The sequence below is a fragment of the Photobacterium sp. DNB22_13_2 genome (genome assembly GCF_052873915.1).
The window spans coordinates 57,672-115,342 of sequence record NZ_JBNNXU010000013.1 but is presented as its reverse complement, the minus strand read 5'-3'; the positions used below and the strand labels follow the sequence as shown (position 1 = coordinate 115,342).

Here is a 57,671-nt window from a genome sequence, read left to right as displayed (position 1 = left end):
TAAACGCAAAAAAGCGCCCTAAGGCGCTTTTTTCATAGTCGTTAGCAAAGTAGCAATTACTTACGCTTAACCGCTTTGGCATTTGGAAGGTCAGTGATTGAACCTTCGAATACTTCTGCAGCCAGACCAACAGATTCGTGTAGCGTTGGGTGAGCGTGGATAGTCAATGCGATATCTTCCGCATCACAGCCCATCTCGATCGCTAGACCGATTTCGCCCAGTAGCTCACCACCGTTAGTACCAACGATTGCACCACCGATCACACGGTGCGTGTCTTTGTCGAAGATCATCTTCGTCATACCATCAGCACAGTCAGAGGCGATTGCACGACCAGAAGCAGCCCAAGGGAAAGTCGCAACTTCGTAGTTGATACCTTCAGCTTTTGCTTCTTTCTCCGTCTTACCAACCCATGCAACTTCTGGCTCAGTGTAGGCAATTGAAGGAATAACTTTAGGATCGAAGTAGTGCTTCTTACCAGAGATAACTTCAGCGGCCACATGACCTTCATGCACACCTTTGTGAGCAAGCATTGGTTGGCCAACGATGTCACCGATAGCATGGATGTGAGCAACGTTAGTACGCATCTGCTTGTCAACGTTGATGAAACCGCGCTCGTCAACTTCGATACCCGCTTTCTCTGCGTCAATCAGCTTACCGTTAGGTACACGGCCGATAGCAACAAGAACTGCGTCATAACGTACCGCTTCAGAAGGTGCTTTCTTACCTTCCATTGACACGTAGATACCATCTTCACGCGCTTCAACAGCCGTTACTTTCGTCTCTAGCATCAGGTTGAATTTCTTCTTGATGCGTTTTGTGAAGACTTTGATGATGTCTTTATCTGCGGCAGGGATAACCTGGTCAAACATCTCAACAACGTCAACCTGAGAACCCAGTGCGTGGTAAACCGTACCCATTTCCAGGCCGATGATACCGCCACCCATAACAAGTAGCTTCTCTGGTACTTCTTTCAGCTCAAGTGCGTCAGTTGAGTCCCAGATACGTGGGTCTTCGTGCGGGATAAACGGTAGCTCGATTGGACGAGAACCTGCCGCAACGATAGCGTTGTCGAAATTAATAGTAGTAGCACCACCTTCGCCTTCAACAACGATAGTGTTAGGGCCAGTAAATTTACCGTAGCCGTTAACTACGTTAACTTTACGCATCTTAGCCATACCGCCAAGACCGCCAGTTAGCTGGGTAATTACTTTTTCTTTCCATAGACGGATCTTAGAGATATCTGTCTGCGGCTCACCAAAAACGATACCGTGGTCGGCCATCGCTTTAGCTTCTTCGATCACTTTCGCAACATGAAGCAGCGCTTTAGATGGGATACAACCCACGTTCAGACATACACCACCTAGAGTGCTGTATTTTTCAATTAGTACCGTTTCTAGGCCTAGGTCGGCGCAACGGAATGCCGCAGAGTAACCTGCAGGGCCTGAACCCAACACCACTACCTGGGCTTTAATTTCTTTACTCATCATGACCTCGTTGTAAGTCTTTTATCCCTAACAGGCTAAGTATTCGTGTTCTACTTTTTGTTTCAGCTGGCTAACGATTTTACAGAGGTGTTAACAAACTGAAAAGAAAATTGCCATAGCCTGTGAGCTACACAACACTTCCATGCCCGCTTTTGCGGGCATGGAGGTTGGGTTAGGAAACCTTAAAGTACCAGACGGCGAATGTCAGACAGACACGCGTTCAGGTATGTAATGAAGCGAGCACCTTCCGCGCCATCGATCACACGGTGGTCGTATGATAGAGACAATGGAAGTTGTAGGCGTGGTTCGAACTCTTTGCCGTTCCACACTGGCTTCATTTCAGACTTAGATACACCTAGGATACCAACTTCTGGTGCGTTCACGATTGGCGTGAACGCAGTACCGCCGATACCGCCTAGGCTTGAGATAGTGAAACAACCACCTTGCATGTCTGAAGCAGTCAGTTTACCAGCACGTGCTTTCTTAGAAATCGCTTTCAGCTCATCAGATAGCTCGTAGATACCTTTCTTGTTCACGTCTTTGAAGACAGGAACAACAAGGCCGTTTGGCGTATCAACTGCGATACCAACGTTCACATACTTCTTCAGAATCAGGCTTTCACCGTCATCAGATAGAGAAGAGTTGAATGCAGGGAAGGCTTCAAGCGCTTTCGCTACCGCTTTCATGATGAACACAAGTGGCGTGATCTTCATGCCAGTGTCTTTCTTCGCTTCAATCGCGTTCTGCTCTTTACGGAATGCTTCCAGAGCTGTGATATCTGCGTTGTCCCACTGTGTAACGTGAGGGATCATTACCCAGTTACGGTGTAGGTTAGCGCCAGAGATCTTCTTAATGCGAGAAAGTTTCTGAACTTCTGTCTCACCAAACTTGCTGAAGTCAACTTTCGGCCATGGTAGTAGACCAAGCGCAGAGCCGTCGCCGCTGCCAGATGCCGCAGCACCAGACTCAAGACGCTTAAGTGCATCTTTAACGAAGCTCTGAACGTCTTCTTTCAGGATACGGTTCTTACGACCAGTACCTTTAACCTTAGATAGGTTAACGCCGAATTCACGAGCTAGACGGCGAACAACAGGAGACGCGTGTGCGTACTCGTTGTTTTCCTGGAAATCACCCGTTGAAGCTGGAGCTGCCGCCGCTGGTGCAGCTGCTGGAGCAGGAGCCGCTGAAGGTGCTGGAGCTGCTGCCGCAGGAGCAGGAGCCGCTACCGGAGTGCCGGCCACTTCAAATACCATGATTAGTGAGCCAGTTGACACTTTGTCGCCAGCTGCAATCTTGATTTCTTTAACCGTACCGGCGAACGGTGCAGGAACTTCCATCGAAGCCTTGTCACCTTCAACAGTGATCAGAGATTGCTCTTCTTCCACTGTATCGCCAACTGCAACCATGATTTCAGTAACTTCTACTTCATCACCGCCGATGTCTGGAACGTTTACTTCTTTTGCTGCAGAGGCTGCAGGAGCTGCCGCTACTGGCGCTTCAACTGCTGCTGGTGCCGCTGCTGAAGCTGTGCCGGCCACTTCAAAGATCATTACTAGAGAACCAGTAGAGACTTTGTCGCCTGCTGCAATTTTAATTTCTTTTAGAACACCAGCAAATGGTGCTGGTACTTCCATTGATGCTTTGTCGCCTTCAACAGTAAGAAGAGACTGCTCTTCTTCGATGCTGTCGCCAACTGCAACCATGATTTCAGTTACTTCAACTTCGTCGCCACCGATATCCGGTACGTGAACTTCTTTAAGTTCTGAAGTCGCAGGAGCCGCTGCTGGAGCTGGAGTAGCAGGCGCTGCTTCAGCCGCAGGAGCAGGTGCTGCAGCACCCTCGGCTTCGAAAATCATGATTAGAGAACCGGTAGAAACTGTGTCGCCTTCAGCCACTTTGATTTCTTTAACGATACCCGCCTGAGAAGCTGGAACTTCCATAGAAGCCTTGTCGCCTTCTACAGTGATCAGTGACTGCTCTTCTTCAACCTTGTCGCCAACGCTGACAAGAATCTCAGTTACTTCAACCTCATCTGCACCGATGTCAGGTACATTAATTTCGATTGCCATGTTTAATTTGCCTCTTACGCGTATAGCGGGTTGATCTTGTCTGCGTCGATGTCGAACTTAGCAATTGCTTGTGCAACTACTGATTTCTCAACATCACCACGCTTAGCCAGTTCAGTCAGTGCCGCAACAACTACGTAGCCAGCATTAACTTCGAAGTGGCGGCGTAGGTTTGCACGGCTGTCAGAGCGGCCGAAACCGTCAGTACCAAGTACTTTGAAAGACTCAGAAGGCATGAACGCACGAACTTGTTCTGCGTAGTTCTTCATGTAGTCAGTCGCAGCGATAGCTGGCTCAGTACCCATCACTTCAGTGATGTAAGGTACTTTCGCTTCTGCTTCTGGGTGAAGCATGTTGAAGCGCTCTGCATCCTGACCGTCACGTGTTAGTTCATTGAATGAAGTAACAGAGTAAACGTCAGAAGCAACGCCGTAGTCATCGCTCAAGATCTGTGCAGCTTTGCGTACTTCGTTCATGATAGTACCAGAGCTCATCAGCTGAACTTTCTTCTCGCCCGCGTAAGATTCTAGCTTGTAGATACCCTTACGGATGCCTTCTTCAGCGCCTTCTGGCATTGCTGGCATGGCGTAGTTTTCGTTCATTACCGTTAGGTAGTAGAACACGTTCTCTTGGTTCTCACCGTACATGCGACGGATACCGTCTTGCATGATAACCGCTAGCTCGTAAGCAAACGTTGGGTCGTAAGAAACACAGTTCGGGATAGTGTTCGCCTGGATGTGCGAGTGACCATCTTCGTGCTGTAGACCTTCACCGTTCAGCGTTGTACGACCAGCTGTAGCACCTAGTAGGAAACCACGAGCTTGTTGGTCACCTGCTAGCCATGCCATGTCACCAATACGTTGGAAACCGAACATTGAGTAGTAGATGTAGAACGGGATCATTGGCAGGTCGTTGGTGCTGTATGACGTTGCAGCAGCAACCCAAGATGCCATTGAACCTAGTTCGTTGATACCTTCCTGAAGAACCTGACCAGATGTCGCTTCTTTGTAGTAAGAAACAATGCCTTTATCTTCAGGTGTGTACTCTTGACCGTGTGGGTTGTAAATACCAACCTGACGGAACAAGCCTTCCATACCGAAGGTACGCGCTTCATCACAGATAATAGGTACGATGTTCTTACCGATGCTCTTATCTTTCAGAAGAATGTTCAGCGTACGTACGTAAGCCATTGTGGTCGAGATATCACGCTTCTGCTCTACAAGTAGAGAAGAGAACGCGTCTAGCTCAGGCACTTTGAATTCTTGTGTGAACTTAGGCAGACGCTTAGGTGTGTAACCGTGCAAAGCGTTACGACGAGCGTGCATGTATTCGTACTCAGCCGTACCTTCTTCCAGTTTCAGGTATGGAAGCTCTGTGATCTTCTCATCTGAAAGGATGTCTTGTAGGCCTAGACGGTCACGTAGGTGCTGAACATGTGTCATGTCCATTTTCTTCACACCGTGTGCGATGTTTTTGCCTTCTGCCGCTTCACCCATGCCGTAACCTTTAACAGTCTTAGCTAGGATCACGGTTGGCTTGCCGCCTGTTTCTTTTGCATTGTTGAATGCAGCGAACAGTTTAGATGAGTCATGACCACCACGCTTAAGTGCGAAGATTTCGTCATCAGTCATATCAGCAACAAGTGCCGCTGTTTCTGGGTACTTACCAAAGAAGTGCTCACGTACGTAGGCGCCATCTTTAGATTTGAATGTCTGGTAGTCACCATCGATAGTTTCGTTCATTAGCTGAAGAAGCTTACCGGAAGTGTCTTTCGCTAGCAGTGAATCCCAGTTGCTACCCCAGATAACTTTAACAACATTCCAACCTGCGCCTTTAAATAGGCCTTCAAGTTCTTGGATGATGCTGCCGTTACCCATTACAGGACCATCTAGGCGCTGTAGGTTACAGTTGATTAGGAAACATAGGTTGTCTAGCTTCTCACGCGCTGCGAAAGAAATAGCACCGCGAGATTCTGGCTCATCCATCTCACCATCGCCTAGGAACGCGTAAACGCGTTGCGCTGAAGTCTCTTTCAGGCCACGGCCTTCAAGGTACTTAAGGAAGCGCGCTTGGTAGATAGCAGAGATAGGACCCAGACCCATAGATACAGTCGGGAACTGCCAGAATTCAGGCATTAGTTTAGGGTGCGGGTATGATGGGATACCTTTACCGTCTACTTCTTGGCGGAAGTTGTCTAGCTGCTCTTCAGTCAAGCGGCCTTCGACAAATGCGCGAGAATAGATACCTGGAGAGATGTGACCCTGGTAGTAAACCAAATCGCCGCCATCAACATCGTTTGGTGCACGGAAGAAGTGGTTAAAACATACTTCGTAGAATGCAGATGCAGACTGGTAAGAAGCCATGTGGCCACCTAGGTCCAAATCTTTCTTAGAAGCACGCAGCACGATCATGATTGCGTTCCAACGGATAATGGAACGAATACGACGCTCAAGCGTTGTATCACCTGGGTATGCAGGCTCTTGTGCTGCTGGGATCGTATTGATGTAGTTGGTCGTCATGCCAGTTGGCATATCTACGCCATCAAGACGAGCCTTGTCCAGTACTTGCTCAAGTAGGAACTGGGCGCGTTCTACACCTTCTTCACGAACCACCGACTCTAGGGCTGCGAGCCACTCTTGAGTTTCCAGTGCATCCACGTCATTTTTCATGACTTCAGACATGCGATCTATCCTTTCGTTGATAATCTACAAAACTAACAATGTCGCGACTGTTTACTAGCGCCCTCGGCTTATATGAGAGGTGCTAATCCAGCCCGTCCTTGCGTTGTTGAATGCGTCGAAGAGAGCGTTCTCGTCTACTTTCTTCTCGCGATAAATCCAACAAGGTTTCCTCTATATAAGCCAAATGTGCATGCGATGCTTCGCGGGCCTGTTCGGGCTCACCCGAAACAATCGCCTGGACAATGTTGGCTCGATGATTGCGCACCTTTTCCACCACTTCTGGGCGACGGTTCAGGAGCTCAAAGTTTTGTAATACGTTTTGCTCCAGCAGAGGGGCAAGGCTACGAATGATATGGAGCAATACCACATTGTGAGCGGACTCGGTCACCGCTATCAGGTATTGCATCACAGCGGCGGCTTCGGCCGGCATATCACCTTGCTGCTGGGCTTCCTGTATCCGCGTATGGCAGTCACGGATACGGGTGAAATCTTCAGAGTTTCCGCGCAGGGCGGCATAGTAAGCAGCCAGGCCTTCGAGGGCGTGGCGCGACTCCAGCAAGTCTAGCTGGGTCTCTGGGTGGGCGGAGAGTAGTTCCAACAGTGGCTCGGAAAAGCTCTGCCATAGCTTTTCGGTCACAAAGGTTCCGCCACCCTGGCGGCGCGTGAGCAGTTTTTTTGCTTCTAGGCGCTGGATAGCTTCACGGACAGATGGGCGAGAAACATCGAATTGTTTGGCCAACTCACGTTCAGGCGGCAGCTGCTGACCCGGGGATAGGATTCCCTCTAGGATCAGATGCTCCAGTTCCTGCTCGATAGCATCGGAGAGCTTAGGTTGGCGAATTCGTTTATAAGTCATTAATTATAGATTCTTGGTTGCACTTATTGCGTTTCAAGGTAGTCCGGAATGCGGATAATTGGTATTACCAATTTAACTATGGATGGAAAGTTTACAGAAATAATTGAGGATGTCTACCGACAACTTGACTGAAATCATAGAATGAGGGGTGATTTAACAAAAATTTCAAATTATGAAAACTTGTTAAAACATGATGAACATTAGTCGTCAACAGGGGTTAGAGCAATATACGGAGAAAAAACACACAATGGTCAGACCAATTATTTGTTACATTTCTCCGCTCTATTAATCACCATCAAAACGAAAAGTTGGCGATTACTTGTGCAATATTGAAGACTTATAGGCAAGCCAATCAAATGCTAATCCTGGATCGGTTTTACGCCCGGGAGCGATAAACTCGTGGCCGGTGATCCGGCTGGCATCCATGCGGGGGTAGTGTTCAAGCAACACCTGGGTCAGTGCAGCTAGGGTGTCATACTGGGCCTGGGTATATGGCAGGGTGTCCGTTCCTTCCAGTTCAATTCCAATTGAGTAGTCATTGCACTTGTCACGGCCTGCAAATGTCGACACACCAGCATGCCAAGCCCGACTATCAAACGGAACGAACTGGATAATATCGCCATTTCGCATAATTAGACAGTGGGCGGATACCCGAAAGCCGGAAATTAACTCGAAATAGGGATGTGCGTCAGGTTTTAGAGTACCGGTAAACAACTGTTCGATATACGGGCCGCCAAATTGGCCCGGCGGCAAGCTGATATTATGTACAACAAGCAGCGAAATATCGTCACTACTAGGTCTGGCATCGTGAAACGGTGAAGGGACATGCTTGACCCCTTCCAGCCAGTGGTCTTGGTTTATAACTAACATTGTCTTGTCCTAAGGGGGTATTAGACCCTTGTTGCTAGATCCTAGCTCCTGGAGAGGTACAGGGTACTGCAGAAGCATTTACTGATAGCGATAACACGTCAAGCTCTTCGTTCTTTTTATTGCCCTTCCTGCTCCTTCTAGGACCTTGAACCTGCTCTTCCTCATACAGTGCTCGCCGCTCTTTTCTAGGTACTAAAATCTAGGAACTAGCTCTCTAGCACCTGCTTTTCCCTCTTTTCCTTGGAACAAAGCACTCGCACCTAGGATCTCACCCCGCATCGCGGTATGATCAGCATCAGTAACCCGGGAGCGCCTCCCGCCCCAACTCAGCAGCCAACCTTGCTACGGATTTGTCATGACTCAAATGAAAAAGAAGCACGACAGCGAATCGCGCTTGAATTACCTCAAACAGCAGCTTCCCCTCGAAATAACCCGTGCCGTTGCCGACACCCTGCGTGAAGATCTCGGCGGCGAGATTGATGTCAGTCGCGATATTACCGCCGGTCTGATCCCGGCTGACGCCCAAGGCGTCGCCACTATCATTACCCGCGAACACGGTATTTTCTGCGGCCAATTGTGGGCCGAGGAAGTATTCCGCCAGCTAGGTGGCGAAGTCAGCATTGAATGGCATGTTGCAGACGGCGACTCGGTCGAACCCAACCAAACCCTGTGTACCCTGCGCGGCCCGTCTCGTATTTTGTTAACGGGTGAGCGCAATGCGATGAACTTCATCCAGACCCTATCCGGTTGTGCCACTACGGTTGCCGAGTATGCCAATCAGCTAGAAGGCACCGATTGTCGTCTGCTCGATACCCGCAAAACCATTCCGGGCCTGCGCAGTGCACTGAAATATGCCGTCACTTGCGGCGGCGGCTACAACCACCGTATCGGCGTATTCGATGCTTACCTGATCAAAGAAAACCACATTATCGCCTGTGGCGGTATCGAACAAGCCATCAGTACAGCCAAGCAACTTAACCCGGGCAAGCCGGTAGAAGTTGAAACCGAGTCACTGGCAGAGCTACAGCAAGCCATTGATGCTGGCGCCGATATCATCATGCTGGATAACTTCACCACCGACATGATGCGCGAAGCGGTAAAAATCAACGCTGGCCGCGCCGCGCTGGAAAACTCCGGCAACGTCACGCTGGAGACTATTCGTGAATTCGCCCAAACGGGTGTGGATTACATCTCCGTCGGCGCGCTGACCAAGCACATCAAGGCGATGGACTTGTCGATGCGGTTTAAATAGGCGCTTCAAATAAGCCCAGCAATAATCTGTACTGACTAACAACAGGCTCCGAACGGGCCTGTTTTTGTTTGGGATATCAACTGTAGAAACATAATAGTTGATAATAAAATCAACAACTTTCATTCATTACATCCTCTTTACCCTCTCCGTATTAGCGCAAAGTCACTCGCATTGTTTACTGCAAAGATTGCAATAGCCCATTCATTTATTAGAACCATTTCCAGCAACCTCCCGCAGCCAATAAAACACCATGAATATCAAGCGTATGCTGGCTACACATAGACAAGTGATGGTTACAATACAAGGACAAAACAATGAAAGGACAAAAAGGCTTTACGCTGATTGAGTTAATGATAGTGGTGGCAGTGATTGGAGTGCTATCAGCAATTGCTATTCCACAATATCAAAATTATGTAAAACGTTCTGAAGCAGTTTCCGGGTTGAGCACACTTAAAGCTCTTCTTACTAATTATGACTTACATGAGCAAGAAACAGGTTCTGCACCAACAGGCTTAAATGAGGTAGGAACAAGAAGTGATGTAAATCCTTTAGGTACTTTGTCCTTCACTACAACCCAATCAGATAGTGGTGTAAATTTCAAATTTGATGGAACGGCTAGTCTAGGTAATACGGAATATATTGAATTTACAAAAAACGCGGCCACATCTTCTGCTGCCGCAACATGGACTTGCCATAAAAGTACAAATATACCGGCAATCAAGGGTTGCTGATAAGTGCACACCAACCTCGCCTCTATTCTGCATCAGGCTGAGCTGATCAGCCCGGTGCAGTTGCAACAGGTGATCGATCAGGTACAGGCAGACAACCTGTCTGTACCTGCTGCCTTGATTGGGCTGGGGATCATGACCAGCCAGGACTTGGCACGCCAACTGGAAGTGATTTTTGCCGTTGCACTGGTCGATGCCCACCAGTACGACTATGCCGAATGCTGTAAAACCCTCAACCTGCGCGACTTGATTCTGCGCCATCGGGTGCTGCCACTCAGCGCTACTGACAATACCCTATTTATCGGCCTTTGCGACCCCACCTACCTCGATGCGCTCGATGAGTTTCGTTTTGCCACCGGCAAGCATGTTGAGCCGATGTTGCTCGAATACAAGCAGCTCGAAGCAGCCATACGCCGTATATACGGCAGCGAGCTCAAGGGCACCGAGCAGCATGCGCCGCAGCGCGGGATCAGCGACAGTGACCTAACCGAGTTGGTCGATCTCAGTGATGGCGAACTGATCGATGACACCACAGATCTCAGCAGCGACAGCGCCCCAGTGACCCGTTATATCAACCAAACCCTGCTCGATGCGCTGCGCAAGCACGCCTCGGATATCCATTTCGAGCCCTACGAAAAGACCTCCCGGATCCGCTTTCGTTGCGATGGCATCTTGCACCAGTATGCGACTCCGCCGGCCAACCTATCACGTCGCTTATCGACCCGACTCAAGGTGATGTCGCGGCTCGATATTGCCGAGCGGCGGATCCCGCAAGATGGCCGGATCAAGCTCAAGCTGTCCGAGACTGTTTCGGTTGATCTGCGGGTCTCAACCCTGCCAACTATGTGGGGCGAGAAAGTGGTGTTGCGGATCCTCGATGCCAGTAGCAGCAAGCTCGACATTGATCTGCTTGGTTACAACGACGATCAGAAAAAAGCGTATCTTGATGCATTGAATCAGCCGCAAGGCATGATCCTGATGACCGGCCCGACCGGTAGCGGCAAAACCGTATCACTGTATGCCGGTCTGCGGATCCTCAATACCGAAACGCGCAATATTTCCACCGCCGAAGATCCGGTTGAGATCAATCTGCCGGGGATCAACCAGGTGCAGATCAACCCCGCCACTGGCTTGGGGTTTGCCGAGGCGCTGCGGGCCTTCCTGCGCCAAGACCCGGATGTAGTCATGGTCGGTGAAATTCGCGATATCGAAACCGGTGGTATTGCGGTCAAAGCAGCCCAAACCGGCCACCTCGTGCTTTCCACTTTACATACCAACTCGGCCGCCGAAACCATCACCCGATTGACCAACATGGGGATCGAGGATTTCAATTTGGCCTCATCACTCAGTTTGATCATTGCCCAGAGACTTGCCCGTAGGCTTTGCTCGCATTGCAAGCAGCCAGACAACATCGACCCTTTACTGCGTGCCAAGCTCGATATACCAGCGGATGCTGATCCGTTCAAGGCGAGTTCAAACGGCTGTGATGACTGCAACAAAGGCTATTTGGGCCGAGTCGGCATTTACGAAGTCATGCCGTTTTCCCGTCCACTGTCTCAAGCCTTGATGCAAGGTGCCAGTACGTTAGAACTCGAAGACATTGCCTGCCAGCAAGGCATGATCACCCTCAAACAAGCCGGTATCGAAAAACTATGCCAAGGCACCACCAGTTTGGCTGAGCTGCAACGCGTGCTCCATTTTGATTAAAGGCACTGTATTTAAAGCACTTTATTTCAGTACACATTTATTGAAACAACTTCGCCTCTCGAGAGCCAACGCCTCAAATTAAAATTTTTAAGAGCAGCACTTTGAAATCATGCTCATTGAAGAAACAGGAAGAAGACCATGGCCCAGGACAGAAAAATACGCTATTACCGCTGGCGCGGGATCAACCCTATCGGCAAGCGACTGTCCGGCATCATGGTTGGTTACCAAGAGCAAGAGATCCGCGCCAAGCTCGGTGAGCAACAAATTCAGGTCAAAAAAATCAAACGCTACAAACCCTCGACGTTTAGCAAGCGTCGCAACCAGTTCACCGCCAAGGATGTCACCGCCATTACCCGCCAACTGGCGACCATCGTCAACTCGGGGGTTCCAGTAGTACAGGCGCTCAAGCTAATTGCCCATAGCCACAATAAAGCCGAAGCCAGAGCCACGCTAACTATGGTCAGCAATCAGGTCGAAGCGGGCTTGAGTCTGGCCAGAGCCTTGAATACCAGCTCGCCGCTGTTTGATAACTTCTATTGCGATCTGGTTGCCACCGGCGAGCAAACCGGTCACTTAGCGCAAGCCTTTGAGCGTCTTGCTACCTACCGGGAAAAAAGCGAAGCCATGCGCAAAAAAGTCATCAAGGCAATGATTTACCCTACCATGGTTACCTTTACTGCTATTCTCGTTACCTTGTTGATGCTGATCTTCGTGATCCCGCAATTTGCAAATATTTTCAAAGGATTTGGCGCTGAACTGCCGTGGTTTACCCAGAAAATTATCGATGTGTCTAACTTATTGCTTAGTGACGGTCCCCTACTCGCATTGGGCTTATTGTTAGTGTCCATGCTTGCCGTCATGGCTTATCGCAAGTCAGATAACAACAAACTGCGGGTTCACCGTGCCCTGCTCGCCTTTCCTATTGTCGGGCCTATCATGCTCAAGGCGGCAATTGCCCGTTTCGCCCGCACCCTTGCCACCACCTTCTCGTCTGGGATCCCGTTGCTGTCCGGTATCGAGGCTGCCGGCAAGACCGCGGGCAACCGCTTTATCGAGCAAGCAATTGAAGGTGCGCATGGCAATACTGCCGCCGGTATGCCGCTTCATCTCGCCCTGCGTCACAGCGAGGTTTTTCCCGAGCTGATGCTACAGATGGTGATGATCGGCGAAGAATCCGGCTCTATTGATGACATGCTCAACAAAATCGCCTTCACCTACGAAAGCGATGTCGACAATACGGTTGATAATCTTGGTAAAATTCTCGAGCCGCTGATTATCCTCTTCCTCGGAGGAGTCATCGGCGGGCTGCTGATTGCCATGTATATGCCGGTGTTCAAGCTGATGAGTGTGGTTGGCTAGTTGTAAGGGGAGAGATCCTGGATCCTAGTCCCTAGGTGAGCTATGCAGGATTTATCAAATGAGTGCCAGTTTATAGCTCTGCTTTTCCTCGGTTCTGCCTTTATCCTCCGGCATGATTCCCCTACAATATCCCCATTGAGTAATATGAGAGCTTTTTCATGACGCTGCTGTCTGTATATCCTTGGTTATTTCCTGTTTTTGCAGCAATTTTCGGATTGCTGGTAGGCAGCTTCCTCAACGTGGTGATCTACCGCCTGCCAATCATGATGGAGCGCCAGTGGAGAGCCGACTGCACCGAGTATTTTCCTGAGCTCGGCCCGCAACAAGACACCGGTACCTTTAACCTCAGTGTCCCGCGTTCGCGTTGCCCTCATTGCCAACAACAGATAAGTATGTGGGATAACATCCCGGTGATCAGCTGGCTACTACTGAAAGGGCAATGCCGTCACTGCCAAGCCAGTATCAGTGGCCGTTATCCGGCCATCGAAGTGTTAACCGCCGTTGTGAGTACAACCGTCGCTCTCTACCTTCCAGCCACAACATGGGCGCTGGCGGTAATTTTATTCAGTTTTGCCCTTATCGCCCTGACCTTTATCGACATCGACAAGATGTTACTGCCGGATCAAATCACCCTGCCACTGATGTGGGCAGGCTTGATGCTGTCGTTACTGGGGATCTCCCCGGTCAGCCTGCAAGATGCCATTATTGGTGCCATGGCCGGCTATCTGTCGCTATGGAGCCTGTACTGGACCTTCAAGTTACTGACCGGTAAAGAAGGCATGGGATACGGTGACTTCAAACTACTGGCAGCTCTCGGTGCTTGGCTGGGTTGGCAGTTATTGCCATTTGTCGTGCTGTTTTCATCTCTGGTCGGTGCTATCTGCGGCATTATTATGATGCGCCGCCAGCAGACCGACGGACAGCAACCCTTCTCATTCGGCCCTTATCTGGCAGTTGCTGGCTGGGTAGCGATGCTATGGGGCGAGCCGTTGCTCAACTGGTATTTAACCTCGTATCTAGGGCTCTAATCTATGTCTCTTGTAATCGGATTAACTGGCGGGATCGGTAGCGGAAAAACAACTGTCGCTAATTTATTTGCCGCACAGCACATTGATATCATCGATGCCGATATCGTTGCCCGCGAAGTGGTTGAGCCCGGCAGTGCTGGCTTGCAGGCCATTGTTGAGAAGCTGGGTTCTGACATCTTACTGACAGATGGGTCGCTCAATCGCAGTAAGCTGCGTGAAGCCATCTTCAGTGATAATCAATTAAAAGAGTGGCTTAACCAATTATTGCATCCGATGATCAGGGAACAAATGCGGCATGATATCGCTTCAGCCCAATCACCGTATTGCTTGCTGGTTGTCCCACTCATGGTAGAGAATAACCTACAGGCAATGACCGATCGCCTATTGGTGGTCGATGTCGATGAAGCGATCCAGGTAGCCCGGACCCAGCAGCGGGACAATGTCCCTGCCGAACAGGTTCGAAGCATCCTTGCTTCTCAGGCCAGCCGTGAACAACGCCTTGCTGCTGCCGATGATGTGATCTGCAATAATGGCAATGGCGACAACCTCGAGCAGCAAGTGGCCAAACTGCACCAAGAATATCTGGCGCTAAGCCGCCAGCAAAACAATACACCGCAGTGCTAACTAATTTGGGTAGGTTGATATGCAAGTAAACCGCTTTGAACACCCGTTAAACGAAAAGGTACGGATTTACCTTCGTTTGGAGTACCTGATCCGTCAGATGCACCATGCTAGCGATCTCAACGATCCATGGCAGCATCAGCTATTCTTCCGCGCTCTGTTTGATTTGCTGGAAATTCTCGACCAGATCCAGCTCAAGGCAGAGCTCGCTAAAGATCTGGAAAAGCAACGCGGGCGACTCAAGCACTGGCTCAATATTGACGGGGTGGATCAAACCGCTCTGTTGGCCCTGCTCGACCAGTTGGAGCAGGCCCAACACCAATTGTTGACCGCCAACCGTCTGGGCCAGTCCCTACGCGAAGACCGCTTCCTAGGCGGGATCAAACAACGCCTGTCGATCCCTGGGGGCAGCTGCTGCTTTGATTTGCCGGCTCTACACCACTGGCTGCATTTACCGCTAGCCCACAAACAAAGTGACCTGGGCAACTGGCTCTTACAAATCAAAGAGCTAAGTGTTGCCCTGAACCTTTGGCTCAAGCTGGTGCGTGAAAGCGGCCAGTTCCAAAACCAAGTCGCACGTGGTGGTTTCTTCCAGCATGATACGGATGAAGCTAGCCTGATCCGACTTGATATTTGCCCTAGCCATGGTGTCTACCCTATGATATCGGGACATCGCAGCCGGTTTGCCATCCGCTTCATGCCATTTGAAGAAGGTGCCGGTATTGCCGAGACGATTGAATTTAAACTAGCGATTTGCTGAGGTAACTAGTGACGCAATCCAACACACCAGCCACACCGATCACCGTGGTGAAATGCCCGACCTGCCAAACTGATGTTGTGTGGGGGGAGCATAGCCCGTACCGCCCATTCTGCTGCAAACGCTGCCAGCTGATCGACTTGGGTGAATGGGCTGAAGAAGAGAAAGCGATCCCGGGTGCACCGGATATGTCTGATTCCGACGGCTGGTCGGAAGATATGGGATACTAGAAAGACTCGGGAACCTAGATCCTAGCCCCTAGGATCTAGGATCTAGGATCTAGGATCTATTTTACAGCGCCATCAACTTCTCTAGCACGACATCATTAGCTTCAGGAAAGGCGTAATTGGCCAACTCATCTAGCCTAACCCATTCGCTTGGCTGACCTTCCTTGCCGAACGCTTTGCCATTAAATGCCCGTACCAAAAAGAAATCAAACTTTAGTGACTTCTCCGGGTAGTCATGCTCCAGTGCTATGAAATGCTCAAGCGCTGTTGCCTGAATACCGACTTCCTCATACAGCTCCCTGACAACCGCCTGCTCAGCCGTTTCACCCGCTTCGACCTTGCCGCCGGCAAACTCCCAAAAACCGCCCTTATGGGTCTTAGCAGCACGCTGGGTTATGAATACTTTATCTTGTTCGGCATTAAGAATGATCCCTGCCGATATCCACACCTGTTTCTTTTCCAAAGCCGTTTACTCTCTCATTGCCTGATCATCAGGTCTCTTTATTAAGTGAAGCATAAGAAAAAGGCCGCGAATGCGGCCTTTTATATGGGTTAAGCTGCCTGATTAGTTAATCTTACCGTGGCATTGCTTGTATTTCTTGCCTGAGCCACATGGACAAGGCTCGTTACGGCCTACCTTGCGTTCTTCGCGCTGATATGGTTCCGCTTCGTCGCTTTCCTGGCTTTCGTCAGCAATTTGGTTTTCCGCATTCTGGTGCTGGAATTGTTGACGGCGAGCAAGCTCTTCGGCCTGACGGCGGCGCTCTTCTTCAACACGCTCAACTTCTTCCTGCTGCTGAACACGGACCTTGCTCAAAATTGCAATAACATCAGACTTCAGGCTCTCCAGCATACCTTCAAACAGTTCAAACGACTCACGCTTGTACTCCTGTTTAGGGTTCTTCTGGGCGTAACCACGCAGGTGGATACCCTGTCGTAGGTGATCCATTGCCGCCAAGTGCTCTTTCCACAGCGTATCAAGGTTTTGCAGCATTACCGTTTTCTCGAAGTTACGCAGTACTTCCGCACCCACAACCTCTTCTTTATGACGGTAAATTTCAACAGCTTGCTCTACGATGCGCTCACGCAGCGCTTCTTCGTACAGCTTCTCTTCGCTGTCCAGCCATTCCTGAATAGGCAGTTCCATATCGTAATCGGCTTTCAGGCGCTCTTCCAAGCCTTGGGTATCCCACATCTCTTCCAGAGACTGTGCAGGGATATAGCCATCAATAACGCTTTGGATAACATCTTCACGGTTCTGCTCGATCATCTCGCTGATGTCTTCTGCATTCATCAGCTCGTCACGCAGCTCGTAAACCACCTTACGCTGGTCGTTTGCTACGTCATCGAATTCAAGCAGCTGCTTACGAATATCGAAGTTACGTCCTTCAACCTTACGCTGAGCGTTTTCAATCGCCTTGGTCACCCATGGGTGCTCAATCGCCTCACCTTCTTCCATACCCAGCTTCTTCATCATGTTCGAAACACGATCAGAAGCGAAGATACGCATCAGGCCATCTTCCATCGATAGATAGAAGCGCGATGAACCGGCATCACCCTGACGGCCAGAACGACCACGCAGCTGGTTATCGATACGACGAGATTCATGACGTTCGGTACCGATAATGTGCAAACCACCAGACGCTAGCACGGCATCATGCAGCTGCTGCCAATCGGCTTTGATCTTGGCAATTTGATCGTCAGTTGGGTTTTCCAGCTTCGCGACTTCGCTCTGCCATGAACCACCCAGTACGATATCCGTACCACGACCAGCCATGTTGGTTGCGATAGTCACCGCACGTGGCGCACCAGCCTGGGCAACGATATCGGCTTCACGCTCGTGGAACTTGGCATTCAAGACTTCGTGCTTGATACCTTGCTTCTTCAGCGCTTTAGAAAGTAATTCAGATTTTTCAATCGAAACAGTACCAACCAGTACTGGCTGGCCATTCTCGACACGCTCTTTGATGTCTTCACTGATAGCTGCAAATTTCTCTAGCTCAGTCATGTACACCAAGTCACCCATGTCATCACGGATCATCGGCTTGTTGGTTGGTAGAACAACCGTTTCAAGACCATAGATAGACTGGAATTCGAATGCTTCGGTATCAGCTGTACCGGTCATGCCTGACAGCTTGGAGTAAAGACGGAAGTAGTTCTGGAACGTGATAGACGCCAGCGTCTGGTTCTCGTTCTGGATCTTCACCCCTTCTTTGGCTTCAACAGCCTGGTGCAGACCTTCAGACCAACGGCGCCCCGGCATAGTACGGCCGGTATGCTCATCAACGATGATCACTTCGTCATCTTTTACAATGTAGTCAACGTCACGCTCGAACAGCACGTGGGCACGCAGTGCGGCATTGACGTGGTGCAGCAGGCTGATGTTAGTTGGCGAGTAAAGTGTATCATCCTCTTCCATCATGCCGTGTTGCTTAAGCAAATCTTCGACAAACTCCTGACCGTTTTCGGTAAGGTGGGACTGCTTCGACTTTTCGTCAACCGTGTAGTGGCCTTCGCCGCGGAATTCTTCGCTGTCTTCTTGATCCTGCCTCACAAGCAGTGGGATCAGAGTGTTGATCTTGGTGTATAGCTCCGAGCTATCTTCCGCTGGACCAGAAATGATAAGCGGAGTACGGGCTTCATCGATAAGGATGGAATCGACTTCATCGACTACCGCAAAGAAACGCTCGCGCTGTACGCGGTCTTCCGGGCGGAAAGCCATGTTGTCACGCAGGTAGTCAAAACCAAATTCGTTGTTTGTGCCGTATAGAATGTCGGCTGCGTAGGCTTCTTTCTTCGCCTGAGGCGGCATGTTTGGCACGTTAACGCCAACGGTCATACCTAGGAATTCAAATAAAGCGCGGTTGGTTTCGGCATCACGTGCAGCTAGGTAGTCATTCACCGTAACAATGTGCACGCCTTTACCGGTCAGGGCATTGAGGTAAGCAGGCAGAGTCGCTGTCAGGGTCTTACCTTCACCAGTACGCATTTCCGCGATCTGGCAAGCATTCAGTACCATACCACCGATCAACTGAACGTCGAAGTGGCGCATACCAAACACACGATTGGACGCTTCACGTACGGTAGCAAAGGCTTCAGGTAGTAGCTCGTCAAGGTTTTCACCTTGCTCAATACGCTCACGGAATTCAACCGTTTTGGCCTTTAGTTCTTCGTCCTGCAAGCTTTCGAATTGAGGTTCAAGCTTGTTGATCTGGTCAACAATTTTGCGCATACGACGCAGTGTGCGGTCGTTACGGCTACCGATAACTTTGGTCAGTAGTTTTGATAACATGGCGTTGCCGTTTTCTCTTAGTTAGTTCAGCCCATCAGGCTGAATTCTTAATTTGAATTTTTCAACCGGGATTATATCAGCAAGACGCTAGGCTTAGACTTGCGATTAATCATCCCTGTCCCGTCTAAATTCGCCACTGGTGTGACTACGGAAGCCGATACGAAAAACAATGGTTAATGATGATATTGTGGTCCGAGTTGACCATTTCAAGGGATAAATGAAAACAATACCAGAAATTGAACACCATCGGCTATCCATGGAGGGGAAACCCAAGCAGGCCTCAGTCAGCCAAATACGCTTGGCCCAAGCTCTCCCAAGCTAGATATAATAAGCCATATTGGCGGTGCCGCCTATGGCAAATGCCCCGACGATGTTTTTCATATTCGAAAAATTAGAACTTAACCGCCACTTTTAACCCAGAAAGCCGAGTGATACGCGTTCAACGCCCCGAATCCAAGCAGCCTAATAAAACCGAGGCATAAAAAAACGCCGGACTAGGTCCGGCGTTTTTAAAATCTTTGAGCGGGTGCAAGGCAATATTACGCCAGTACCATGCCTGGCTGGGCAAAGGTAACAGGCACTTGCTGCTCGTCAGTGAAGGTCGACCATTCATATGCTTCTTGATCGGCCAATACCGCACGCAATAGCATGTTGTTTAGCGCATGACCTGACTTGTAAGCCACCATTTCACCAATAATATTGTGACCACACATGTAAAGATCACCAATCGCGTCCAGTACTTTGTGAGTCACAAGCTCGTTGTCGAAACGCAGCCCTTCATCATTAAGGATACGGTAATCATCAAGCACGATAGCATTGTCAAAGCTACCACCCAGACACAGGTTCTGTGACTGAAGGTATTCGATATCACGCATGAAACCGAAAGTACGGGCACGGCTGATATCTTTGACAAATGACTGGCTGGAAAAATCCAGAACCAAACGCTGCTGCTCAGAATCAATCGCCGGGTGATTAAAATCGATAGCAAAATCCAGACGGAACCCGTTAAAAGGACGAAGCTCTGCCCATTTATCCCCATCTTCGACGCGAACAGTTTTCTTGATACGCAAGAAACGCTTAGGCGTATTCAAAGTATCAATGCCAGCAGACTGCAGCAGGTAGATGAACGGGCTCGCACTGCCATCCATAATAGGGATTTCAGGTGCATCTACTTCGATAATCACATTATCGATACCCATTCCTGCCAACGCAGCGTTAAGGTGCTCAACCGTTGAGATACGTACGCCTTGTTCATTAACTAAGGCAGTACACAACATGGTGTCGCGAACCGAGTCTGCATCTGCTGGAAAATCAACAGGCGGATTCAAATCGGTACGGCGATAAATCACACCAGTGTTTGCAGCAGCAGGACGAAGAATAAGCGTCACTTTACGGCCAGAGTGAAGTCCCACCCCAGTCGTTTGCACAATGCTTTTCAGTGTACGTTGTCTTATCATCTGCTTGTCTCAACTATTAAATTGCCATGATATCGGCCCCAACCCTTCATCAAAAAAAGGGCAAGGACAGATATTCTATCACTTTTTAACCAGTTTCCCAAAATATTTGCGCGCTTAGTCTGCTTGCTTGCGCAAAAATGCTGGGATATCAAGGTAGTCGTGATCCGCCTGAGGCTTTGGATTTGCCGCTGTTGCCGCCTGCTGGTTGGCTGAATCAGCAGCCGGAGCTGGCTGGTTCAATGGCGCCGCTTTGGCTTCTTCCGACGGAGCAGATACTGCCGCAGATTTCTCTGTTGCAACTGCCTGTACAGGCTTAGCCGTACCCGTCACCAAGGTGATGTCAGGCTTGCATTCTTTGCCAATACCTGTCGCGACAACCGTTACTCGTAGCTCGTCAGACATTTCAGGGTCAAGCGATGTACCGATAACAACGGTTGCGTTGTCAGAAGCAAACGCCTTCACAGTATTACCGACCGTTTCGAACTCATCCAAACGCATGTCCAGGCCAGCTGTAATGTTAACAAGAACACCACGTGCGCCAGCCAAATCGATATCTTCAAGAAGTGGGCTTGAAATAGCCATTTCAGCCGCTTCTTCGGCACGGTCATCACCGGTAGCAACACCGCTACCCATCATGGCGTGGCCCATTTCAGACATAACGGTGCGTACGTCAGCAAAGTCGACGTTGATCATGCCCGGGCGGGTGATCAGCTCGGCAATACCCTGTACCGCATTTTTCAATACATCATTTGCTTTGGCAAAGGCATCCAATAACGTGATACCACGGCCAAGCACTTTCAGTAGTTTTTCGTTAGGGATAGTGATCAACGAGTCAACGTGCTTAGACAGTTCCTCGATACCCTGCTCGGCAAAAGCCATGCGCTTTTTGCCTTCGAAGCTAAATGGCTTAGTCACCACCGCTACAGTCAGGATCCCTAGCTCTTTCGCCACTTCGGCAATGATTGGGGCGGCACCAGTACCGGTACCGCCACCCATGCCAGCTGCGATGAAAATCATATCAGAGCCATCAAGCTCTGCCTTGATCGCTTCGCGATCTTCCAATGCCGAGTCACGGCCAACCTGTGGGTTAGCGCCCGCACCCAGACCTTTGGTGATTGCCCCACCGATCTGGATCACTGTACTTACATTGGTTTTACGAAGTGCCTGAGCATCAGTGTTTACACTGATAAACTCAACACCCTCGATTGATTCACGTACCATGTGATCGACTGCGTTACCACCGCCGCCGCCAACGCCTATGACTTTAATTACTGCTTCGTCAGACATTTCCATCATCGGTTCAAACATGTGTTCTCTCCGTCCATCCTGTTCGCATCAGGTTTAAAATTCTTTTCTTAACCAGCCACTAAGCTTAGAGAAAAAGCCAGAAACAGAACGCTTCTGCTCAATTTCACTATCGTCAAATGTCTGACTATCCTTTCCGTAATGCAGTAAGCCTACTGCAGTCGCATAATGTGGGAATTGCACATGTTCGGTCAGTCCTACCACGTTAAGCGGTAAGCCAACACGTACCTGGTTGCTGAATACGCGCTCAGCGCACTCTACCAAGCCTTCCATCTGAGCGGCACCGCCGGTCAGGACAATGCCTGCTGCCAGCTGGTGCTTAACTCCTGCATTACGCAGTTGATCTTGTACTTCTATCAGCTTCTGATTAACCAGACCCAGCAATTCGCTGTAGCGGGGCTCTATCACTTCGGCCAATGTTTGACTCTGCAGGCTGCGCGACGGACGACCACCGACACTCGGTACATCGACCTTGGCATCTTTGCTGACCAGCTCGCTCAATGCACAGCCATATTTTACTTTAATTTCCTCGGCATCACCCAATGGGGTACCGAACGCATAGGCAATGTCACTGGTCACAACATTACCCGCATAAGGAATCACGGCCGCATGACGCAAAGCGCCACCGGTCCAGACGGCAATATCCATAGTACCGCCACCAATATCAACCACGCATACGCCCAGCTCACGCTCATCAGGCGTCAATACTGCATGGCTAGCGGCCAAGCCGGAGAAAATAAGCTGATCGACTTTGAGTTCACAGCGCTCTACCGCCTTGACGATATTTCGCGCCATGTCGTTATGGCAGGTGATCAAATGAACACTCGCTTCCATGCGTACCCCAGATAAACCAACAGGATTTTTAATTCCCTCTTGATAATCAATAGCAAATTCTTGAGGAATTACATGTAAAACTTTATGTTCGTCACTAATTTTTACCGATTTAGCGGTGTGAATGACATTATCAACATCATCCTGAGTGACTTCTTTGTCAGAAATCGGCACCATGCCTTCTTCCGTCTGGCAGCGGATATGCTTGCCTGACAGAGACAGAAATACCGAAGAGATCTGGCAATCCGCCATCAGCTCTGCTTTGTAGATCGCGCCCTGTACCGATTTGACTACAGACTCGAGATCATTCACTCCGCCCTTATCCATCCCGCTGGACGGACTGCTACCTTCCCCGATGACATTAACTTCGCCATCCGGTAGCACTTCACCGACTAGAGCACTGACTTTGGACGTACCAATATCCAGGCCTACTATCAGTTTTTTATCTGCCGCCTTCGTCATAGCGCCTACTCTTATAGTTCTCTTAAACCAAACAGGCTGCGGCCGAGCCGATCTATTTGGTTTTGCTTTTATCTGGATCTGTGATCCAGCCTACAGCAGCCCCGGTATCATAGCGCAAGTCTATGTACTCGATAGCCTGTCCTTGCTGTTCTAATTGCGGGGATAAGGCAATGAAGCGTTCGATTCGCTCCATTCGCTCCTTACGCCCTAATTCAAGCCTGACGCCGTTAGTTAACCAAACCCGCCAAGCTCGACGTTCATTTAATGCCAGCGTAGCAATTTCAAAGCCCGCGTGCTGTAACCTCGGTTGCATTTCGCGCAACGCAGACAATACTTCTAAACTGGTCCCTTCAGGTCCAGCTAAACCCACCAGCAATTGCCCAGCCTGATCAGGCGATGCCTCGAATACCTCACCGTCATGGTTGACCAAGTCATGGCCATTCCAAGACGCTGCGGGATCTTGCTCGACAAGAAATACCTTGAGGGTATCCGGCCACTGCTTGCGCACAGCAGCCCGTGCCACCCAGGGCATGGCCTCCAGTGCATGCTGAATGTCATCAACATCTTGGGTCATGAAACTGCCAAGCTGTTCAAGGTGCACAATACCTTCCCGGACATCGCCGGGAGTGAGGTAGTGTAACTCACCTTGAATCACCAGCTGTGACAACGGCAGCCGGTTGGCATCTGTCATCCAGTTGATTGCCGCGCTGAACAGCCAGACAACAAACCCGATCACAAAGAGAAAAAAAGCCAATCCCCCGCGGTTGTTTAATGATGCCGCAGGAGAAAACGATATTCTTTTTAGGACACTATCAGCCATAAATAGTTTAATCCCGATGTCATAGCCGATACCTAACCAGCAAAAGCGGCAAAGTCATTCCCTCAACCCTTTCCGCTCTTCACGTAAAGTTGACAGATTATAGCGAGCAAGATGCAGCTCTCCAACATCTGATAGCCGATTCCTCGCATATCCTTGGCTATAAGCTTAAATCAAAGCAAAAAACAAGCCAAATATATATTTTTTATACAGCCAAAAATTATTGTTGGCTCATCTGTTCAATATTCAGTTGCATATCTGCTAACTGACGAGCGATTTTGCCAACATCGCCAGCTCCCTGTGTCAGAACCAAATCATCATTTTGTAGAATATTGGCCAAAGCAGACGGCAATGCATCGATATTCGGGACAAAAATCGGATCCAATTTACCACGCCCACGAATAGTGCGACACAAAGCACGGCCATCCGCGCCAGCAATCGGCACTTCACCGGCAGAATACACGTCCAGCATGACAAGTACATCAACTTGCTCGAGAACATGGGCAAAGTCATCATAAAGATCACGGGTACGGCTATAGCGGTGTGGTTGGAACACCATGACCAGACGTTTATCTTCCCAACCTGCGCGGGCAGCCTGAATCGTCACATCCACTTCGCTCGGGTGGTGGCCGTAGTCGTCAACCAGCATCACTTTGCCGTTACCTGTCTCAAAGTCACCGAGGTGATCAAAACGTCGGCCTGTTCCTTCAAACTCAGCCAAAGCCTGAATAATCGCTTCATCGGCAACGCCTTCTTCCGATGCAACAGCTACGGCAGCCGTCGCATTCAGGGCGTTGTGCTTGCCTGGAATATTCAGTTTGATTTCCAAGGCCGGTTTACCCTTACGTAGTATCGAGAAATGTCCCTGCTGACCGCGCTGATCATAATCAACCAAACGCACATCTGCATCTTCAGAGAAGCCATAAGTGATAACCTGACGGCCAATTCTTGGAAGTAGCTCACGCACGACAGGATCATCAATGCACATCACCGCCAAACCGTAGAACGGCAGGTTGTGAAGAAAATCGACAAATGTCTGTTTCAGGACTTCAAAATCACCGCCATAGGTATCCATGTGGTCAGCTTCGATATTCGTCACCACGCACACCATCGGCTGCAGGTGCAAGAATGATGCATCACTCTCGTCAGCTTCGGCGATCAGGTAGCGGCTCGATCCAAGGCGGGCATTAGTCCCTGCGCTCTTGACCAAACCACCGTTGACGAACGTTGGATCCAAACCCGCTTCAGAATAGATCTGAGTAAGAAGCGCAGTGGTTGTCGTCTTACCGTGGGTACCCGCAATCGCAATACCGTGGCGGTAGCGCATCAGCTCTGCCAGCATCTCCGCACGGCGAACCACAGGGATACGCAGTTCGCGGGCAGCGGCCAGTTCAGGGTTGCTCTGGTCAATAGCGGTCGAAGCCACCACAACACTAGAGCCTTCGACATTGGTGGCGGCATGGCCGAAGAAGATCTCCGCTCCTTTATTTGCTAACCGGTTGGTCACCGCGTTTGGTGCCAAGTCTGAACCACTGACATGGTAGCCTTCGTTAACCAGCACTTCCGCGATACCGCTCATGCCAGCACCGCCAATTCCAACAAAGTGGATACGCTCTACGCGGCGCATCTCTGGCACCATGGTTCTAATTTTTGCTAATTGTTGGTTATCCAGTTTACTCATCACTTTGTCTCATCTTATTGCTTTGCCAGCGACTTGATCACATCCGCCACCCGGCGGTCGGCATCGACAATCGCTGCGTCACGTGCAGCCTGTGCCATCTTGGCTAGCTGTGCACGATCTAATTGTTGTAAGGTGTCGGCCAGACCCTCTACGGTCAATTCTGGCTGTTCAATCATTTTCGCTGCACCGCACTGGACCAGATGGTCTGCATTCAATGCCTGCTGGCGATCCTTGTGCATGAAAGGCACAAACACGGCGCCAAGGCCAGCTGCCGATAGCTCAGAGACCGTCAGGGCACCCGAGCGGCAAACAACAATGTCGGCCCAGGCATAGGCTGCCGCCACATCATCGATAAATTCTGTGATTTGGTAGTTGTTGGCTTGCTGGTTGGCGTATTGGGCATAATCTTGCTCAGTCTGCGCCTGAGCGCCTTTACCCGCCTGGTGCAACACGGTGACGTTATCGCCCAGTAAACCCGCAACTTGAGGCAAGGTTTGATTGAGGATCCGCGCCCCTTGGCTGCCGCCCATAACCAATATCCGAATAGGGCCATCACGATCAGCAAAACGCTGTGCAGGCGATGCCAGTGATACCACGTCCTGACGTACTGGGTTACCGACAACCTCACGGTTCGGGAAAGCGCCGGGAAACGCCTGCAGCACACGGGCTGCAATGCGGGACAACCATTGGTTGGTCAAGCCAGCCACCGCGTTTTGCTCATGCAGGATCACTGGGACACCGGACAACCAAGCGGCAACACCGCCAGGGCCACTGACATAACCGCCCATACCCAGCACGGCATCTGGTTGCCACGCCTTAATATATTTTCTTGCCTGCATAATCGCGCCGACAATTTTGAAAGGCGCTGCCAACAAGCGGGAAATACCTTGGCCTCGCAACCCTTTGACCTTGATAAAATCAATATCAATACCGTGTTTAGGCACCAATTCGGCTTCCATACGATCGGCAGTGCCTAGCCAGCGGATGTCCCAACCTTCTTGTTGTAACCGCTTGGCGACAGCTAGCCCCGGGAAGACATGCCCTCCGGTCCCGCCCGCCATCACTAGCAAGCGCTTATTCTTGTTCATTGTCATTTTCTTCTACTTCCGGATCCGGCATCGCTTTGGCAGCGATTCGCTGCTCGAAGTCAATCCGAATCAAAATAGCGACCGCAGTAGCCATAATAAATAAACTTGAGCCACCGTAACTGATCAACGGCAGGGTCAGGCCTTTTGTCGGCACCATTCCTGCAGCGGCCCCCACATTAACCAAGGTCTGAAAGGCAAACCAGAAGCCAAAGCCAAAAGCGAGGAACCCCCCAAATAGCTGCTCTGTCTGCAGGCAACGGCGGCCAATCATCAAAGCTTTAAAGACCAGTGCGAAGATCAGCAACAAAACGACCGTAACACCGATCAGGCCAACTTCCTCAGCCAAGACTGCAAATACAAAGTCGGTATGCGCCTCAGGCAGGTATTCCAGTTTCTGGATTGAGTTGCCAAGACCTTGCCCAAGCCATTCCCCGCGTCCAAATGCCATCAACGATTGAGTCAACTGGTAGCCGCTACCGAACGGATCTTCCCACGGATCCATAAACGAGGTCACCCGGCGCAAGCGGTAGGGCTCGAAGACGATAAGCAGGCCAATACCAAAGCAAGCCGAACCGATCATCACAATAAACTGCCACAGTTTGGCGCCAGCAATAAACAACATGCCGACCGTCGTCACGAACATCACCACGAATGAGCCGAGATCAGGCTGTTCAAGCAACAGCACGCCAAGTAAAGCCAAAACCAGCAAGGGTTTAGCAAAACCGACAAACGTCTGTCGAACCTGTTCGTACTGACGAACCAGGTAGCCAGACATGAAGAGGAACAAGGAAAGTTTGGCCACTTCGGCTGGCTGGAGGTTGAAAATCCCCAGCGGGATCCAGCGAGATGCACCATTGACCGAACGGCCGACCCCTAGCACCACCACCAGCAGAACCATAGAGAGGATCAACATCGGCACGCTGTACTGACGCCACTTCTCAAGCGGGATCATCAAAACAAAGCTGGCCAATACCAGTGAGCAAAAGAGGAAGAAACCATGGCGCAGGGCAAAATAGAACGGCATATCCGTCAAACGGGTCGCAATCGGCACCGAGGCAGACGTTACCATCACCAAGCCTGTCACCATCAGGGCCAACGCAATCCAGACCAATTGTCTGTCATACGGACTCTGTGCCGCTGGCCTTGTCATCCAATCAAAAAACTGCCCCATCCCTTCCTTTACCGCTCCCGCCATCAGCTTTCCATGCCTACTTGGTGCTGTAATGATAGTGCCAATTCGACAAACGTATCACCACGTACCATAAAGTTAGCAAATTGATCGAAGCTCGCACAGGCCGGCGATAGCAAGATCATATCTCCGGTACAGGCTGTTTGCGCAGCCTGTGACATGGCTTGCTCCATCGTCTCGACCACTACAGGCTGAGAGACTAGCGGGGCAAACTGATTACCATCACGGCCAAAGCAATATAACTGGGTATCTAAGCTGGCCAAGACAGGCGCTAGCTCGGAAAAATCCGCCCCCTTACCATCACCGCCAACCAACAAGTGAAGCTTGCCGTTAAGCTGTAAACCGTTAAGCGCAGCCAGGGTACTGGCCAAGTTTGTTGCCTTGGAGTCATTAACCCACTTCACACCGTGTTGCTCGGCAACGAGCTGACAGCGGTGGGCTAGGCCATTATAGCGGCGCAGCGCCCGACAGGCGGCTTCGCGTTCGATACCGACGGCATCGGCCAACGCCAGTGCGGCAAGGCTGTTGGCCACATTGTGGCGCCCTACCAAGGCGATATCGTTACTTGGCATAATAGGCTCACCGGCCACGGCCAGCCATTCTTCACCTTGGCACATCACCAACCCATAGCGGTCGGTGTGGTTTATCAGGCCGTCATTCAGGCCAAAGCTTACCAGCTCACCGTTGAAGGCTTTCGATTCAGAGTCTTGAGACTCAGAAGCTTCCTGTTCAGAGACTAGATTGTCACCGCCCGGCTGAGTCGCCCGATCGTCGCGGTTGAACACCGCCAATTCAGCGTGATCAAAGATTCGCATCTTGGCAGCGCTGTACTGCGCCAAGCCGCCCGGGTAGCGGTCCATATGATCTTCGGACAAGTTCAGGTATGCCGCGGCTTTGAGAGATAGATTAGATGTCGTTTCGAGCTGGAAACTAGAAAGCTCAAGAACATATAGATCATGATCTTGTGCCAGCATATCTAAGGCGGCAAAGCCAATATTGCCGCCGACACCGACGTTGATGCCGGCCTCTTTGGCCATCTCGCCAACCAAGCTGGTGACGGTACTCTTGCCATTGGAGCCGGTGATCGCCACCACAGGCTTGTCTACCGCACGGGCAAACAATTCGATATCACCGACGATCTCAATACCAGCAGCAGCCGCTTGCTGCAGCTGCGGGGTGGCCAAGGCGATCCCCGGGCTTGAGATAATCAAATCGGCCGCCATCAGCCAGTCCATCTGCCACTGGCCACTGGCCACTGCAACAGACGCGGGCAATTGTTCTCGGCCTGGAGGGTGCTCGCGGGTATCAATGACCTTGATGTCCAATAGCTGAGGCGCCCTCAACAAATGGTTCACCACCGACAGGCCGGTCATACCCAACCCAATCACCACAACCTGCTTTACGCCTTCCAAGCCTTTCATCTTATCGTACCTTCAGGGTCGCCAGCGCGATCAGTACCAGCATCAGGGTAATGATCCAGAAACGCACGATCACACGAGGCTCCGGCCAACCTTTCAATTCATAGTGGTGATGTATCGGTGCCATGCGGAAGATCCGCTGACCTCGCAGCTTGTATGAACCAACCTGTAGGATCACCGAAACAGTTTCCATCACGAACACACCGCCCATGATCACCAACAACAGCTCTTGGCGAACCAATACCGCGATAGTGCCCAGTGCTCCGCCCAAAGCAAGCGAACCAACATCGCCCATAAAGACTTGTGCTGGGTAGGTGTTGAACCACAAGAAGCCCAAACCGGCACCTACAATCGCGGTGCAAACGATAACCAGTTCGCTGGCATCTTTCAGGTAAGGGATATGCAGGTAGTTAGCAAAATTAACGTTACCGGTCGCCCAAGCAATGAAGGCCATACCACCCGCAACCATGACGGTCGGCATGATTGCCAAGCCATCAAGGCCATCAGTCAGGTTTACCGCATTACTGGTACCAACAATCACGAAATAGGTAAAGACGATGTAGAACAAACCAAGCTGCGGCATAACATCCTTGAAGAATGGCACCACCAGTTGGGTAGCAACAGTATCTTGACCATGAATATACAGCGCAAAGGCCACGCCCAGCGCAATCACCGACTGCCAGAAATACTTCCAGCGCGCGATCAGACCATCGGTGTTCTTGCGAACTACCTTGCGGTAATCATCGACAAAACCAACCGCGCCGTAGCCCAACATGACAGTAAGCACTGCCCAGACATAAGGGTTGCTCAGATCAGCCCACAGTAAAACGGTAATCGCAATCGCTGCCAGGATCATGATCCCGCCCATTGTCGGGGTACCACGTTTGCTAAAGTGCGACTCAGGGCCGTCGTGACGAACCACCTGGCCGATCTGCAGCATCTGCAGGCGGGCGATCAGGCGTGGTCCCATCCACAACGAAATCATCAGTGCAGTCAAGATACTGATGATGGCGCGGAAAGTCAGGTATTCAAAAAGTCGAAAAAATGGAAATGTCGATTCCAGTAAATCAGCTAACCAGTAAATCATTATTTATGTTCCTGCAGTGCAACAATCACATCTTCCATGCGGGAGCTACGCGCTCCTTTTGCTAGCACTGTCACTTGGATGTTATCTTCATTGAGCAAAGGATCAAGCTGCTGCTGGAGCGTCTCAATCAATGCTGTTTTATCGTTAAAATGTTGGCCGTTGTTCAGTGTACTGACAATTTGGCTGGCGTTGCCAAAGGTCATAACCTTATCCAGGCTACGTTCAAGGGCATACTCTGCCACTTCTCGGTGCAGTAATGCACTGTCATCGCCCAGCTCGGCCATATCCCCCAACACGAACCAGCGCTGCCCCTCAAAGCCAGCCAATAGGTCGATAGCGGCCTTAACCGACGCGACACTGGCATTGTAGGTATCATCCACCAGCCTCAAGTTAGGGCACGGTTCAGTAACATCAACACGGCCCTTCACATTGGCCACACCGCCCAAACCGGCTTGTACCTGCTCCGGGGTTGCCCCCATAGCCATTGCCAACGCTGCGGCGGCAAGGGCATTAGCGACATTATGGCCACCGGCCAGTGTCAAACTAACCGGAAATGTTGCTGTGGGGGTGCGCATTGTAAAGCAAGCACGGCCCATACTGTTAATACTTATGTCAACCGCATGGTAATCAGCTTCAGGCTGAGTGGCAGAAAACGTCTGCAACTGATGGTTTTCCAGCATTTGGTGCCACTTATCCTGGGCATTAGAGTCAAGGTTGATAATGGCAACGGCGTCTTTACCTCGCGCTTGCAAACCTTCGAAGATTTCGCCTTTGGCTTTTGCCACACCGTCCAGCGAGCCAAACCCTTCAAGGTGAGCGGCGGCCAGATTGTTGATCAACGCCACCTGCGGCTTAACCAAGCTAGTGGTGTAGGAGATTTCCTTTTGATGGTTGGCACCCAGCTCAACCACCGCATATTCATGCTCTGGCTCTAAGCGAAGCAAGGTCAGCGGTACACCAATGTCATTATTAAAGTTACCCGCAGTCGCCAACACCTTACCTTTGAGCGACAAAATAGCAGCGACCATTTCCTTCACTGTGGTTTTACCGCAGCTGCCGGTCAGAGCGACGGTTTTCAAGCCGTGATGCAGCTCCATTTCAGCCTTGAGCCATGCGCCGAGCATGCCAAGTGCCTTGTGGGTATCGTCAACCACCAGCTGAGGTAGGTCAACCGGTAAGTGCTTGCTCACCAACAGGGCTGAAGCACCTTGTTCTTTGGCGTTTTGGCAGAAGTCATGGGCATCAAAGCGCTCGCCAATCAGGGCAATAAACAAGGTATCATCTGCGATTTTCCGGGTATCGGTAGATACCGCTGAAATAGTGATGTCATTACCGACCAGTTTGCCGCCCAATACATCAGCCAATTGGGATAGTTGTACCGGGATCATGCCTTTGTCTCCAGCAGTTCGGCGACCGTCTCACGGTCAGAGTAATGAATGGTACAGTCAGCCAAGATTTGATAGTCCTCATGGCCTTTACCCGCCACCAACACAATATCATCGGCCGCCGCTTGGGTAAGCGCCCACTCACATGCCTCACGGCGATCATGAATGGTTTTAGCTTGTTCCGGCTTTACCAGCCCAGCCAGCATATCCGCCATGATTGCCGTTGGCGACTCGCTGCGCGGGTTGTCATCGGTCAGGATCACCTGATCGGCCAAGCTTTCTGCCGCCACCGCCATCAGCGGACGCTTGCCACGGTCACGGTCGCCACCACAGCCAAAAATGCACCAGAGTTGGCCGTGGCAGTGCACACGCAGCGCCTGCAGGGCTTTTTCCAATGCATCGGGGGTGTGAGCATAATCAACAACCATCATAGGTTTGTCAGGCTTTTGAAAAACTTCCATCCGCCCGGTTACGGCCTGCAATTGCGGTGCAACAGCCAGCAACGCTGACATCTGATGACCTGTCGCTAACAGCGTGGCCAGTGACAGTAGTAAGTTAGTGACATTAAACGCCCCAACCAACGGTGCGGTAAACTGCCCGGCTCCCCAGCTTGAATCAAAGGCTACGGTCACACCTTGGGCACTGTACTCAACCGACTCGAGCCAAAGCTGCTTGCCGGTATGGCCTGCAAGGTGCTTCTGCTCCATGGCAACAGCAACCGCATGCGGTAGATCGGCTAGCCATTCACGGCCAACCGTATCATCAGCGTTAATCACCGCCACACCGCACTGATGCTCGGTGAACAGGGTTTTCTTGGCCTCAGCATAGCTGGCCATATCACCGTGATAATCAAGATGATCACGGCTTAGGTTGGTAAAGATACTGGCTTTGAATGCCAGCGCTTTAACCCGCCCCTGTACCAAGCCATGAGAAGACACTTCCATCGCCGCAAAGCGAGCGCCCTGAGTCACCATCTGCTCCAATACACAAGGAATTTCAAGCGCACTTCCGGTGGTGTTGGTCGCAGGTTGGATCTGATCTAACAAGCCGTTGCCCGTCGTTCCCATCACACCAGCTGGCTGACCCAGCAGCATCACCCATTGCGCCAGCAACTGGCTGATGGTGGTTTTTCCGTTGGTGCCCGTTACAGCAACAACCTCAATTTTCTCATCCGGTGCCCCATAAAAGCGCTTGGCAATAGCCGATAGCAAATCACCAAGAAGAGGGAGATAAATCACTGCACCTTCACTGCTTTGTTCGATATACGGCTGGTCGGTATCGGCTTGTGCCAGCACCAATGCCGCACCGGCCTGCTGCGCCTTGGTAATAAACTGTCGGCCATCGACACTGTGGCCCTTAACGGCGACAAACATCTCACCAGGCTTGATCTGCCGGCTATCGAGGGTCATCCCCGAAACGGAGACAGTAGCCAGTGATTCAGGTAGGCAAAGGCCCTCTAGCCATGGCGATAATAATTCGCCAACGGCGTATGATACTTTAGGTTCCGGCATGGGTATTGCCTCTGTGGTTCACAACATTTAAATCTTCAAGCGTTCCCGCATCCGGCGGGATATTCAAAATCTGTAAAGCGCTCTCCATCACCTCGGAGAAAATCGGTGCGGCAATGGCCCCCCCATAGTAGGCATCGCCCTGAGGTTCGTTAACCACCACGACCATCGCCAGCCTTGGGTTACTGATCGGTGCCAGTCCAGCGGTCATCGCCACATATTCATCACTGTAGCCACCAGCAACGGCTTTTTTCGCCGTACCTGTCTTGGCACCGACCCGGTATCCCGGTATCGCAGCTCGGTGGGCACTGCCCCCTTTGTGGGTAACTAGCTCAAGCATATTGAGTAACGCGCGGGTGTTCTCGGCCGAAACCACCTGGCGTCCAGGTACGACCGCTTCGGTTTTTAGAATAGAAAGCGGTCGGTTGACGCCCATAGCACCCAGAGTGGCGTAAGCACGCACTAACTGGATTGGGGTCACCGAGATACCGTAGCCAAAGGAGAGTGTCGCCCGTTCAAAATCAGACCAACGCCTGCGGTCGGGGAAGAAACCTTGCGCCTCACCGATCAGGTTGATCCCTGAGGCATCCCCCATTCCCACGCTGCTATACATACCCAGCACCGCATCGACCGGCATCGCCAGCGAGAGCTTACTCACGCCGATATTACTGGATTTTTGTAGGATTCTGGCGAGGTTAGCCTTGCCAACCCGCGAGACATCTCGTACCCGGCTACCACCGATTTGCATCAGCCCGTTACCGGTATCGATAACGGTATTCTCATCCGCAACGCCATTTTCCATCGCTGCCAGTACCACAAATGGCTTGATGGTCGACCCCGGCTCCATGGCATCGGTGATCACCCGGTTACGCATCCTAAAGCTTTGCAACTGATCGCGATTGTTCGGGTTGTAGGAAGGGGCGTTAACCATCGCCATTATTTCACCAGTTCGTACATCAACCATCACCACCGATGCTGATGTTGCCTGATAATCGGCAACCGCTTGTTTCACTGCACGGTAAGCAACAGCCTGAAGTCGCTGGTCGATACTCAGGCTGAGCGACTTGCCCGGCTCACGTTTTTTAAGGGAGATATTTTCAACGACTCGGCCATAGCGATCTTTACGCACAGTACGGCGACCTGGCTCTCCAGTCAGCCAGCCATCATAAGTTCGCTCGACACCTTCCAAGCCGTGGCTATCAATACCGGTAACACCAATCAGATGTGCACTGACTTCACCAGCAGGATAGAAACGACGCGATTCGTCTTTAAGGCCAATGCCGGGTAGCTTGAGCTTACCGACATAGGCGGCCATGGCCGGGCTCACCTGACGTTGCAGATAAATAAAGCGTCGCTTGCTGTTTTTCTCGATGCGTGTCAGCAAGCCCTGGCGATCAATACCTAGCACATCGGCAAGGGCATACCAGCGCTCGGGCTGGGCCAAACCGTTATTTTTGAAGATCTGGACCGGATCGGCCCACACGGCCTGAACCGGTACACTGACAGCCAGCTGCTCACCATTGCGGTCGGAGATAATACCACGGGCAGAAGGCAGAGCCTTGACCCTCAGCGAGCGCAGATCCCCTTCCTGGATCAGCTTGCCAGGCTCAAGGACCTGGATATAGGCCGATCGCCCGATAAGGGCCACCAGAGCCAAAAATATACATGCGCAAATAACACCAAAGCGCCACGGGATAAATGCCGGTGGCGCTTTCTGTCGACGTTGATTCTGCTTATCAGAACGCTTGATAGGTTTTGTTTTTTTCATTATTTAACAATAATTTCGCTATCACGTGATGGACGTTGCATGTCCATATCCTGTTCGGCTAAACGTTCAATCCGGCTATGTTCGGCCAGTGAGCTCTCTTCAAGGATCTGATTGCGCCACTCGATATCGAGCTGATCCCGCTCGATCAACAGCTGCTCCTGCTTGGCAATCATTTGCCGAGAATGGTGGGTGATCAAGACCACCCCCAGTGCAGAAACCAACACCAGAACCAATAATATCATCGGAATACGACCGACAGATATCAGATCCCGGCCGATCATCTGGGCCAGGTTATCTGTTGGTTCCGGTTGTTGCTTCATAGGCGTTCGGCCAAGCGCAGCACAGAACTACGAGAGCGAGTATTTCCGCTCACTTCATTTTGCGACGGTTTGATTGCCTTGCTGACTTGCTTAAGATCGGCACTACCCAGCGCCTTGATCTGCTCTTCGGTCAACGGCAAGCCTGCAGGTACATCTGGCCCTTTGCTCTGCTTGCGGATAAAACGCTTAACCATACGGTCTTCCAACGAGTGGAAGCTGATCACTGACAAACGGCCACCAGTCGCCAGAATACTGACCGCCCCTTTCAGCGCTGTCTCGATTTCTTCTAGCTCACTGTTGATGTAAATTCGGATCGCCTGGAAGCTACGCGTGGCTGGATGCTTGTGCTTGTCCTTGAACGGGGAAACATTAGCAATCAGCTTCGCCAGCTGGGTCGTACGGGTCAACGGCTCGTTTTCCGGATCTTCTCGGTATGCCACAATACCGCGGGCGATACGCTTAGCAAAACGCTCTTCACCGAACTCTTTCAGTACCCAGGCTATATCATCAGCTTCTGCCTCAGCCAGCCAATCCGCGGCCGAAATTCCTGATGTCGGGTCCATACGCATATCAAGCGGCCCATCACGCATAAAACTAAAGCCGCGTTCAGCATCGTCCAACTGCGGAGAAGACACCCCCAGATCCAGCAGCACGCCATCCACGCGGCCGATCAAGTCACGCTCTTCCATATATTTTTCCATGCCAGAAAACGGACCATGGATAATATTGAATCGAGGATCATTAATTTTCTGGGCTTCGGCAATCGCCTGAGGATCGCGGTCAATACTATAAAGGCGCCCGTTTTCACCTAGCTGGGAAAGGATCAGACGACTGTGTCCACCACGGCCAAATGTCCCATCAATGTAGATACCATCTGGTTTGATGGCCAAACCATCAACAGATTCATGAAGTAAAACTGAGACGTGCTCAAACTGTTCAGACATAAGTATTTATTCAGCTCTTGTGAAACCGTACAGTCCGTTATCAACGAACTGGCATAAAATCCAGTAACAGTGGAAATTCATAAACTTAGGGCATTAGAACGCTGTTTTAAAAGCATTTTCTGCAAATTCCCACTGCAAAGTGTACGTATTTGATAAAAAAGATGTCAAGCCGAGGACCGCAATTCTTACAATCACTTGATATTATTGCGGGGCTAAAACGACAAAAGGTGATGCAAAGCCTCGCAAGAGACCTCACATCACCTTTTATGCTAAAGGGGTGAGTTGGCCGATGAGCCGGGTTCTGTCCCGCTTGCGCGGTGGTAACCATTCCTCTAGGCCTGCAATCACTCACAGGCTCAAGCAACCTACCCGTCCCCAACGCGGGCCACGCCATTAGGGACCTATTTGGTCTTGCTCCGGGTGGAGTTTACCGTGCCACGAACTATTACTAGCCGCGCGGTGCGCTCTTACCGCACCCTTTCACCCTTACCTGTGCACCACTCCGAAGAATGGGCCATCGGCGGTTTGCTCTCTGCTGCACTGGTCGTAGGCTCGCGCCTCCCAGACGTTATCTGGCACCCTGCCCTGTGGAGCCCGGACTTTCCTCCCCCCCGTCAGTATCCCAAAGGACATCAACGAGGCAGCGATTACCTTGGCCAACTCAGGCGGGCGATTGTATAGGACTTGGCTCACAGTTACCAGTGAAAAATCCTACAAAATATAGATACGGTGAAAAATACACCGGAGCAGAAACCTAGGGGCTAGGAGCGAAAACCTAGGGTCCAAAACATCGATGATTAATCGAGGTTTTCCAATCCCCACTTGTACAGCGCGTTCTTCTTCACGCCGTGGATTTCTGCCGTCAGGGCCGCAGCCTTTTTCAATGGCAACTCTTTGACCAATAGGCCTAGAGTGCGAAGAGCATCTGCCGGCAAATCTTCTTTCTCGGCACGATGGCCGGCCACTAACAATACCATTTCACCGCGGGTACGGTTGCTGTCTTCACCAAGCCAGTCAATCAGCTCACCCAGCGGGGCGCCGTGAATTGTCTCGAAGGTTTTGGTCAACTCACGAGCCAAGACGACCTGACGCTCCGGGCCCAGCACAGCCAACATATCAGCCAAAGAGTCCGTAATACGGTGCGGCGATTCATAGAAAATCATCGTTCGCTCGTCATCAGCCAGATCCTGGAAGCGGTCACGACGCCCCTTGCTTTTGGGTGGCAGGAAGCCTTCAAAGCTGAAGCGGTCAGACGGCAAGCCTGCACCGCTAAGCGCGGTAATAACAGCACAAGGACCCGGAAGCGGGACAACTTTAACACCCGCCTGACGACAACGATTGACAAGATGGTATCCTGGATCACTGATCAGCGGCGTACCGGCATCGGACACAAGTGCGATACTGGTACCGGCCTGAAGTTTTTCGATCAAATAATCAGCTTTTTGCTGTTCATTGTGATCGTGAAGCGCAAAGGTGCGGGTCGAGATCGAAAAATGGGTCAGAAGGCGCGATGTATGTCGCGTATCCTCGGCGGCAATCAGATCGACATTTGCCAATACGTCCAATGCACGCTGCGTAATGTCCGCCAAATTACCGATTGGAGTAGGTACGATGTACAAAGTTGCGACATCTACCGTGCATGAATTGGTCTCACTCATTTGTCTAAGATCTCATCTGCAATTAATATAGAGAGTAATTTGTCACAGTTGAATGAATTCAATGCTCAATTTTACCCATAAGCGTAAAAGTGTATCACGACTGTTAGCCCCTGTAGCCCTTGCCGTGCTTTTGGCAAGCTGTAGTACCTCTAACCAGCCTGTCGTGGCCACCGATATTACAGCTGCCGCTACTGATAGCGCAGCCAATTATCTGATCAAAGCCGAGTCAAGTGAAGGTGCCGAGAGCATCAACTGGAATATCCTGGCGCTCAAAGCGCTGATCAAGGAAGGCCAGTGGAGCCAAGCTGAACAACTTGCTACCCGTCTAAGCCGGATGAACATGGATCCGCTGCAGATGGCAGAATGGCAATTGGCACGGGCGACCCTGCGCTACCAGCAAGGCCAGCCTAAAGCTGCACTTGATTCACTCAACTTCCAGCCGTGGTGGACACTGGCCGACAGCCAGTACCTGCGCTACCACATGCTGCGTGCTGAGCTTTACCGTCAGACCAACCAGCCACTTAACGCTGCCCGCTCGCGTACCGCTCTGGATCAGTATCTGAATAATGACCAGAAAGCCGCGAACTGGCAGAACCTGTGGCAAGATTTGTCCAACTACAGCAATAACCAGCTGCAATCCGTTACCCTCGCTGGTGACGAAGAGGTTCTGCGTGGCTGGATCCAGCTGGCGGTATTGAAAAACACCTACTCTCAGCGCCCAGCAAAGCTCAAGGGCATGGTTGAAGACTGGCTCGCCAGCAACCCTTACCATCCAGCGAACCAATATCTGCCAACCGATCTGGATAGCATTATGTCGCTGGAGATTGCCCAGCTCGATAATGTTGCTCTGCTATTGCCGTTAACCGGCCGCTTCGAGCAATCGGGCAAAGCAGTCCGCGATGGCTTTATCAATGCCATGCTCGACGACACCGGCCGTGAGGCCCAAACTGAGCTGACCGTCTACGATACGGAAGCCGAAAGTATGGCGACGATTATGGCCAAGCTCGAGCAAAGCGGCGTCGAGATGGTGATCGGTCCCCTGCGCAAAAACAAGATTACCGAATTCCAGCGCTCCAACAGCAGCAATATTGCCCTGCTAGCTCTCAATGAACCGGATCCAAGTCAGCTAACCCAGGATAATGCCTGTTACTTCTCGCTCTCACCTGAACAGGAAGCCGAACAGGCTGCTCGTCACCTCTTTGCCAAGGGTCACCAATACCCGATGGTACTGGCACCGGGCAACAGTTTTGGTGGACGTGTCAGCAATGCCTTTATCGAACAATGGCAGCAACTGACCGGCAATACACCTGCAACCCGCCAGTTCAGCTCTCGCAAGCAGATCCAGCAGGAAATTGCCGCAGTATTCGGCCTGACCGATAGCCAAGCCCGCATCAAACAGATGCAACAGGTGCTGGGAATGGAGCTCGAAGCCGAACCACGGAGCCGCCGTGATACCGACGCGGTGTACCTGATCGCCAATGTCAACGAACTGACCCTGCTCAAGCCGTTTATCGAAGTGGCCATCAACCCGGATGCCTCGCAGCCGAAACTGTACGCCAGCTCACGCAGCTACCCGGATCGTGATGCCAACACATCAGAAATCCGCGGTATCGAGTTTAGCGATATCCCGTTGCTTATCGACGCCAACCACAATTTCATGAACCGTTATGAAGAATTGTGGCCGGATAGCAAGAATACCGATGTTCGCCTTCACGCCTTCGGGATGGATGCCTACAAAATGGTGTCCGAGCTGCCACAGATGCGTGTGGTCGATAACTATACGACCCAGGGCAATACCGGCCAGCTCAGCCTGGATGACCAGTGTGTGATCCAGCGTAAGCTAAGCTGGGCCATCTATACCGGGAACGGTATTGAGCCCGCTCAATAAGCGTCAGCAAGGGCAAACCTACGAGGCCATGGCCGAGCAGTATCTCTGCCGCCATGGCCTGCAATCCCACACCCGTAACTTCCAATGCCGCAGCGGCGAAATAGACCTTATCATGCGCCATAAACAGTGCTGGGTCTTCGTCGAAGTTAAATTCCGCAAAAACAACCATTACGGTTCGGCCGCAGAAGCGGTAAACTGGCGCAAACAGCAACGCGTTAAGCGTGCAGCTTTGTTTTGGCTAAAGAAAAATGGCTTCGCCATTGAACACACAGAGTTTCGGTTTGATGTGGTATCGCTCGAAGGCACACCTCCACAGATCGAATGGTTTACCAACACCCTAGTAGAAGGTTAATCCATGCTAGAGAGCATCAAAGAAAGTTTCACTGAAAGCATCCAAACCCAGATTGCCGCCGCCGAGGCCCTGCCAGACGCTATTTCTCAGGCAGCCCAGGTCATGGTGCAAAGCCTGCTCAACGGCAACAAAATCCTCTGCTGCGGTAATGGTGGTTCGGCTGCACACTCGCAGCATTTTGCTTCCTGCCTGATAAATCGCTTCGAAACCGAGCGTCCAAGCCTGCCAGCCCTGTCCCTGACAGCTGATACCACCACTCTAACGGCAGTGGCGAACGACTATCATCACGATGAGATTTTCTCCAAGCAAGTCAGAGCTCTAGGCCAGACAGGCGATATCCTGTTCGTGCTATCGACCAGCGGCAACAGCAAAAATATCATCAAGGCGATGGAAGCGGCTTTGACCCGTGATATGACCATCATCGCTCTTACCGGCAAGGACGGTGGCGAAATGGCGGGACTGCTTGGCATCCAAGATGTCGAAATCCGTATTCCGTCACAACGCACAGCACGAATCCAGGAAGGACAACTGTTGGTGGTCCACTGCCTGTGTGATCTGATCGACAAGGTTTTATTCCCTCATCACGAAGGATAAGTTCAACAAGGAAGGTAACCATGAACTGGCGTTCTCTTTTAGTCCTCCTACTGGCATTTGGCTTGCAGGCATGTGCGGCTTTAGACCCGGCAGACAACCGCTCGGTCACACAGCAATGGCATGATCAAGAAATCGAGATGGAAGTCGGCGGTCTTGCCAATAAGCCTCCTTATCGACAGCATGCCCGGGTCAATGCTATTGCTGTAGCAGGCAAAGTTCTGCTGGTCGGCCAGGCTACCGAGCAGACCTACAGCCACCAGCTCGAACAGCAGGTCCGTGAACTAAAAAACGTTAATACGGTGTATAACCAGCTCCAGATCCGTCCATTGCCCCAGATGGGTGAAGTGAGCAAAGACAGCTGGGTGACCACCAAAGTTAAAGCCCAACTCATCGGAAGCAAACAGTTGCGGGATGCGACGATCAAGGTGATCACTGAAGGTCAGGAGGTGTTCCTGCTCGGCTATGTCAGTCGTGATCAAGGTAACGTTGCCGCCGATATCGCCCGCAATGTGTCTGGCGTAAAGAAAGTGGTTAAGGTATTTGAATACCCTGAAGACTAGGGTTAGCGTCGGAAGAATAGACCCAGAAAAGAAAAACGCAGCGATAGCTGCGTTTTTTTATGCGTTGACTTCACCACGTTTACGGCGTGATTATTTCACCACGCGAAGGCTTGGACGGCCACGAGGGCGCGGTGGCTCATCATCAGGTTCAGATTCAGATACGGCTTCAGTCACCGCCTCAACAGGCGCAAGCGCTTCCTGAGATTGGTCTTCAACAATATCTGCCACGTCTTCAATGTCAGTCATATCTGTCGCATAGGCCGGTTCTGGCTCGAACATAGTGCCAGCACCGTTCTCACGAGCATAGATAGCCATCGCGGCATAAAGCGGGACAATCACCGTATGAGGACGGCCACTGAAGCGAGCACTGAAGCTGATAGCCTCATTACCCAGCTCCAAATTACCAACCGCACGCGGGGCAACGTTCAGGACAATCTGCCCATCACTGACGAATTCCATCGGAACCTTGACACCCGGTAGGGTTGCATCAACCACCAAGTGTGGGGTCAAATCGTTATCTACCAGCCAATCATAGAAAGCGCGCAGCAAATACGGTCGACGCGGTGTCATGTTATCGATGTCCATCATTAGTTGCCAGCCAAACGCATTTCGCGCTCTGCTTCAGTCAATGAGGCCAAGAATGAATCACGTTCGAATACGCGGGTCATGTAGTTTTTAACTTCTTTGGCGCCAGCGCCAGTCAGCTCGATACCCATTTCAGGCAGACGCCACAACAGCGGTGCCAGGTAACAGTCAACCAAGCTGAACTCTTCGCTCATGAAGTATGGGAACTCAGCAAATACAGGGGCAAGAGCCATCAGCTCTTCACGCAGCTGCTTACGCGCTTTATCAGCTTCGTCAGCCGTACCTTTATTCACTTTTTCAGCCAGTGTGTACCAGTTACGTTCGATACGGTACATCATCAAACGGCTGTTACCACGAGCAACAGGGTAAACAGGCATCAATGGAGGATGAGGGAAACGCTCATCCAGATACTCCATAATGATACTTGCTTGGTAAAGTGCAAGCTCACGGTCAACCAAGGTCGGCACAGAGTTGTACGGGTTTAGGTCAAGCAAATCTTCAGGCAGGTTGTTTGGATCAACCAACTCGATTTCAACGCTTACACCTTTTTCTGCTAGTACGATACGCACCTGATGGCTGTAGATGTCAGAAGCATCAGAATACAGAGTCATCACCGAGCGTTTATTGGCAGCAACAGCCATTAACCCCTCCAGAATACTTTAATACACAAAAAGCAACGGGGGCATCGGCCCCCATTGCGAGATTCTAACCCACTAGATTACCTGATCAGTGGACATCACGCCAATATTCTTTCTTCAACAGTAATGTTAGTACAAAGAATACCACGATAAAGCCCATGACCCAGTAACCCATTCGCTGGCGTTCTAATTTCATTGGCTCTGCTGAATATTCGAGGAAATTGACGAGATCACGAACAGCCTCATCATATTCTTCATCGTTCAACTCACCCGTTCCATCAGATTCGATACCGACATATACCTGTACTTCTTCGCCGTCAATCAGGCGGGATTCGTACATTTTGCTCGGCACACCTTGCAGCTCTTCCAGCACATGGGGCATACCCACGCTTGGGAAGACCACGTTGTTCACCCCAAACGGACGGCTAGGATCCGCATAGAATGAACGCAAGTAGGTATATAGCCAGTCACTGCCACGAACTCGGGCAACCATGGTCAAGTCCGGTGCAGGTGCACCGAAAGACGCCGCCGCATATTCAGTCGGGATAGCATTGACCATCAGATCACCAATCTTGGCTTCAGGGTCAAAGATCATATGCTCTCTCATCAAGTCACCCGGGATCCCGATGTCGGTGGCAACCCGCTCGTAGCGTTGGTACTGGGTCGCATGGCAGCCGAAACAGTAGTTCATGAAGGTCTGCGCGCCGCGCTGCAGCGAGGCCTTATCGCTCAGATCATTATTGGCTTGATCCAACGGTACCGATGGGCCCGCCGCCATAACCAGAGACGGTAGCAGGGCAAATAGCATTACAATCAACGTTTTCATTTGAATGTTACCCTCTCTGGTAGCGGTTTAGTTGCTTCATTCTTGCTATAGAAGAACAGCAGGACGAAGAACATGAAATACGCAAAGCTGAAGATCTGCGCCAAAAGGGTGTACGTCGGCGTTGCCGGCAATGCACCCAGAATACCCAATGCAACGAAACTGATAGTGAACTGCACGATATTGGCCAGGTGCAGCTTGCTACGGTAACGGTATGAGCGCACTTTACAGCGATCTAGCCATGGCAGCAGGAACAGCACGACAATCGAGGCTCCCATCGCAATAACACCCAACAGCTTATCCGGTACCGCACGCAAGATGGCGTAGAACGGAGTGAAATACCAAACCGGAGCAATGTGCTCAGGGGTCTTCAGCGGGTTAGCCGCTTCAAAGTTCGGTGGCTCAAGGAAATAGCCGCCCATCTCTGGGTTGAAAAAGATCACGTAACTGAATAGGAAAGCAAACACTGCAACACCCACCATATCTTTCACGGTCCCGTAAGGATGGAAAGGTATGGAGTCGATAATGTCGTACTTCTTGCTGTAGTAAGAGTGGAACGGGAACTGGGTCTTATAGTTCTCACCCTTGCTGCCTTTCGGTAGCTTGGTTTCGATACCGTCCGGGTTATTTGAGCCCACTTCGTGCAATGCAAGAATGTGTAGTACAACCAGCAGTAGCAGCACGATTGGCAGCGCAATCACATGAAGGGCGAAGAAGCGGTTCAGTGTCGCACCGGAGATCACGTAGTCACCACGGATCCACAATGTCAGATCATCACCGATCACCGGAATGGCACCAAACAGGGAAATAATAACCTGTGCCCCCCAGTAAGACATCTGGCCCCATGGCAATAGGTAACCCATAAAGGCTTCAGCCATTAGCACCAGGAAGATCAGCATCCCGAACAGCCACAACAGCTCACGGGGTTTCTGGTAAGAGCCGTAGATCAAGCCACGGAACATATGCAGGTAAACCACGACAAAAAATGCCGAAGCCCCTGTCGAGTGCATGTAGCGAAGTAGCCATCCGTACTCAACATCACGCATGATGTATTCAATCGAGGCAAAAGCCCCTTCGCCGGAAGGCACGTAGTTCATCGTCAGCCAGATCCCGGTAATGATCTGGTTAACCAACACCAGCATGGCCAAAGAGCCAAAGATATACCAGAAGTTGAAGTTCTTCGGCATCGGATACTCTGACAAATGCTTCTTATAGGCATTCATCACTGGCAGGCGTTTTTCAAACCATCCAAGTAATGCGTCCATTAGGCATTCTCCTCGTCCTGACCAACCACAATGGTATTATCATCCAGGAATGTATGAGGTGGCACCACCAGATTCAATGGCGCTGGCACCCCAGCAAAAACCCGGCCCGCCATATCAAATTTCGACCCGTGGCATGGGCAGAAAAATCCAGACGAAATACCATTGACCTGCTCACTGAAGGTATTGGGTAAATAGGTAGGTGAACAGCCTAGGTGGGTACAAATACCTACGGCTAAAAAGATTTCAGGTTTAACTGAACGAAATTCATTCTGGGCATATCCGGGCTGCTGAGGTTCCGCCGAAGACGGATCACGAAGCTGGCCATCATGGCCACCCAATTCTTTCAAAACAGCATCGCTACGGCGGACCACCCAAACAGGTTTACCACGCCACTCGACGCGGACCATTTGGCCTTCTTCCAACTTGCTGATATCAACTTCAACTGGTGCACCCGCGGCTTTTGCTCTCGCGCTCGGGTTCCATGATTTGATAAAAGGCACGGCTACAGCGGCTGCACCCAAGCCTCCAACAACCGAAGTCGTCGCAGTCAGGAAGCGGCGTCGGCCGTTACTTACTGGCGCATTGCTCATCCAACATTCTCCCATGTGCTCCCGCTCTGGATTATTATTATGTCCTTGTGCGTCCCTGGAGCTTACGGCTAACTTTCAACGGAAAGAAACAACAGCTCCCTTCCAACCCGGAAGGCCAAAATGGTGGTATAAAGCTGTTGCTTATCACGCCAAATGATAAAGAAAACCCTACTTTTTGACAAGACAAAGCTACCTTTTCGCAACAAATGTGAGAGGTATGTTCTTTTTGTTACTTATGATGGTGCAAACGGCTGTTGTATAGCTGATTTAATCTGCTAAAAGGATCAAGGAAAGGCACGGATATACCGCTAAGAACGGAGGAAATGTTGCTTAGATGTGATAGAGGAGCAGATTATGCAGGCAATAAAAAAGCCCAACCCGAAGGTTGAGCTTTTGCACACAGTTTCCAGAATAAATTCTGAAGCGTAAAATTAACGCTTAGAGAACTGTGGACGACGACGTGCTTTACGTAGACCAACTTTCTTACGCTCAACTTTACGTGCATCACGAGTTACATAACCCGCTGCGCGTAGTGCTGGACGTAGAGTTTCATCGTATTCCATAAGAGCACGAGTGATACCGTGACGGATAGCACCAGATTGACCAGTAATACCACCACCTTTAACAGTGATGTATAGGTCAAGCTTTTCAAGCATTTCTACTAGCTCTAGTGGCTGACGAACAACCATGCGAGCAGTTTCGCGACCGAAGTATTCTTCGATGCTACGCTTGTTGATTACGATGTTGCCAGTACCCGGTTTAATGAAAACACGAGCAGCTGAGCTCTTGCGGCGACCAGTGCCGTAGTATTGATTCTCTGCCATTGTCATCTTCCCCAATTAGATGTCTAGAACTTTAGGCTGCTGTGCAGCATGATTGTGCTCAGTACCTGCGTAAACTTTCAGCTTACGGTACATAGCACGGCCTAGAGGACCTTTAGGAAGCATGCCTTTAACAGCAGTCTCAATAATCATCTCTGGTTTCTTGTCAAGAAGCTTGTCGAAGCTGATAGACTTCAGACCACCGATGTAACCAGTGTGGTGGTGGTACATCTTGTCAGTGCGCTTAGCACCAGTTACTGCAACTTTTTCAGCGTTGATAACTACGATGTAGTCACCAGTGTCAACGTGCGGAGTGTATTCCGGCTTGTGCTTACCACGTAGACGAGATGCGATTTCAGTTGCTAGACGACCAAGAGTTTTACCTTCAGCGTCAACAACATACCAGTCACGTTTTACTGTTTCTGGTTTAGCAACGAAAGTTTTCATGCTAATTCTTACCCAAAATTAAATAGTTTCACTTTACAGGAGCAGTATGCTCCCTCTGTACAGAGCCCCAGTCATAACCCCTTCGAGTAGTTGGCACTCCCGGCTTTTGCCGTTACAGGTACGGTGGGTCGCAAGATTATAGGGAAGGGTGGAGAAAAAATCACCTTTTTTTGAAAAAAAATTACGATTTTTTCACTTTGCGGGGTTAAGGCCCGAAACTACAGATTATCCACCGCTATTTGAGACCTTTTTTACTACGATGACCCACCTCACCTCAACGGCATCATGGAATATGTGCGCAGGCCAAATAGTCATGGCTCTGCATTTCGATAAGTCGCGAGCAACAACGCTTGAACTCAAAAGCCAATCGTTCGCCCTGATACAGCTGCGCTAAGTCCACTTCAGCAGAAATGATTAATTTAACGTTGCGTTCATAAAATTCATCGACAAGGGCGATAAAACGGCGGGCGGCATCGCTGTTGTCCTCCGCCATCTGGATCACCCCTGACAACAGGACGGTATGATAGAGCTGCGATAGCTCCATGTAGTCACTCTGACTTCGGGCCGTTTGGCACAGGGTGGAAAAATCAAAATGGATCACCCCTTCCCCTTCATGCAGGATCGGCAAAGCACGATTATTGACCTCAATCGTCCCCCCAGTGCGGTGCTCGCCAGCAGCCAACTGTTCGAAATAATGCAGCATATTGTGTTCAGCCTGCTCGTCTAGCGGAAAGTGGTATATTTCAGCCTGCTCAAGCGTTCTCAAACGGTAATCGATGCCGGAGTCCACATTCACCACCTCGCAGTGGGTATTGATAAGTTCGATAGCAGGAAGGAAGCGAGCCCGCTGTAAGCCGTTACGATAAAGCTCATCGGGTGGAATATTCGACGTTGCCACCAACGTGATGCCCCGACGGAACAACGCTTCGAACAAAGTCCCGAGGATCATCGCATCGGTAATATCTGAGACAAAAAACTCATCAAAGCAAATGATATCGGTTTCAGCACAAAACCGTTCAGCGACCACTTCCAGCGGATCCGACTGCAGTTCCAGCTGTTTCATTTCTTGATGAACGCGGTGCATGAAACGATGGAAATGGACTCGCATCTTGCGCTCGGTAGGTAGGCATTCAAAAAACGTATCGACCAGATAGGTCTTCCCGCGCCCTACTCCGCCCCAGAAATAGAGCCCTTTTACCGGTGCTGCAGGCTCGGCCGGACGGCGCATCAAGCGAGCAGCCCAGCTTCTTTCGGGGACAACCCTTGGGGCCTGAAGCCGATGATAGAGGTCATCGAGGTAGCCTACGGCCATCGCCTGAGCCGGATCGGCAACGAAATCGTTACGTTCAAGGTCGTGCTGGTATTTTTGCTGTGGGGTCATCCTTGCTATGCCTACAACCGTCATTCTCCGTATGCGAGATAGTACCATGCTGCTTCATGTACATGTATAGTATCTAGACAAGTTGATGAGCAGATGAAGTTGGTGATCTATTCAGCACCAATTAAATCTCGGTGTTATACAACAGGGATGATGATAAGCGTTCACCGTTTCCCCCCGCAGGTCCGCCTGCCCCACGGTGTCGTTATCCCCCCTGTCCCTATAAAAGAGCAAAAGGAGTTTTTCATGGCTTGGATTTATGCGCTGCTAATTTTCATTGCCGGTGCCATTGTTGGTGCCTTTGCCACGCGGCTAAACAATAAAGGCTTGAAACAGCAAAAAGAACTGAAAAAAGAGCTGGATAAGTCAAAATACGAACTCGAGCAATTCCGTCAGGAGCTGGTTGACCATTTCGCTCAGAGCTCAGACCTACTGGATAACATCGCCAAAGACTACAGCAAGCTTTACGAGCACATGGCGAAAACATCGACCGAGCTGATGCCGAACCTACCGGAGCAAGATAATCCATTTGCCCGCCGCATCAGTACACTGGAAGCGGTGAAAGACACCCAAGAGGCTCAGGACGAACAACCTCGCGATTATGCCAATGGTGCAACAGGCCTGCTAAAAGACCAAAAACCAGAACCTGTTGCCGAAGAGAAGAAGCCTGAAACTGAAGAGTCAAAGGCGAGCTAAGAAAATTCTTAGGAACTAAACACCGGTTTTCAAGTCTGAGATAAAGCAGGTATATCAACACACTAGGAAGTGTGCCTGCGCTTGGACTTGAAAACCGGAGTTTAGTAATAATGAAAAAAACATTACTTGTTTTAAGTGCCCTGACTATCGGCATCAGCTCAGTTATTACCCCAGTGACGGCAACCGCCGCCCTTCCCCAGTCAGTTAACAACCAGCAGGTGCCCAGCCTAGCCCCTATGCTAGAGCAAGTTACCCCAGCAGTCGTCAGCATTGCCGTTGAAGGTAAACAAGTATCCAAACAGCGCTTGCCCGAGACGTTCCGCTTCTTTTTTGGCCCTGACTTCCCTGAAGAACAAATTCGCGAACGTCCTTTCCGCGGTTTGGGCTCGGGGGTAATTGTCGACGCCGACAAGGGCTATATCGTCACCAACCACCATGTCATCGGTGGTGCCGACAAGATCATGGTCCAGTTGCATGATGGCCGTGAAGTCACTGCCGAGCTGATCGGCAGTGACGAAATGTCTGATATCGCCCTGCTCAAGCTGAAAGACGTCAGCAACCTGACCCAAATCAAGCTGGCCGACTCCGACAGGCTTCGCGTCGGTGACTTTGCTGTCGCCATTGGTAACCCGTTCGGCCTCGGGCAGACGGTTACCTCAGGGATCATCTCAGCCCTTGGTCGCAGCGGCCTAAATATCGAGAATTTTGAAAACTTTATCCAAACCGACGCCGCGATTAACAGTGGTAACTCCGGCGGGGCGCTAGTGAACCTCAACGGCGAACTAGTCGGTATCAACACTGCAATCCTCGGGCCTAACGGCGGTAATGTCGGGATTGGATTTGCTATCCCGGTCAACATGGTGAAAAACCTAACCGAGCAAATCCTCGAGTTCGGTGAGGTCAAGCGCGGCATCCTCGGCGTACAAGGTGGTGAGCTGACCTCCGAGCTGGCTGAAGCCTTTGGTTACGAGACCAACCATGGCGCCTTCATCAACCAGGTTATGCCAGACTCTGCCGCCGAGAAAGCCGGCTTAAAGGCCGGGGATATCATCGTGTCGGTCAATGGCAAACAGATCCGTACCTTTGGCGAGCTAAGAGCGAAAATAGCGACTCTGGGCGCAGGGAAAGGTGTGACGTTGGGCATTGTCCGTGACGGCAAAGCAATCGATGTCACCGCCAAGCTCCAGGAAGCTTCCGTCAACAAAGTAAAAGCAGACAGCTTACATGACGGCCTGGCCGGTGCGGAATTTGCCAATACCACCTCGAATGATAGCGATAAAGGTGTCAAGGTCACCAGTCTGCAAGAAAACTCCGAAGCTGCCCGTTTCGGCCTGCGAGAAGGGGACATTATCCTCGGCGTCAACCGGCAAGCCATCCGTAATCTGGGTGAGCTAAGAAAAGCCCTTGATAAAAACCCAAGTGTGCTGGCCCTTGAGGTGAAACGGGATAATAGCGTCCTTTACTTGATCATCCGCTAACCCCCGCTATAGGTAGCCGGCCAGTCCGGCTGCCATAATCCTTTGATCTCACCACTGAGCCAACTTGGCCCCTGTTAAGCTTTCATTCCTTATTCAACAAAATACACAGCCAACATTTGTTATCTTGTCTAAGGTAATGATACCCTCATCGATTGTTTTCAGTAGTTTATTCATTCAAGGGAGCGAACATGCTGGCTTTTTTGGCTAGATCCATTTTGCTTGGTGTCGTGACGGCCATCGCTCTACTGCTTATCTTCCCTGATCTTCGCACCCAAATGTTCAATACGCCTCAGGTATTGGCCCCGGTTGAAGTTAACCAGACTCAAGTTTCTTTTAACTATGCCGTCCGTCGTGCTTCCCCGGCAGTCGTGAATATCTACAACCGCCGCTACAACGCCGAAGACCGTCTGCAACTTAGCACCCAAGGCCTAGGCTCCGGCGTGATCATGAGCGACAAAGGTTATATCGTCACCAACTACCATGTTGTGGCAGAAGCCGATCAAGTTATTGTTGCACTTCAGGACGGCCGTATCCTCACCGCCCAACTGATCGGTAAAGATCAGCGTACCGATTTGGCAGTGTTGAAAATCCAAGCTGATAATTTACCGGTGATCCCAACCAGTCCTGACTACCGCCCAGCAGTGGGTGATGTGGTGCTGGCAATCGGCAACCCATACAACCTCGGTCAAACCACCACCTATGGCATCATTTCCGCGACAGGTCGCTCGGGCATGAGCTTCTACGGCCGACAGGATTTCCTGCAAACCGATGCTGCCATTAACGAAGGCAACTCTGGTGGTGCGCTGGTCAATACCCGCGGCGAGCTGGTCGGGATCAATACCGCCTCGTTCCAGCAAACAACGGATATTGAAACCTACGGGATCTCGTTTGCTATTCCCTATGAGCTAACCCAGAAAATCATGGACAAGCTTATTGCCGATGGACGGGTGATCCGCGGTTATATCGGCTTGGAAGCTCGGGATATCAACCCGGTCATGGCAAGGCTATACGATGCCGAACAGATCAGCGGGATCATCGTTATGGGCATGGATCCTAACGGACCGGCTGCCAACGCTGGCTTCAAGGTACAAGATATCTTGATTGAAATTGACGGTAAGCGGATCACTGACCGCCGCAATGTGCTGGATATCGTAACTGAACTTCGCCCGGGTACTGAAGTCGAGATGAAAGTACTACGCAACGGTGAACCGACGAACCTGACAGTGAAGATTGGTGATGAACCGAGTGGTTACTAGCGTAATTTGAACCTATGCTCAGGTTATCAAAACATCAACGAGAGACTGCATTTAGCTTTTTCTAGGAACTCAAAATATAAAAAAACCAGCCAAGTGGCTGGTTTTTTTTATGGCTCTCAGACGGGTTAAAATTACTCGCTGAAACGCTCGATGTTCATGCCTAGGGCGCTGAACTTGTCTTCGATATGCTCGTAGCCACGGTCGATATGGTAGATACGATCTACAATCGTCTCGCCCTTAGCGATGCTACCGGCAATCACTAGGCTGGCAGAGGCACGCAAGTCCGTTGCCATAACCTGGGCACCGCTCAGGCCATCGGTATCACCGCAGATCACCGTGTTGCCTTCAATCTCGGCACGAGCACCCATACGGATCAACTCAGGGATATGCATGAAACGGTTTTCGAAAATCGTCTCGGTGATGATCCCCGTCCCTTTCGCCATCAAGTTCAGCAACGAGAACTGCGCCTGCATGTCAGTAGGGAAACCTGGATGCGGAGCCGTGCGAATGTTAACGGCTTTCAGCTCACGGTCAGTCATGTCCAAGCTGATCCAGTCTTCACCAGTTTCAACCTTGGCACCAGCTTCTTCCAGCTTGGCCAACGCCGCTTCCATCAATGATGGACGGGCATTACGACACATAATCTTTCCGCCGGAAACAGCAGCAGCAACCAAGAAAGTACCGGTTTCAATACGGTCAGCGACCACTTCGTGGTAACCACCACCCAAACGCTCAACACCCTCGATAGTGATGGTGTCAGTACCGGCACCAGTAATCTTCGCACCCAGCGTATTTAGGAAGTCAGCCGTATCGACAATTTCCGGCTCGCGGGCCGCATTTTCGATAACGGTTGTGCCTTCGGCCAGTGTTGCCGCAGACATGATAGTCACGGTCGCACCCACGCTGACTTTATCCATCACAATGTGCGCACCTTTCAGGCGGCCATCAACCGAGGCTTTGACGTAACCTTCTTCCAAGGTGATTTCTGCACCTAGCTGCTCAAGGCCATGGATATGTAGATCCACAGGACGAGCACCAATAGCACAGCCACCCGGCAGAGACACCTGGCCTTGACCGAAACGAGCTACTAGCGGGCCCAATGCCCAAATTGACGCACGCATGGTTTTCACCAAGTCATACGGCGCACAGAACTCATTGACCGGACCAGCATCCACATGAACTGAGCCATTACGGGAGACTTTGGCGCCCAAGCGGCTCAGTAGTTCCATCGTGGTGTCGATGTCACGTAGCTTTGGTACATTCGCCACTTCTACCGGCTCTTCGGCCAATAGGGCTGCGAACAAAATAGGCAATGCTGCATTCTTAGCACCAGAAATGGAGACTTCGCCACTCAATGGGCCACCGCCCTGGATTCGAAACTTCTGCATCATTACCTCTTAAGACAGGGACATCAATTTTTTGTCACGCGCCCATTCCTCAGGCGTGTACGTTTTGATGCTCAACGCATGAATCTCATTCGCTGCGATCTGTCCCATCAGCGGACCGTAGATAGCCTGCTGTTTTTTAACACGGTTCATACCTTCAAATATGGCGCCAACAGCAATCACTTCGTAGTGGCTGCCATCGTTCTTGACGATCACTTCGTCAAGTTCCAGAGCATTTTCTAGAATGTCTTTAATTTCAGAGATTTCCACAAGCTATCCTCTTTCGCTGCTCATTCAATGCAAGCAGCTAACATTGACTCAACGTGACTCAGACGAAGCAGCGTGACAAGCTGCTCTGGCACATTTAATAGTTTCAGCTCAGACCCATTTTGGCTCAGCTGTTGGTATACGTGTAGCAACATCACCATGCCGGCAGAATCTATCCGACCGACCGCGGCTAGGTCCAGCTGCACTGCGCTGTCCTGCGGCATCCATTCATTGCGTTGCTGCCAAAAAGCTGGAACTGTGTCACGTTCCAATGCCCCTGACAAGCAGTAAAGACCATTTTCCTGAGCTTGCCACCCAATCTTTTGCTTAGTCATTGTTTTCTGACTCACGGCGGATTGGCTTGGCTGACAAGCGCTTCAGATCTTGAGTCACCGCCTCAACACCTTTACTGCGCAGTTGCCCACTCCACTCACTTTGTTTGGTCGAGATCATGCTGACTCCTTCAGCCACCATGTCGAAGCCCTGCCACTCGCCGGTTTTCTTGTTCTTGCGCAGCTTGAAATCCAGACGGATCGGCGGACGTTTAGTATCAACAATATCTACACGGACAGACACTACAGTGCGATTGTCAGGAATCGATTTTGGCGACTCAATTTCAATGTCCTGATCCGTATACTGAGTCAGTACCTGGGCATAGGAAGCAACCAAATAATCAGTAAATGCGGCAACAAACTCATTACGCTGTTGCGCCGTGGTTTTCTTAAGCTGAGGCCCCAATACCTTGTAGGCGGCATAGCGGGTATTAATGTAAGGTAGCAGCTCTTGCTGAACCACAGTACGCAAACGCTCAGGGTTCTGCTGGATCAAACCTTGTTCCGACTTCAAACGGGCAAAGGTCTGCTGCGATACCTGATCCATCATTGTATAAGGGTTAGTCTTATCGACCACTGCGGCCTGTGAAACTAGCGGCAGGCAGACGAACATCATAAGTACATAGCGAAACCATTTCATAATCGTGCTCTCTTAGTTACTGTCTCCGCCAATGCTATACAGCACCTGGCCAATCATATCTTCCAAAACAAGTGCCGATCGGGTGTCTTCAATCAAATCACCCTCTCCAAGCATATCAATATCTTCGTCAACAAAACCTGGGGAGATCCCAAGGTACTGTTCGCCCAATAGCCCAGAGGTCAAAATGGCGGCCGAGCTGGTCTCAGGGAAGTATCCGAATTTTTTATCTATCGCCAGAGTGACCACCGGTACATAAGTTTCAGTATCTAAGGTGATATTGGTAATTTTACCCACAGTAACCCCACCAACTTTGATCGGTGAGCGAACTTTCAAGCCACCAACATTGTCGAAGTGCGCCTCGAGAGTATAGGTTTCTGAGCCCCCCAAGTTCTGGACATCGGCAACCTTGAAGATCAATACCAGCAGGGCAGCAAAGCCAGCCAAAACAAAGCTGCCTACCCATAATTCTAGTTTTTTAGTTTGCTGCATCAGTTTATTCCTGTTGTATTACCGCATTGCGGCTGTATCAGTTGCCAAACATCAAGGCGGTGAGGACGAAATCCAAACCAAGAACGGCCAAAGACGAGTTCACCACGGTACGGGTTGTTGCGCGGCTGATCCCTTCAGAGGTCGGCACCGCATCGTACCCATTGAATACCGCAATCCATGTGACAGTTATTGCAAACACTACGGACTTGATAATACTGTTACCAATGTCGTAGCCAAGGTCGACCGAAGACTGCATCACCGACCAGAAGCTGCCGTAATCAATACCTTTCCAGTCCACACCTACCAGTTGTCCCCCCCAAATACCCACGGCACAAAACAGCACCGTCAACAGTGGCATCGAAATAACGCCAGCCCAAAATCGTGGGGCAATCACCTGCCGAAGTGGGTCAACGGCCATCATCTCCATGCTCGACAGCTGCTCGGTGGTTTTCATCAAGCCGATCTCAGCGGTCAATGCCGAGCCGGCTCGCCCGGCAAACAGCAAGGCGGTCACCACCGGCCCAAGCTCACGCAGCAAGGACAAGGCCACCATTTGGCCAAGACTGGTTTCAGCCCCAAAATCCACCAGCACAATATAGCCCTGTAGACTCAGTACCATCCCGATGAACAGGCCTGAGACCAGAATAATCGCGACCGACAGTACACCCACTGAGTAAAGCTGGCGCAGCAACAGCGGGAACATCTTGCCGGGTTGCGGTCGGCTAACCAGCGCACCGTAAAGCACCAGCGTCGCCCGCCCCATAGTCTGGAACATATCCAGTGCACGCTGGCCCTGACGGGAAACAAATTTAGTGATCATGCGCGTTGCTCCTTACTATCACTCGCAAACAACTCCAGCTCCATAGGCTGGGCGGGATAGCGGAACGGCACTGGCCCATCGGCGTGACCATCAATAAACTGACGGATGCGCGGATCGGGATTTTCCAGCAATTCCTGCGGCGTACCCTGACCGATGATTTGGCTACCGGAAAGAATATAAACATGATCGGCAATGCTCATCACCTCGGGTACATCGTGGGAGACTATCACCGACGTAATACCGAGCGCCTTATTAAGATCGCGGATCAACTTGACCAGCACGCCCATGGTGATCGGATCTTGGCCGACAAAAGGCTCGTCATACAAGATAAGAGCAGGGTCAAGGGCTATCGCTCTTGCCAGTGCTGCCCGTCGAGCCATACCACCTGAGAGTTCACTCGGCATTAGCTGAGCAGCACCTCGAAGACCGACGGCCTCAAGCTTGAGCAGTACCAAACTTCGCAACAAATCTTCCGGTAACTCCGTATGCTCGCGCAGCGGAAAGGCCACATTGTCAAACACCGTCATATCGGTGAACAAAGCCCCTGACTGGAACAGCATGCTCATTTTTTTACGGGCTTGATACAGCTCGCTGCGGCTAAGGGCTGGAATATTCCAGCCTTCAAACCAGATATCGCCGCTATCGGGCAAGATCTGCCCCCCAATAAGTCGCAGCAAGGTGGTCTTACCGATCCCCGACGGCCCCATGATCGCCGTCACTTTGCCCTTGGGTACATCCAGCGACACATCATCGAAGATTTTCCGCTCACCACGGGAGAAGGTCATATGCCGGATGGAAACCAACGCTTCTGTCTGCTCCATAGTTACCTTATTTGGCTGTCCTGCCTGTCCAATTGCCAGCCTGCTATCATAACAAGCGACATTATATGAATAGAATTAATTAGTTATCTTTATGTCTTTGATGATAGGTAGATTATGCAACCAACTCAAGAGATGAACTGTAAGAAGTCTGTGATTTCTCGGCCCGATTGACAATTACGGCATACGCCAAGCCAAATAATCTTCTCTCTTTGAGTCGGATCCGTCCCGCCCCGTTCAGGCTCTTCACCAAGGACATAAAAATCCTTCTCTATTAATCAATTTCTCACCCCTTTTGCTTTCTTTTTCATGGCCGAACCGTCAAAATTGGTCTCTTATAATTATCACCCCAATTGAATCACTGTCCCACACCCGGCATGCAGTTGTGATTCAATCCAGCACACTTTTACAAAAGGGATAACAATGCTCGAAGCCATCGTGTTTCTCTGTATCGGCCTAACCTTACTGGTATGGAGTGCAGATCGACTTGTTTATGGCGCTGCGGCGCTTGCGAAAAATTTTGGTGTTACACCACTTGTCATTGGTATGACTATCCTTGCCATGGGCTCTTCTGCCCCTGAAATGATGGTCTCGGCAACCGCTGCTTTGGATGGCAAAACAGACACCGCGGTCGGAAATGTGCTGGGCTCAAATATCGCCAACATTGCCCTTATCCTCGGTATCACCGCGCTGATCAAACCACTGTCGATCAGCTCAGGTATCATTCGTCGCGAGTTACCCCTGATGATGGGTGTAACCTTGATTGCTGGCGCTCTGTTGTGGGACAGCCACCTTGGATTCTTTGAAGGTGTCCTACTGGTTGTCCTTTTTGTGATCTTTTTGCTGGCGATGCTGAAAATCAGCCGCAATGCCAAAGCAACCGGTGGCGACCCGCTTGTTGATGAGCAGGAGTCAGATATCCCAGACGGCGTCAGTAACCCCAAAGCCATCATGTGGACTCTGATTGGCTTGGTTCTACTCCCTTTTGCTGCAAGTATGCTGGTTGATTCGGCCGTGACCATTGCCAAGTTTTTCGGAATGAGCGATCTGGTGATCGGCCTGACGATTATTGCCATCGGCACCAGCCTACCGGAATTGGCAGCCTCTATTGCCAGCCTGTTCAAAGGTGAGGATGACATGGCCGTCGGTAATATTATCGGCTCCAACGTTTTCAATATTCTGGCTGTCATGGGGATCCCGGGGCTGCTAAACCCATCAACCCTGAGCCCACTTGCTATGGGGCGTGACTACTACGTCATGTTGGGAGTATCAATATTGCTGGTGCTAATGGCTCTTGGAAAACGCCGCCGAATCAACCGCGTAGAAGGTTTCATCCTGCTGGCAACCTTTATCGCCTATCAAGGCTATCTGTTTTATAATCTAGCGGCCTAACGGAGAGGAATAGTATGTCTACAGCGTTTGATTATTGCGAAATTGGCCGTAAAGTTATTGAAATTGAAGCAGAAGCACTCAAAGGCCTGACCCATTATATTAATGGTAGTTTCACTGAAGCTTGCCAATTGATCAGCAACAGCAATGGCAAAGTCATTGTCATGGGGATGGGAAAATCCGGCCATATTGGTAATAAAATGGCGGCGACCCTGGCCAGTACCGGTACACCGGCCTTTTTTGTTCACCCGGGTGAAGCCAGCCATGGCGACTTAGGAATGATAGAAAAAGGCGATGTGGTGCTAGCAATCTCC

General features: G+C 50.9%; 55 protein-coding genes and 1 other RNA gene (1 of these 56 only partly in view). 17 read left to right on the top strand and 39 right to left on the bottom strand.

Translation table 11 applies throughout. The features are described 5' to 3' along the window. Positions 1-56: 56 nt before the first annotated feature. The 5 genes from lpdA to ampD all read right to left on the bottom strand — a co-directional run bounded on the left by lpdA (position 57) and on the right by ampD (position 7,957). Positions 57-1,484, bottom strand: coding sequence for a dihydrolipoyl dehydrogenase (gene lpdA, locus ACVA58_RS18325; RefSeq protein ID WP_107350008.1), 1,428 nt, complete (start codon positions 1,482-1,484; stop codon positions 57-59). A 182-nt stretch (positions 1,485-1,666) separates the two neighbouring features. Continuing rightward, the gene (gene aceF, locus ACVA58_RS18320) at positions 1,667-3,553 is read right to left on the bottom strand and encodes a pyruvate dehydrogenase complex dihydrolipoyllysine-residue acetyltransferase (protein ID WP_446511808.1); all 1,887 of its coding nucleotides are present in this window, start codon (positions 3,551-3,553) and stop codon (positions 1,667-1,669) included. Positions 3,554-3,567: 14 nt separating this feature from the next. Next, entirely contained in the window at positions 3,568-6,231 is a 2,664-nt protein-coding gene (aceE, locus tag ACVA58_RS18315; RefSeq protein ID WP_446511807.1) for a pyruvate dehydrogenase (acetyl-transferring), homodimeric type, read from the bottom strand. A gap of 82 nt (positions 6,232-6,313) precedes the next feature. Beyond that, entirely contained in the window at positions 6,314-7,087 is a 774-nt protein-coding gene (gene pdhR / locus ACVA58_RS18310) for a pyruvate dehydrogenase complex transcriptional repressor PdhR (RefSeq protein ID WP_446511806.1), read from the bottom strand. A 315-nt stretch (positions 7,088-7,402) separates the two neighbouring features. Then, positions 7,403-7,957, bottom strand: coding sequence for a 1,6-anhydro-N-acetylmuramyl-L-alanine amidase AmpD (gene ampD / locus ACVA58_RS18305; protein ID WP_446511805.1), 555 nt, complete (start codon positions 7,955-7,957; stop codon positions 7,403-7,405). 364 nt (positions 7,958-8,321) lie between these two features. Here ampD and nadC point away from each other — a divergent pair, with 364 nt between their 5' ends. The 8 genes from nadC (at position 8,322) to yacG (ending at position 15,639) form a co-directional block, all read left to right on the top strand. Further along, entirely contained in the window at positions 8,322-9,209 is an 888-nt protein-coding gene (gene nadC / locus ACVA58_RS18300) for a carboxylating nicotinate-nucleotide diphosphorylase (RefSeq protein WP_446511837.1), read from the top strand. Between the two features lie 314 nt (positions 9,210-9,523). After that, positions 9,524-9,940, top strand: a complete 417-nt coding sequence (locus ACVA58_RS18295; RefSeq protein ID WP_446511804.1) for a pilin — start codon at positions 9,524-9,526, stop codon at positions 9,938-9,940. A 3-nt stretch (positions 9,941-9,943) separates the two neighbouring features. Beyond that, positions 9,944-11,644 (top strand): type IV-A pilus assembly ATPase PilB, encoded by a 1,701-nt coding sequence (pilB, locus tag ACVA58_RS18290; RefSeq protein WP_446511803.1) that lies wholly within the window; start codon positions 9,944-9,946, stop codon positions 11,642-11,644. A gap of 138 nt (positions 11,645-11,782) precedes the next feature. Beyond that, the gene (locus ACVA58_RS18285; RefSeq protein WP_446511802.1) at positions 11,783-13,003 is read left to right on the top strand and encodes a type II secretion system F family protein; all 1,221 of its coding nucleotides are present in this window, start codon (positions 11,783-11,785) and stop codon (positions 13,001-13,003) included. 158 nt (positions 13,004-13,161) lie between these two features. After that, positions 13,162-14,031, top strand: coding sequence for a prepilin peptidase (locus ACVA58_RS18280; RefSeq protein WP_446511801.1), 870 nt, complete (start codon positions 13,162-13,164; stop codon positions 14,029-14,031). Between the two features lie 3 nt (positions 14,032-14,034). Then, positions 14,035-14,655, top strand: coding sequence for a dephospho-CoA kinase (gene coaE, locus ACVA58_RS18275; protein ID WP_446511800.1), 621 nt, complete (start codon positions 14,035-14,037; stop codon positions 14,653-14,655). 19 nt (positions 14,656-14,674) lie between these two features. Then, positions 14,675-15,412: a cell division protein ZapD gene (gene zapD, locus ACVA58_RS18270; RefSeq protein WP_446511799.1), complete on the top strand. Its 738-nt coding sequence runs from the start codon at positions 14,675-14,677 to the stop codon at positions 15,410-15,412. 8 nt (positions 15,413-15,420) lie between these two features. Then, positions 15,421-15,639, top strand: a complete 219-nt coding sequence (yacG, locus tag ACVA58_RS18265; protein WP_255040807.1) for a DNA gyrase inhibitor YacG — start codon at positions 15,421-15,423, stop codon at positions 15,637-15,639. Positions 15,640-15,700: 61 nt separating this feature from the next. On the opposite strand, the gene mutT is transcribed toward yacG, so the two are convergent. The 18 genes from mutT to rsmI all read right to left on the bottom strand — a co-directional run bounded on the left by mutT (position 15,701) and on the right by rsmI (position 37,846). After that, positions 15,701-16,099, bottom strand: coding sequence for an 8-oxo-dGTP diphosphatase MutT (mutT, locus tag ACVA58_RS18260; RefSeq protein WP_446511798.1), 399 nt, complete (start codon positions 16,097-16,099; stop codon positions 15,701-15,703). 102 nt (positions 16,100-16,201) lie between these two features. Next, positions 16,202-18,928: a preprotein translocase subunit SecA gene (gene secA, locus ACVA58_RS18255; RefSeq protein WP_446511797.1), complete on the bottom strand. Its 2,727-nt coding sequence runs from the start codon at positions 18,926-18,928 to the stop codon at positions 16,202-16,204. A 539-nt stretch (positions 18,929-19,467) separates the two neighbouring features. Continuing rightward, positions 19,468-20,385, bottom strand: coding sequence for a UDP-3-O-acyl-N-acetylglucosamine deacetylase (gene lpxC, locus ACVA58_RS18250; protein ID WP_446511796.1), 918 nt, complete (start codon positions 20,383-20,385; stop codon positions 19,468-19,470). Between the two features lie 114 nt (positions 20,386-20,499). Beyond that, on the bottom strand, positions 20,500-21,693 hold the full coding sequence (gene ftsZ, locus ACVA58_RS18245) for a cell division protein FtsZ (RefSeq protein WP_446511795.1): 1,194 nt from the start codon (positions 21,691-21,693) through the stop codon (positions 20,500-20,502). Between the two features lie 33 nt (positions 21,694-21,726). After that, complete coding sequence (gene ftsA, locus ACVA58_RS18240) at positions 21,727-22,983, bottom strand: cell division protein FtsA (RefSeq protein WP_446511794.1); 1,257 nt, start codon at positions 22,981-22,983, stop codon at positions 21,727-21,729. A gap of 52 nt (positions 22,984-23,035) precedes the next feature. Continuing rightward, on the bottom strand, positions 23,036-23,803 hold the full coding sequence (locus tag ACVA58_RS18235) for a cell division protein FtsQ/DivIB (RefSeq protein ID WP_446511793.1): 768 nt from the start codon (positions 23,801-23,803) through the stop codon (positions 23,036-23,038). 217 nt (positions 23,804-24,020) lie between these two features. Then, positions 24,021-25,481: a UDP-N-acetylmuramate--L-alanine ligase gene (murC, locus tag ACVA58_RS18230; protein WP_446511792.1), complete on the bottom strand. Its 1,461-nt coding sequence runs from the start codon at positions 25,479-25,481 to the stop codon at positions 24,021-24,023. Positions 25,482-25,495: 14 nt separating this feature from the next. Further along, entirely contained in the window at positions 25,496-26,569 is a 1,074-nt protein-coding gene (gene murG, locus ACVA58_RS18225) for an undecaprenyldiphospho-muramoylpentapeptide beta-N-acetylglucosaminyltransferase (protein ID WP_446511791.1), read from the bottom strand. Beyond that, positions 26,556-27,764, bottom strand: coding sequence for a cell division protein FtsW (gene ftsW / locus ACVA58_RS18220; protein ID WP_446511790.1), 1,209 nt, complete (start codon positions 27,762-27,764; stop codon positions 26,556-26,558). Before ftsW ends, murG begins: the two co-directional genes overlap by 14 nt. Continuing rightward, positions 27,764-29,179 (bottom strand): UDP-N-acetylmuramoyl-L-alanine--D-glutamate ligase, encoded by a 1,416-nt coding sequence (gene murD, locus ACVA58_RS18215; protein WP_446511789.1) that lies wholly within the window; start codon positions 29,177-29,179, stop codon positions 27,764-27,766. The genes ftsW and murD overlap by 1 nt, the downstream gene beginning before the upstream one ends. Position 29,180: 1 nt before the next feature. Continuing rightward, a complete protein-coding gene (gene mraY, locus ACVA58_RS18210) occupies positions 29,181-30,263 on the bottom strand; it encodes a phospho-N-acetylmuramoyl-pentapeptide-transferase (RefSeq protein ID WP_446511788.1) in 1,083 nt (360 codons plus the stop codon). After that, entirely contained in the window at positions 30,263-31,651 is a 1,389-nt protein-coding gene (gene murF / locus ACVA58_RS18205; RefSeq protein ID WP_446511787.1) for a UDP-N-acetylmuramoyl-tripeptide--D-alanyl-D-alanine ligase, read from the bottom strand. The genes mraY and murF overlap by 1 nt, the downstream gene beginning before the upstream one ends. Further along, complete coding sequence (gene murE, locus ACVA58_RS18200) at positions 31,648-33,159, bottom strand: UDP-N-acetylmuramoyl-L-alanyl-D-glutamate--2,6-diaminopimelate ligase (protein ID WP_446511786.1); 1,512 nt, start codon at positions 33,157-33,159, stop codon at positions 31,648-31,650. Before murE ends, murF begins: the two co-directional genes overlap by 4 nt. Further along, positions 33,146-34,924, bottom strand: coding sequence for a peptidoglycan glycosyltransferase FtsI (ftsI, locus tag ACVA58_RS18195; RefSeq protein WP_446511785.1), 1,779 nt, complete (start codon positions 34,922-34,924; stop codon positions 33,146-33,148). The genes murE and ftsI overlap by 14 nt, the downstream gene beginning before the upstream one ends. Further along, a complete protein-coding gene (gene ftsL, locus ACVA58_RS18190) occupies positions 34,924-35,244 on the bottom strand; it encodes a cell division protein FtsL (protein WP_446511784.1) in 321 nt (106 codons plus the stop codon). Before ftsL ends, ftsI begins: the two co-directional genes overlap by 1 nt. Further along, entirely contained in the window at positions 35,241-36,188 is a 948-nt protein-coding gene (gene rsmH, locus ACVA58_RS18185) for a 16S rRNA (cytosine(1402)-N(4))-methyltransferase RsmH (RefSeq protein WP_446511783.1), read from the bottom strand. The genes ftsL and rsmH overlap by 4 nt, the downstream gene beginning before the upstream one ends. Before the next feature lie 274 nt (positions 36,189-36,462). Further along, positions 36,463-36,852, bottom strand: an RNA gene (gene rnpB / locus ACVA58_RS18180) — RNase P RNA component class A. Between the two features lie 133 nt (positions 36,853-36,985). Continuing rightward, positions 36,986-37,846, bottom strand: a complete 861-nt coding sequence (gene rsmI, locus ACVA58_RS18175) for a 16S rRNA (cytidine(1402)-2'-O)-methyltransferase (protein WP_446511782.1) — start codon at positions 37,844-37,846, stop codon at positions 36,986-36,988. 61 nt (positions 37,847-37,907) lie between these two features. Between rsmI and ACVA58_RS18170 the strand changes: the two genes are divergently transcribed. Genes ACVA58_RS18170 through ACVA58_RS18155 form a run of 4 tightly spaced genes read left to right on the top strand, consistent with a single transcriptional unit; the run spans position 37,908 to position 41,240 of the window. After that, positions 37,908-39,734: a penicillin-binding protein activator gene (locus ACVA58_RS18170; protein ID WP_446511781.1), complete on the top strand. Its 1,827-nt coding sequence runs from the start codon at positions 37,908-37,910 to the stop codon at positions 39,732-39,734. After that, positions 39,718-40,086, top strand: coding sequence for a YraN family protein (locus ACVA58_RS18165; protein ID WP_446511780.1), 369 nt, complete (start codon positions 39,718-39,720; stop codon positions 40,084-40,086). The genes ACVA58_RS18170 and ACVA58_RS18165 overlap by 17 nt, the downstream gene beginning before the upstream one ends. Before the next feature lie 3 nt (positions 40,087-40,089). Continuing rightward, positions 40,090-40,680 (top strand): phosphoheptose isomerase, encoded by a 591-nt coding sequence (locus ACVA58_RS18160; protein WP_446511779.1) that lies wholly within the window; start codon positions 40,090-40,092, stop codon positions 40,678-40,680. A 20-nt stretch (positions 40,681-40,700) separates the two neighbouring features. Next, positions 40,701-41,240 (top strand): BON domain-containing protein, encoded by a 540-nt coding sequence (locus tag ACVA58_RS18155; RefSeq protein ID WP_446511778.1) that lies wholly within the window; start codon positions 40,701-40,703, stop codon positions 41,238-41,240. A gap of 90 nt (positions 41,241-41,330) precedes the next feature. On the opposite strand, the gene sspB is transcribed toward ACVA58_RS18155, so the two are convergent. From sspB to zapE, 8 genes are all read right to left on the bottom strand, one after another. Next, positions 41,331-41,825 (bottom strand): ClpXP protease specificity-enhancing factor, encoded by a 495-nt coding sequence (gene sspB, locus ACVA58_RS18150; RefSeq protein ID WP_446511836.1) that lies wholly within the window; start codon positions 41,823-41,825, stop codon positions 41,331-41,333. 2 nt (positions 41,826-41,827) lie between these two features. After that, positions 41,828-42,466, bottom strand: coding sequence for a stringent starvation protein SspA (gene sspA / locus ACVA58_RS18145; RefSeq protein WP_428655332.1), 639 nt, complete (start codon positions 42,464-42,466; stop codon positions 41,828-41,830). Between the two features lie 85 nt (positions 42,467-42,551). Further along, complete coding sequence (locus ACVA58_RS18140) at positions 42,552-43,289, bottom strand: cytochrome c1 (RefSeq protein WP_446511777.1); 738 nt, start codon at positions 43,287-43,289, stop codon at positions 42,552-42,554. Then, positions 43,286-44,551, bottom strand: coding sequence for a cytochrome b (locus tag ACVA58_RS18135; protein WP_446511776.1), 1,266 nt, complete (start codon positions 44,549-44,551; stop codon positions 43,286-43,288). Before ACVA58_RS18135 ends, ACVA58_RS18140 begins: the two co-directional genes overlap by 4 nt. Further along, entirely contained in the window at positions 44,551-45,141 is a 591-nt protein-coding gene (gene petA / locus ACVA58_RS18130; RefSeq protein ID WP_255040785.1) for a ubiquinol-cytochrome c reductase iron-sulfur subunit, read from the bottom strand. The genes ACVA58_RS18135 and petA overlap by 1 nt, the downstream gene beginning before the upstream one ends. A gap of 431 nt (positions 45,142-45,572) precedes the next feature. Then, positions 45,573-45,965: a 30S ribosomal protein S9 gene (rpsI, locus tag ACVA58_RS18125; RefSeq protein ID WP_107350045.1), complete on the bottom strand. Its 393-nt coding sequence runs from the start codon at positions 45,963-45,965 to the stop codon at positions 45,573-45,575. Positions 45,966-45,980: 15 nt separating this feature from the next. Next, a complete protein-coding gene (gene rplM, locus ACVA58_RS18120; protein WP_107300019.1) occupies positions 45,981-46,409 on the bottom strand; it encodes a 50S ribosomal protein L13 in 429 nt (142 codons plus the stop codon). Positions 46,410-46,692: 283 nt separating this feature from the next. Beyond that, positions 46,693-47,790 carry a cell division protein ZapE gene (gene zapE / locus ACVA58_RS18115; RefSeq protein ID WP_446511775.1) on the bottom strand — a complete coding sequence of 366 codons (1,098 nt, stop codon included), beginning with the start codon at positions 47,788-47,790 and terminating at the stop codon, positions 46,693-46,695. Positions 47,791-48,033: 243 nt separating this feature from the next. Here zapE and zapG point away from each other — a divergent pair, with 243 nt between their 5' ends. The 3 genes from zapG to degS all read left to right on the top strand — a co-directional run bounded on the left by zapG (position 48,034) and on the right by degS (position 51,217). Beyond that, positions 48,034-48,483, top strand: coding sequence for a Z-ring associated protein ZapG (zapG, locus tag ACVA58_RS18110; protein ID WP_446511774.1), 450 nt, complete (start codon positions 48,034-48,036; stop codon positions 48,481-48,483). Between the two features lie 110 nt (positions 48,484-48,593). Continuing rightward, complete coding sequence (locus tag ACVA58_RS18105; protein WP_446511773.1) at positions 48,594-49,961, top strand: Do family serine endopeptidase; 1,368 nt, start codon at positions 48,594-48,596, stop codon at positions 49,959-49,961. 188 nt (positions 49,962-50,149) lie between these two features. Beyond that, positions 50,150-51,217, top strand: a complete 1,068-nt coding sequence (gene degS, locus ACVA58_RS18100) for an outer membrane-stress sensor serine endopeptidase DegS (RefSeq protein WP_446511772.1) — start codon at positions 50,150-50,152, stop codon at positions 51,215-51,217. Between the two features lie 131 nt (positions 51,218-51,348). Here degS and murA read toward each other — a convergent pair whose 3' ends face one another. The 8 genes from murA to ACVA58_RS18060 form a co-directional block, all read right to left on the bottom strand. Continuing rightward, positions 51,349-52,605 carry a UDP-N-acetylglucosamine 1-carboxyvinyltransferase gene (gene murA / locus ACVA58_RS18095; RefSeq protein ID WP_446511835.1) on the bottom strand — a complete coding sequence of 419 codons (1,257 nt, stop codon included), beginning with the start codon at positions 52,603-52,605 and terminating at the stop codon, positions 51,349-51,351. Between the two features lie 9 nt (positions 52,606-52,614). Then, positions 52,615-52,872 (bottom strand): BolA family iron metabolism protein IbaG, encoded by a 258-nt coding sequence (gene ibaG / locus ACVA58_RS18090; RefSeq protein WP_446511771.1) that lies wholly within the window; start codon positions 52,870-52,872, stop codon positions 52,615-52,617. 20 nt (positions 52,873-52,892) lie between these two features. Next, positions 52,893-53,204, bottom strand: a complete 312-nt coding sequence (locus tag ACVA58_RS18085) for an STAS domain-containing protein (RefSeq protein WP_446511770.1) — start codon at positions 53,202-53,204, stop codon at positions 52,893-52,895. After that, on the bottom strand, positions 53,197-53,841 hold the full coding sequence (gene mlaC / locus ACVA58_RS18080; RefSeq protein WP_446511769.1) for a phospholipid-binding protein MlaC: 645 nt from the start codon (positions 53,839-53,841) through the stop codon (positions 53,197-53,199). The genes ACVA58_RS18085 and mlaC overlap by 8 nt, the downstream gene beginning before the upstream one ends. A 12-nt stretch (positions 53,842-53,853) precedes the next feature. Then, a complete protein-coding gene (gene mlaD, locus ACVA58_RS18075) occupies positions 53,854-54,330 on the bottom strand; it encodes an outer membrane lipid asymmetry maintenance protein MlaD (RefSeq protein WP_446511768.1) in 477 nt (158 codons plus the stop codon). Between the two features lie 37 nt (positions 54,331-54,367). Then, the gene (gene mlaE / locus ACVA58_RS18070; RefSeq protein WP_446511767.1) at positions 54,368-55,150 is read right to left on the bottom strand and encodes a lipid asymmetry maintenance ABC transporter permease subunit MlaE; all 783 of its coding nucleotides are present in this window, start codon (positions 55,148-55,150) and stop codon (positions 54,368-54,370) included. Next, the gene (gene mlaF, locus ACVA58_RS18065; protein ID WP_446511766.1) at positions 55,147-55,971 is read right to left on the bottom strand and encodes a phospholipid ABC transporter ATP-binding protein MlaF; all 825 of its coding nucleotides are present in this window, start codon (positions 55,969-55,971) and stop codon (positions 55,147-55,149) included. Before mlaF ends, mlaE begins: the two co-directional genes overlap by 4 nt. A gap of 112 nt (positions 55,972-56,083) precedes the next feature. Beyond that, entirely contained in the window at positions 56,084-56,227 is a 144-nt protein-coding gene (locus ACVA58_RS18060) for a hypothetical protein (RefSeq protein WP_446511765.1), read from the bottom strand. A 164-nt stretch (positions 56,228-56,391) separates the two neighbouring features. Here ACVA58_RS18060 and ACVA58_RS18055 point away from each other — a divergent pair, with 164 nt between their 5' ends. Beyond that, positions 56,392-57,360, top strand: a complete 969-nt coding sequence (locus ACVA58_RS18055; RefSeq protein WP_446511764.1) for a calcium/sodium antiporter — start codon at positions 56,392-56,394, stop codon at positions 57,358-57,360. Between the two features lie 14 nt (positions 57,361-57,374). Next, positions 57,375-57,671, top strand: the 5' portion of a protein-coding gene (locus ACVA58_RS18050) for a KpsF/GutQ family sugar-phosphate isomerase (protein WP_446511763.1). The gene runs 675 nt beyond the window's last position; only the first 297 of its 972 coding nucleotides appear in the window; it begins with the start codon at positions 57,375-57,377; the stop codon falls past the right edge of the window.

What these genes read in the sequence shown, in the direction of transcription:
- lpdA (WP_107350008.1), bottom strand. Translation starts at nt 1,484, where the DNA reads ATGAGTAAAGAAATTAAAGCCCAGGTAGTGGTGTTGGGTTCAGGCCCT.
- aceF (WP_446511808.1), bottom strand. Translation starts at nt 3,553, where the DNA reads ATGGCAATCGAAATTAATGTACCTGACATCGGTGCAGATGAGGTTGAA.
- aceE (WP_446511807.1), bottom strand. Translation starts at nt 6,231, where the DNA reads ATGTCTGAAGTCATGAAAAATGACGTGGATGCACTGGAAACTCAAGAG.
- pdhR (WP_446511806.1), bottom strand. Translation starts at nt 7,087, where the DNA reads ATGACTTATAAACGAATTCGCCAACCTAAGCTCTCCGATGCTATCGAG.
- ampD (WP_446511805.1), bottom strand. Translation starts at nt 7,957, where the DNA reads ATGTTAGTTATAAACCAAGACCACTGGCTGGAAGGGGTCAAGCATGTC.
- nadC (WP_446511837.1), top strand. Translation starts at nt 8,322, where the DNA reads ATGAAAAAGAAGCACGACAGCGAATCGCGCTTGAATTACCTCAAACAG.
- ACVA58_RS18295 (WP_446511804.1), top strand. Translation starts at nt 9,524, where the DNA reads ATGAAAGGACAAAAAGGCTTTACGCTGATTGAGTTAATGATAGTGGTG.
- ACVA58_RS18285 (WP_446511802.1), top strand. Translation starts at nt 11,783, where the DNA reads ATGGCCCAGGACAGAAAAATACGCTATTACCGCTGGCGCGGGATCAAC.
- ACVA58_RS18280 (WP_446511801.1), top strand. Translation starts at nt 13,162, where the DNA reads ATGACGCTGCTGTCTGTATATCCTTGGTTATTTCCTGTTTTTGCAGCA.
- coaE (WP_446511800.1), top strand. Translation starts at nt 14,035, where the DNA reads ATGTCTCTTGTAATCGGATTAACTGGCGGGATCGGTAGCGGAAAAACA.
- zapD (WP_446511799.1), top strand. Translation starts at nt 14,675, where the DNA reads ATGCAAGTAAACCGCTTTGAACACCCGTTAAACGAAAAGGTACGGATT.
- secA (WP_446511797.1), bottom strand. Translation starts at nt 18,928, where the DNA reads ATGTTATCAAAACTACTGACCAAAGTTATCGGTAGCCGTAACGACCGC.
- lpxC (WP_446511796.1), bottom strand. Translation starts at nt 20,385, where the DNA reads ATGATAAGACAACGTACACTGAAAAGCATTGTGCAAACGACTGGGGTG.
- ftsZ (WP_446511795.1), bottom strand. Translation starts at nt 21,693, where the DNA reads ATGTTTGAACCGATGATGGAAATGTCTGACGAAGCAGTAATTAAAGTC.
- ftsA (WP_446511794.1), bottom strand. Translation starts at nt 22,983, where the DNA reads ATGACGAAGGCGGCAGATAAAAAACTGATAGTAGGCCTGGATATTGGT.
- ACVA58_RS18235 (WP_446511793.1), bottom strand. Translation starts at nt 23,803, where the DNA reads ATGGCTGATAGTGTCCTAAAAAGAATATCGTTTTCTCCTGCGGCATCA.
- murC (WP_446511792.1), bottom strand. Translation starts at nt 25,481, where the DNA reads ATGAGTAAACTGGATAACCAACAATTAGCAAAAATTAGAACCATGGTG.
- murG (WP_446511791.1), bottom strand. Translation starts at nt 26,569, where the DNA reads ATGAACAAGAATAAGCGCTTGCTAGTGATGGCGGGCGGGACCGGAGGG.
- ftsW (WP_446511790.1), bottom strand. Translation starts at nt 27,764, where the DNA reads ATGGCGGGAGCGGTAAAGGAAGGGATGGGGCAGTTTTTTGATTGGATG.
- murD (WP_446511789.1), bottom strand. Translation starts at nt 29,179, where the DNA reads ATGAAAGGCTTGGAAGGCGTAAAGCAGGTTGTGGTGATTGGGTTGGGT.
- mraY (WP_446511788.1), bottom strand. Translation starts at nt 30,263, where the DNA reads ATGATTTACTGGTTAGCTGATTTACTGGAATCGACATTTCCATTTTTT.
- murF (WP_446511787.1), bottom strand. Translation starts at nt 31,651, where the DNA reads ATGATCCCGGTACAACTATCCCAATTGGCTGATGTATTGGGCGGCAAA.
- murE (WP_446511786.1), bottom strand. Translation starts at nt 33,159, where the DNA reads ATGCCGGAACCTAAAGTATCATACGCCGTTGGCGAATTATTATCGCCA.
- ftsI (WP_446511785.1), bottom strand. Translation starts at nt 34,924, where the DNA reads ATGAAAAAAACAAAACCTATCAAGCGTTCTGATAAGCAGAATCAACGT.
- ftsL (WP_446511784.1), bottom strand. Translation starts at nt 35,244, where the DNA reads ATGAAGCAACAACCGGAACCAACAGATAACCTGGCCCAGATGATCGGC.
- rsmH (WP_446511783.1), bottom strand. Translation starts at nt 36,188, where the DNA reads ATGTCTGAACAGTTTGAGCACGTCTCAGTTTTACTTCATGAATCTGTT.
- rsmI (WP_446511782.1), bottom strand. Translation starts at nt 37,846, where the DNA reads ATGAGTGAGACCAATTCATGCACGGTAGATGTCGCAACTTTGTACATC.
- ACVA58_RS18170 (WP_446511781.1), top strand. Translation starts at nt 37,908, where the DNA reads ATGCTCAATTTTACCCATAAGCGTAAAAGTGTATCACGACTGTTAGCC.
- ACVA58_RS18160 (WP_446511779.1), top strand. Translation starts at nt 40,090, where the DNA reads ATGCTAGAGAGCATCAAAGAAAGTTTCACTGAAAGCATCCAAACCCAG.
- ACVA58_RS18155 (WP_446511778.1), top strand. Translation starts at nt 40,701, where the DNA reads ATGAACTGGCGTTCTCTTTTAGTCCTCCTACTGGCATTTGGCTTGCAG.
- sspB (WP_446511836.1), bottom strand. Translation starts at nt 41,825, where the DNA reads ATGGACATCGATAACATGACACCGCGTCGACCGTATTTGCTGCGCGCT.
- sspA (WP_428655332.1), bottom strand. Translation starts at nt 42,466, where the DNA reads ATGGCTGTTGCTGCCAATAAACGCTCGGTGATGACTCTGTATTCTGAT.
- ACVA58_RS18140 (WP_446511777.1), bottom strand. Translation starts at nt 43,289, where the DNA reads ATGAAAACGTTGATTGTAATGCTATTTGCCCTGCTACCGTCTCTGGTT.
- ACVA58_RS18135 (WP_446511776.1), bottom strand. Translation starts at nt 44,551, where the DNA reads ATGGACGCATTACTTGGATGGTTTGAAAAACGCCTGCCAGTGATGAAT.
- petA (WP_255040785.1), bottom strand. Translation starts at nt 45,141, where the DNA reads ATGAGCAATGCGCCAGTAAGTAACGGCCGACGCCGCTTCCTGACTGCG.
- rpsI (WP_107350045.1), bottom strand. Translation starts at nt 45,965, where the DNA reads ATGGCAGAGAATCAATACTACGGCACTGGTCGCCGCAAGAGCTCAGCT.
- rplM (WP_107300019.1), bottom strand. Translation starts at nt 46,409, where the DNA reads ATGAAAACTTTCGTTGCTAAACCAGAAACAGTAAAACGTGACTGGTAT.
- zapE (WP_446511775.1), bottom strand. Translation starts at nt 47,790, where the DNA reads ATGACCCCACAGCAAAAATACCAGCACGACCTTGAACGTAACGATTTC.
- zapG (WP_446511774.1), top strand. Translation starts at nt 48,034, where the DNA reads ATGGCTTGGATTTATGCGCTGCTAATTTTCATTGCCGGTGCCATTGTT.
- ACVA58_RS18105 (WP_446511773.1), top strand. Translation starts at nt 48,594, where the DNA reads ATGAAAAAAACATTACTTGTTTTAAGTGCCCTGACTATCGGCATCAGC.
- degS (WP_446511772.1), top strand. Translation starts at nt 50,150, where the DNA reads ATGCTGGCTTTTTTGGCTAGATCCATTTTGCTTGGTGTCGTGACGGCC.
- murA (WP_446511835.1), bottom strand. Translation starts at nt 52,605, where the DNA reads ATGCAGAAGTTTCGAATCCAGGGCGGTGGCCCATTGAGTGGCGAAGTC.
- ACVA58_RS18085 (WP_446511770.1), bottom strand. Translation starts at nt 53,204, where the DNA reads ATGACTAAGCAAAAGATTGGGTGGCAAGCTCAGGAAAATGGTCTTTAC.
- mlaC (WP_446511769.1), bottom strand. Translation starts at nt 53,841, where the DNA reads ATGAAATGGTTTCGCTATGTACTTATGATGTTCGTCTGCCTGCCGCTA.
- mlaD (WP_446511768.1), bottom strand. Translation starts at nt 54,330, where the DNA reads ATGCAGCAAACTAAAAAACTAGAATTATGGGTAGGCAGCTTTGTTTTG.
- mlaE (WP_446511767.1), bottom strand. Translation starts at nt 55,150, where the DNA reads ATGATCACTAAATTTGTTTCCCGTCAGGGCCAGCGTGCACTGGATATG.
- mlaF (WP_446511766.1), bottom strand. Translation starts at nt 55,971, where the DNA reads ATGGAGCAGACAGAAGCGTTGGTTTCCATCCGGCATATGACCTTCTCC.
- ACVA58_RS18060 (WP_446511765.1), bottom strand. Translation starts at nt 56,227, where the DNA reads ATGTCCTTGGTGAAGAGCCTGAACGGGGCGGGACGGATCCGACTCAAA.
- ACVA58_RS18055 (WP_446511764.1), top strand. Translation starts at nt 56,392, where the DNA reads ATGCTCGAAGCCATCGTGTTTCTCTGTATCGGCCTAACCTTACTGGTA.